This is a genomic window from Rhizobium sp. BR 362 (assembly GCF_036528765.1).
In the GTDB taxonomy this organism is placed as follows: Bacteria; Pseudomonadota; Alphaproteobacteria; order Rhizobiales; family Rhizobiaceae; genus Rhizobium.
In genome coordinates this window covers 1-57052 of record NZ_JARWGH010000014.1, presented here as the reverse complement: position 1 = coordinate 57052, position 57052 = coordinate 1, and the positions used below count along the sequence as shown (strand labels likewise).

Sequence of the window (57052 nt, the reverse complement as noted above, 5' to 3'; positions counted from 1 at the left end):
GCACGAGTATTGAGGAGCTCTACCTTCTCCCCCGCGGGGAAAAGGTCGCGCGCAGCGCGGGTTGAGGGGGCGTTGCACCGTAAGGATTGCGCGCTATGTCCCGGCTCGTCGACGGCGTCTTCCCGGCAGCGCCCCCTCACCCGGCATCCCTTCGACAAGCTCAGGGACGCCACCCTCTCCCCGATGGGGCGAGGGTAACCTGACCTAAAACCCCATCTTGCTGGTCTTCAGCAGGATATTGGACTCCGTCGTGTTGATGCCGTTGATCAAGCGGATCCGGCGCAGCGTTTCGTCGAAGGAGGCGAGATCGCGGTCTTCCAGTTCGGCGATGAAATCCCATTTTCCGTTGGTGCTGTGCAGCGCCCTCACCTGCGGCAGGCCGCGAAGCTGATCGGCGACCTTGTCCGCCAATTTGCCGAGCACCTCGATCATGACGATAGCGCGCACGCCGGCCGAGCGGGCTTCGTGGCCGGTTCTGATGGTGAAGGCGGTGATGGTGCCGTTATCGACTAGCCGCTCGATGCGCGCCGTCACCGTGGCGCGCGAGGCACCGGTGGTCGCCGCCAGTGACGAGACGGAGGTGCGGGCGTTATGGCGCAGCGCGCTCAGGAGGTCGCGATCGAGGTCATCCATGGCTTGTCATTCTGCTAAATCTTCCTAGTCAATCTGTCGAAGACTACTCGTTTTTCGACAATTTTCCATCTTTTTGCTGTCATCTCCCTCGTTGATAATCAATCTCGATAAGCAATCTCAATCTTGGATAACGCATAAGCCTTTCCGAAAACCGCTTCGCACTGTCGGGGTTATGCGCTGAACGGAGCACCGCCGATGAACGTAGAATCCACATCTATCACACTGATCGGCGTTCCCCTCGAGGAAGGCTCCGGCCGCCGCGGCGCCGGCATGGGTCCGACGGCGCTGCGCATCGCTGGCATTGAAACGACCCTGACCGAACTCAATCACCGCGTCACCGACAGCGGCGACCTGCATCCGGCCCCCGCCGCCGACCTGCCGGACCATCCGCAGGCACATAATCTGAAGATCGTTGGCGCCTTCACCCGTGCTCTGGAAGCCAAGGTCTACGAGGTTGCCTCGTCCGGCGGCTTCCCGCTGATTCTCGGTGGCGATCACAGCCTCTCCATGGGCAGCGTCTCCGGCATGGCGCGCCATGCCGCCGAGGTCGGCCGGCCGCTGTTCGTGCTCTGGCTGGACGCCCATTCGGATTTCAATTCCCCCACCACGTCTCCGTCGGGCAATATTCACGGCATGCCGGTTGCCTTCTTCTGCGGCGAAGCGGAATTTGCCGAGATCCTGCCGGCCTCCCGCCCGCTGGTCGATCCGAAGAAGGTATTTCAGGTCGGCATACGTTCCGTCGATCCGCACGAGCGCCAGGAAATCCGCGAGCACGGCGTCAACGTCTTCGATATGCGCTCCCTCGACGAGCAGGGTGTGGCGGCAATCATGCGCCGGGTGCTGGACACGATCAGCGCCGCCAACGGCCTGCTGCATGTCAGCTTCGACGTCGATTTCCTCGATCCGGATATCGCGCCGGGTGTCGGAACGACGGTACCGGGTGGCGCGACCTTCCGCGAAGCCCATCTCATCATGGAAATGCTGTCCGACAGCGGCCTCGTCTCTTCGCTCGATCTGGTCGAGCTCAATCCCTTCCTCGACGATCGCGGCAAGAGCGCCCGCGTCCTGGTGGAGATGGCGGCGAGCCTGTTCGGACGGCGCATTTTCGATCGCCCGACACGGGCAGCATAATTCCTGGGGGGAAGTTACTATGAGCGATTCAAGCGATCTCATTGCCACCGAACAGCGCCTCGGCGCCCATAATTACAAGCCGCTCGATGTCGTGCTGACCCGCGGCGAAGGCGTCCATGTCTGGGATACCGACGGCAAGCGCTATCTCGATTGCCTCTCCGCCTATTCGGCGATCAACCAGGGCCATTGCCATCCGAAGATCCGCGAGGCGATGATCGAGCAGGCCGGCAAGCTGACGCTCACCTCCCGCGCCTTCCGCAATGACCAGCTCGCCTATCTCTATGAGGAGCTGGCGGCGCTGACCGGCTCGCATAAGATCCTGCCGATGAACTCCGGCGCCGAAGCCGTCGAGACGGCGATCAAGGCCGTGCGCAAATGGGGCTATGAGGTGAAGGGCGTTCCGGAAAACCAGGCCGAGATCATCGTCTGCTCCAACAATTTCCACGGCCGGACGCTCAGCATCATCAGCTTCTCGACCGATCCGGATGCCCGCACCGGCTTCGGCCCCTATACGCCGGGCTTCCGCACCGTCCCCTTCGGCGATGCCGACGCCTTCGCGGCGGCGATCAATAAAAACACCGTCGCGGCGCTGATCGAGCCGATCCAGGGCGAGGCCGGGGTCATCATTCCCGCGCCCGGCTATTTCACCCGCGTGCGCGAACTCTGCACCGCCAACAACGTCACCCTCATTCTCGATGAGATCCAGACGGGCCTCGGCCGCACCGGGAAGCTGCTCGCTGAAGAGCACGAGGGCATCGAAGCCGACGTGACGCTGATCGGCAAGGCCCTGTCGGGCGGCTTCTATCCTGTCTCCGCCGTGCTTTCCAATTCCGAAGTGCTCGGCGTCTTAAAGCCTGGCCAGCATGGTTCCACCTTCGGCGGCAATCCGCTGGCCTGCGCCGTCGCCCGCGCCGCACTGCGTGTCCTGACCGAAGAGGGCATGATCGAGAACGCTGCCGTCATGGGCAACTATTTCCTCGAAGGCTTGCGCTCGATCCGCTCCAACATCGTCAAGGACGTGCGCGGCCGCGGTCTGATGATGGCGGTGGAGCTGGTGCCGGAAGCCGGCGGGGCGCGGCAATATTGCTATCAGCTCAAGGATCTCGGACTGCTCGCCAAGGATACGCATGACCACACGATCCGCCTTGCGCCTCCGCTGGTCATCACCCGCGACCAGGTCGATTGGGCGCTGGAACAGCTCGACAAGGTTCTGGCCCAATAAGCCAGCCCTCGGAGAGAGAGCTCAACTATATCCCGCCGAAATCCTTTCTGCGGTTTAGGTTTGAGCAACATTCTTGCGCTATCGTCCTGATAGCGCGCCAGATTTGGCGCCATGCTTCAATGGGAAGGATGTTCATGGCCACGATCAATTCCACCAGCTTCAGCGGCGACACTTTGGAGATCATTGCTTTCCGGCTTCATGATCAGGAGTTCTGCGTCAAGACCACCACGATCCGCGAAATCCGCGGCTGGGCGCCGTCGACGCCGATCCCACATTCGCCGGCCGATGTCATCGGCGTCATGAATCTTCGCGGATCGGTCATTCCGATCATCGACCTCGCCTATAAGCTCGGCATGAAGAGCACGGTCGCGAATGAACGCAGCGCCATCGTCGTCGCCGAAGTCCACAACATGGTCATCGGCATGCTGGTCGACCGCGTCTCCGACATTCTGACAATCTCCTCGAGCCAGGTTCAGCCGGTCCCCGAAGTCACCGCCTCCTTCGACCGCGCCTATTGCGAAGGCATCATCGCCACCGAAAGCGGCATGATCTGCTTCCTCAACCTCGCCAAGATGTTCAAGGAAAACGAAGCGGACGAACTCGTCGCCGCCTGAAGCGGCTCCAGGAAACGCGCTTAGCGATTTTCCGCCCGGAATTGTCCAAAGAACAAAGATAAAGCCGCCCGGTTTTCCGAGGCGGCTTTATTCATGCCATCAATATGTCTGGGTCAGCCAAACAGCGCGTATGTGCTCTTGATCGTCACCCAGACGCCCCAAAGCAGCGGGATGCCGACGATCGCCCAGGCGATCAACGCCTTCGCGTCGAGGCCGCCCGTGCCAATGCCGAAGGAGCCCGTCGGGCCGGCATTGGCCGCAGCGCTTTTTGCCTGCAGAGCCGCAACCTCGTCATCCGACATGAACCATCTGTTCGAAAGCGGCTTCACCAGCGCATTGGCGATGAGGCCAAGCGCCAGCATACCGGCGAGGATATACATGGTGAAGGTGTAAAGCTGCGCCCCTTCGACGCCAGCCGCCTTCTGCGCCTCGCGGATATAATTGACCACCACCGGGCCGATGATGCCGGCTGTCGCCCAGGCGGTCAGCAACCGGCCATGGATGGCACCGACGAACTGCGTGCCGAAGATATCGGCGAGATAGGCCGGGATGGTGGAGAAACCGCCGCCATACATCGACAGGATGATGCAGAGGGCGCCGACGAACAGCACCTTGCTGTGAATGCCCGCCGCCCAGGGAGCAAGCGTATAAAGTGCGATGCCGAGGACGAAGAAGCAATAATAGGTGTTCTTGCGGCCGATCTTGTCGGAGAGCGACGCCCAGAAGAAGCGCCCGCCGATATTGAAGAGCGACAGCAGGCCGGCAAAGCCGGCAGCGATCGCAGCCACGGCCGCCACCTGGTCCTTGCTGAGAGCAGCGAACGTCACATCCGGCAGACCGATCAGCGCACCGCCGAAAATTTCCTGCAGCATCGGCGACGCCATGCCGATCACGCCGATGCCGGCCGAGACGTTGAGGCACAGCACCGCCCAGATCAGCCAGAACTGCTTGGTCTTATGGGCATCGCGCAAATGCACGTGCTTGGTCGTGATCATCGTGCTCTTGGCGACGGGCGGCGTCCAACCTTCCGGACGCCAGCCGGCCGGCGGCAGGCGATAGCCGAAAGCGCCGCCCATCATGAAGACGAAATAGATCGCCGCCATGACGATGAATGTCTGCCAGACTCCGACCGAGCCGTCGCCGCGGAAGCTGGTCATCAGCAGGTTGGCGAGCGGCGCGCCGATCATCGCTCCGCCGCCAAAGCCCATGATCGCCATGCCCGTCGCCATGCCGCGCCGGTCGGGAAACCATTTGATCAGCGTCGACACCGGCGAGATATAGCCCAGACCGAGACCTACGCCGCCGACGATGCCGGCGCCCATCCACATCAGCCAGAGCTGATGGAAGATGACGCCGATTGCGGCAATCAGAATGCCGCCGCACCAGCAGCAGGCCGAGACGACGCCCGCTTTGCGCGGCCCGACCCGCTCCAGCCAACCGCCCCAGATGGCAGCCGAAGAACCGAGCAGCACGAAGAACAACGTATAGATCCAGCCAAGATCGCTGACGCGCCAGTCACAAGTAGTGGTGACGAGGGCAGAAAGAAGATTGAGACTGGTGCATTCGGCCGGCGGCGGCGATATGCCCAGCGCTTTCGACAATGGCAGCCAGAAGACGCTGAAGCCGTAAGCCATGCCGATGCAAAGATGGATCGCCAAGGCTGCCGGTGGCACCAGCCATCGGTTGAAGCCGGGCTTGGCGATAATGCGCTCGCGATCGAGCAAACCTGATGTTACTGTTTCTCTTGAAATATCTGTTTCCGCAGTCGTCATGAACAACTCCTCCTTGATTCAGAGACTTGGGATTTATAATTATTCTACTTTAAAGTGTATAGGTAGGCAGACTCCTCCTCTCCTCTTTCTTATTACTAATTCCTAATACTAAGGCTGCATCAGTTTTGCTTAACTGGCTCCGGCCTGTGGATCAAGGCGGCCGCCTCCAGCACTAGGGGATCCAGCCCGCTGTTTCCATTATCAATTATTTCGAAAAACTGCCGCCGCATCCGCGGATCCCAGAATTTATTGATATGCGTTGCAACGCCCTGCACCGCCTCATTGGCCGGCTGCGTTTTGAAGAAAGTGGCGATCTGGTTCGCCATATAGACGAGCTTGGCTGACGTTTTGCCGTGGGGTGTTTCGTCAGGCGACATCGGCGATGCTCCCTGGAGTAATGCGCTGCGGATGGGTGAAAATCTCGAAATCGTCGCCGCGCACCAGTGCCACCAGGGTCATGCCGGCCTCATCGGCGGTGCGGATGGCGAGTGCCGTCGGAGCAGAAATGGCAACAAGGACGGAGCTTCCCAATATTGCAGCCTTCTGCACCATCTCGACGGAAAGACGGCTCGTGACGGCAACGACGCCCTCGGAGCCCTTGTGGCCGGAACGGATGACGGCGCCGCAGAGCTTATCCAAGGCGTTGTGGCGCCCGACATCCTCCCGCACGGCGATCAATCCCTTGCCCGGAACAAAAAAGCCCGCCCCATGCACGGCGCGGGTCTCGCGGTTCAACAACTGCCCATCGCTCAAAAGAGCGACCGCTTTGACAATATCTCCATGCGAGACCGTCAGCCCGACCGTCGAAACATCCGGCACCTTGCGCACCGCCTGCTCGATCGATTCGATGCCGCAGAGCCCGCAGCCGACCGGCCCCGCCATATGCCGCCGCCGGGCACGCAATGCATCCGCAGCATCATCGACCAAGGTGATCTGCACATCGATCCCCTGCTCGTCCTCGATCGGCTCGACTGCGGCAATCTGATCGATATTGGTGATGATGCCCTCGGTCAGACTGAATCCAACCGCAAAATCGTTGATGTCGGCAGGCGTTCCCATCATCACCGCATGCGAGGAGCCGCCATAGGAAAAAGCGATCGGCACCTCTTCCGGTACGATGCGCGTTCCGGAGCGGACGATGCCATTACGGCGCACGGTCTCAGTGGCTGTGGTGGTGGGTTTGAAGCGGGTCATGCGGGTGCCCTCCCTTCTCCCCCTCTGGGAGAAGGTGGCGCGAAGCGTCGGATGAGGGGGGCGAGGAGCGATAGTTCCGAGCGTTCTGAGCGCAAGCGAAGGACAGTTCCGCCCGCGCGGAAAGCCCTTCTCATCCGCCCTTCGGGCACCTTCTCCCCGAGGGGAGAAGGGATCGGCCCATCCATTCTCACTCAGCCGCCTCCAGCTTCCCGGCAATCCGGCGAGATTGCCGCGCCTGCTCATCATAGTCCATCTGCCATTGCGACGGGCCGTTGGAAGGCGAGACCTGCACCGCCGTCACCTTGTATTCCGGGCAGTTCGTTGCCCAGTCGGTGTAGTCGGTGGTGATGACGTTTGCCTGCGTGTTCGGATGGTGGAAGGTCGTATAGACGACGCCCGGGGCAACGCGGTCGGTAATCAGCGCCCTCAGCGTCGTGTCGCCGGAGCGGCTGGCAAGCTTGATCCAGTCGCCATCGCGGATGCCGCGCTGCTCTGCATCGTGCGGATGGATTTCCAAACGATCCTCCGCATGCCAGACGATATTCTCGGTACGCCGCGTCTGCGCGCCGACATTGTACTGGCTGAGAATGCGCCCGGTGGTGAGCAGCAGCGGGAAGCGCGGTCCGGTGCGCTCGTCGGTCGCCACATATTCGGTGCGGATGAACTTGCCCTTGCCGCGCACGAAGCCGTCGACATGCATGATCGGCGAGCCGAGCGGCGTCTTTTCATTGCAGGGCCACTGCACCGAGCCCATTTTGTCCAGATAGTCGTAGGAGACCAGAGCGAAGGTAGGCGTCGTCGCGGCGATCTCGTCCATGATCTCGGACGGATGCGAGTAGTTCCAGGCAAGCCCCATGGCCTGTGCCATCTTCTGCGTCACTTCCCAATCGGCATAGCCGTTGCGCGGGGTCATGACCTTGCGCACGCGGTTGATGCGGCGCTCGGCATTGGTGAAGGTGCCGTCCTTTTCCAGGAAGGTGGAGCCGGGCAGGAAGACATGCGCGTAGTTGGCCGTCTCGTTCAGGAAAAGATCGTGGACGACGACGCATTCCATCGCGGCAAGGCCGGCTGCGACATGCTTGGTATCCGGATCGGACTGCAGGATATCCTCGCCCTGGATGTAGATGCCCTTGAACGTGCCGTCGACGGCCGCATCGAGCATGTTCGGAATGCGAAGGCCAGGCTCGTTGTTAAGCTTCACGCCCCAGAGCTTTTCGAAGACCTCGCGCGTAGCGTCGTCCGAGATGTGGCGATAGCCTGTCAGTTCGTGCGGGAAGGAACCCATGTCGCACGAGCCCTGCACATTGTTCTGGCCGCGCAGCGGATTCACGCCGACGCCCGGACGGCCGATATTGCCGGTCGCCATGGCAAGATTGGCGATCGCCATGACCGTAGTCGAACCCTGGCTGTGCTCGGTGACGCCGAGGCCATAATAGATCGCGCCATTGCCGCCCTTGGCATAAAGACGCGCTGCGCCACGAACGAGATCGGCCGGAACGCCGGTGAATTTTTCCGTTTCTTCCGGGCTGTGCTGCGGCTCGGCGACGAAGGCGGCCCAGTCCTCGAACTCCGACCAGTCGCAACGTTCGCGAATAAACTTCTCGTCGAAAAGCCCTTCGGTGACGATGACATGGGCAAGCGCCGTCAGCATAGCGACATTGGTGCCGGGCTTAAGCGGCAGGTGATAGCTCGCCTCCACATGCGGCGTGCGCACCAGATCGATGCGGCGCGGATCGATGACGATAAGCTTGGCGCCCTGACGCAACCGCTTCTTCAGCCGCGAGCCGAAGACCGGATGGCCATCCGTCGGATTGGCGCCGATGACGATGACGACATCGGTATGTTCGACGCTGTCGAAATCCTGCGTGCCAGCCGAGGTGCCGAAGGCTTGGCCGAGACCGTAGCCGGTCGGCGAGTGGCAGACGCGGGCGCAGGTATCGACATTGTTGTTGCCGAAGCCGGCGCGCACCAGCTTCTGCACTAGGTAGGTCTCTTCATTGGTGCAGCGCGACGAGGTGATGCCGCCAACGGAGTCGCGGCCGTACTGATATTGCAGCCGCTTGAACTCGGTGGCGATATGGGCAAAGGCCTCGTCCCAGGTCACTTCGCGCCAAGGGTCGGTGATCTTTTCACGGACCATCGGATTGAGGATGCGATCCTTGTGAGTTGAATAGCCATAGGCGAAGCGGCCCTTGACGCAGGAATGACCGCGATTGGCCTGGCCGTCCTTCCACGGCACCATGCGGACCACTTCCTCGCCGCGCATTTCCGCCTTGAAGGAGCAGCCGACGCCGCAATAGGCGCAGGTGGTGACAACAGAATGTTCCGGCTGACCGATCGATATTACCGATTTCTCGGTCAGCGTCGCGGTCGGGCAGGCCTGCACGCAGGCACCGCAGGAGACGCATTCGCTATCGATGAAATTCTCGTGAATGCCGGCCGAGACGCGCGAGTCGAAACCACGGCCCTCGATGGTCAGCGCAAAGGTGCCCTGCACTTCCTCACAGGCGCGCACGCAGCGGGAGCAGACGATGCACTTCGCGGGATCAAAGGTGAAATAGGGATTGGACTCGTCCTTCGGCGCCCATTTCAGATTGATTTCGCCGTTGTTGCGCGCCTTGACGTGGTTGTCGCCCTCATAGCCATAGCGCACATCGCGCAGGCCGACAGCACCAGCCATGTCCTGCAATTCGCAATCGCCATTGGCAGCGCAGGTCAGACAGTCCAGCGGATGATCCGAAATATAGAGTTCCATCACGCCGCGGCGGATGTCCTTCAGTCGGCCCGTCTGCGTATGCACGACGATACCGGGCGCCACCGGCGTGGTGCACGAGGCTGGCGTACCATTGCGCCCTTCGATCTCGACGAGGCAGAGTCGGCAGGAGCCGAAGGCATCCATCATATCGGTGGCGCAGAGCTTCGGCACCTCAATGCCGGCTTCCATCGAGGCGCGCATGATCGACGTGCCTTCCGGCACCGTAATCTGGCGCCCGTCGATGGTGAGCGTCACCATGGTTTCGGATTGGGAGGCGGGTGTGCCGTAGTCGATTTCGTGAACGAGGGACATGGATCTTACTCCGCCGCTTCAATCAAGGGAGCCGGAGAAAAGTCCTCCGGGAAATGGGTCATCGCGCTCATGACAGGATAGGGCGTGAAACCGCCGAGTGCGCAGAGCGAGCCGAACTTCATCGTGTTGCAGAGATCGGCAAGCAAGGCGCGGTTCTTCTCTGGTTCGATGCCGCGCGCGATGTTATCGGCCGTTTCTACGCCGCGGATCGAGCCGATACGGCAGGGCGTGCACTTGCCGCAGCTTTCGACCGCACAGAATTCCATCGCAAAACGTGCCTGTTTCAGCATATCGGCGGTATCATCGAAAACGACGATGCCGGCGTGACCGATCAGACCATCCTTGGCCGCAAAGGCCTCGTAGTCGAACGGCGTATCGAACAGGGCACGCGGGAAATAAGCGCCCAGCGGCCCGCCGACCTGCACCGCCTTCACCGGCCGGCCAGTCCTCGTGCCACCGCCGATCCCGTCGACGATATCGCCGAGCGACAGGCCGAAGGCGGTCTCATAAAGGCCAGCATATTTGACGTTGCCGGCGATCTGGAGAGGAATCGTGCCGCGCGAACGGCCCATGCCGAAATCACGATAAAAGGCTGCGCCCTTGTCCATGATGACGGGAACGGAGGCGAGCGAGATGACGTTGTTGATGACGGTCGGGCAGTCGAACAGACCCTTGTGCGCCGGCAACGGCGGCTTGGCGCGCACGACGCCGCGCTTGCCTTCCAGGCTGTTGAGCAGCGATGTCTCTTCGCCGCAGACATAGGCGCCCGCGCCGGTGCGGATCTCCATGTCGAAAGCCTTGCCGGAACCAAGCACCGAAGCGCCGAGGATGCCGGCCTTGCGCGCGATTTCAACCGCCTCGGTCATTGCGGCGATCGCATGCGGATATTCCGAGCGCGTGTAGACGAAGCCCTTGGTCGCGCCGGTTGCGAGGCCGGCAATCGCCATGCCCTCGATCAGCACGAAGGGATCGCCCTCCATGATCATGCGGTCGGCGAAGGTGCCGCTATCGCCTTCGTCGGCATTGCAGACGATGTATTTGCGTGTCCCCGGCGCGTCGAGCACGGTCTTCCATTTGATGCCGGTCGGAAAGCCCGCACCGCCGCGGCCGCGCAGGCCTGAGTCGGTCACTTCTTTCACGATGTCGGCCGCAGCTATGCCGGCGGCACGACGCAGGCCCTTGAGGCCGCCATGGGCTTCATAGTCCTGCAGAGAAAGAGGATCCGTGACGCCGCAACGAGCGAAGGTGAGACGGGTCTGTTCCTTAAGGAATGGAAGGTTTTCGACCTCCCCGAGACAGAGCGGATGAGCGCCGCCTGCAATCAGCCCGGCATCGAAGATACCAGCCACATCCTTGGCCTTCACCGGCCCGTAACCGATGCGCTTGCCGTCAACCTCGACCTCGACGAGGGGCTCCAGCCAGAACATGCCGCGCGAGCCGTTGCGCACGATCTGCGCATCAAGGCCGCGGCTAGCAATCTCCTGCGCCACCGCGTTGGCCACCTTCTCGGCACCTAGGGAAAGAGCAGCGGCGTCGCGGGGAACGTAAATCTTTACCGTCATCGGCGCGCCTCCATCACGAGATCTTCGACAGCCTCATCGTCCAGGCGACCATGAAGCTCGCCATCCAGCATCGCCGACGGCGCACAGGCGCAGAGGCCGAGACAGTAGACCGGCTCCAGCGTCACGCTGCCGTCGAGCGTCGTCTGGTGGAAATCGATGCCAAGCAATTGTTTGACCCGCTCGGCGAACCGGTCGCCGCCCATCGATTGACAGGCTTCGGCGCGACAGAGCTTCAGCACATGGCGGCCGGCGGGATGATCGCGGTAGTCATGATAGAAGGTCATCACGCCATGCACTTCGGCGCGCGACAAATTGAGTGCCTGGGCGATCAGTGGCAGCGTATCCTGCGGCACATACCCGAACTCCTCCTGGATCCCATGCAGGATCGGCAGGAGCGGACCTTCCATCGACTTCATGCGCTCGATGATGACGCCGGCGCGGGCCGCGATCTCGCCCGAACCAAGATGCAAACTCATAAGCAGCCTCCCAGGCTTCTCCTCTGACACGCGCAACGCATGGCCAATGAAATAAAAATCGCAGGGAAGAACAGAGGGATCAATAACGCAGTCTCGTCAATCGATAGAAAAATTCTATCAATCTTTGCCACTTTCAGCAAGCAATCTCGCCTCGTGCAACAAAGCGGAGACGAGCGGCGTGAATGGCTCACGATGGGTCGCAACCAGGCCGACGAGATGTTCCGCATCCGGCTCCGTAATGGGGATTTTGTGAATATCGGCCGGGAAGCCGAAGGAATCGGCAATATTCTTCGGCATAATGCTAGCCCAGCGACCGGTCTGGACATGGGCAAACAGGACGATCATCGAATTGGACTCCAGCGTCGGCTGCGCCGTAGCGCCCGCTTCGGCCAAATGTCGGTTGATGATCCGCCGGTTCTGCATGTCGGCCGTCAATAGACAAAGCCGAAGATGGCCGACTTCCTTCCAGGTCACGCTTGCACGCTCCGCCAAAGGGCTGCCCGCGGCGGTAATCAGATGATAGCGCTCGGCGTAAAGCGGCACGCTGGTGACGCGGCCGAGCGGCTCATTTTCCAGATAGGTGATGCCGGCATCGATCTCGAGGTTTTCGAGCAGGCTCAACACCTGCAGTGAATTGCGCGAGGTGATGGAGAAGGTGACGTCGGGATGCCGCTCCTGAAACGGCGCCGTGATTTTCGGCACCATGGCGAGCGCCGTCGGAATGGCGGCGATGCGGATGTGGCCGGCAAGCCCCTTGCGAGCCGCCCGCATTTCCTCGCGCATGGTTCTGGTGTCGCCGACGATGCGACGGGCCCACTCCAGCACCCGCTGACCCTCCGGCGTCAAACCCTGAAAACGCGAGCCACGGCTGACGAGCATGACGCCGAGCTGATCCTCCAACTGCCTGATCGCCGCCGACAATGTCGGCTGCGTCACGCCGCATTCCTCCGCGGCACGGCCGAAATGCTTCTGGTTGGCAAGCGCGATGAAGAATTCCAGCTTGTCGATCATTTAACTCTCCTGAACACGAGAGTTAAACGGGCCAGCCGATCAGCGCAATATTGGAAACGGGAGCGCGGCGTGGGATAGAGATCCGCCTAAGGCTGCGCCTCTGCGGAAATTCCCTAGAGACCTGCCTCGCCGCCGGCAGATGGACGTTCGATGAGAGCGGGAGGAACGAGCGGTATCGCACGCTCTTCGGCAGAGGCTGCATGTCTCGCACGGGCCGTTTTCTTCAGAAGCCTGGCAAATTCGCTCAACGACACGCGATCAGCGCGCAGCATCTGCCGGATCATCGGATCTCGCAGAACTTCCGACATCGTCATCTCATTATTCTGCACGGACCTATCCTCCTTTTATGTCTTGAAGGAGTATTAGCGTCCCTGCATAACATTGTCGTGTCAGTCAGTTGACGATACGATGATGAATTGAAGGCCAAACCGAGGCTTCAGGAATTTCCGAGCTTGTCGCCGCCGTTCAAGTCGATCCGAAGGGCATGGCACGATCGGCCGGATGTGAGGACTATCAGCAATCGCCCATGCAAAAGATCTGCTGCAGCGAATTGACCACGGCGCAGATTTCGGAACTGGCGACGGCATAATAGACGAGCCGACCTTCACGGCGGGTGTCGACCAGCTTTTCCAGCCGCAACCGCGCCAGATGCTGCGAGACCACCGCCTGTTGCAGGCCGAGAAGCTCCTCGATCTCCGTCACGGTCTTCTCGCGCTTGGCCAGCATGAAGAGGATGCTCAGCCGCGTCTCGTGCGACAGAGCTTTCAGCAGAACGCTCGCCCTTCGAGCGTTTGCAGTCAGTTCCTCGACATTATGCTCGGCAGCACCGCCAGGCGGTGGAGACAACGACATAGGATAGCCTCTAGTGATAAACTCACATAGAGATATGGTTATAATGTTATGAGTCGATATGCTGGCTCAAAAAGTCGCAGAACACCAAAAAAGGTCCGATTTATCAGCAGATAAGCTGTCCGCCATTGATCTCGATGACCTGCCCCGTGATGTAGCCGGAGAGCGTCGGCGCGGCGAGGAAGAGATAGGCGGGCGCGCAATCCTCCGCTGTGCCCAGACGCTGCAGCGGGATCGATCGGCGGGTCTGTTCGAGCTTTTCCTTCGACGAATAACGCTCGTGAAAATCGGTGGCGATGGTCCCCGGCGATACGCAATTCACCCGGATACCGTCCGGCGCCAGCTCCCGCGCCAAAGCCTTCGAATAGGTAGCGACGAAGGCTTTGGAGGCCGAATAGATCGCCGAGCCCGGACTGCCTCCTGTCAAGGCTGAGATCGAAACCGTATTGACGATTGCCGCCTGTCCCGCCGCCCGCAATAGCGGCAATAGCGCCCTTGTCACCTCGACGACGGAGGTCTGGTTGAGCTGAACAATCCGGTCATACCACTCGTCGGTCAATTCGCCGGCCGGAAAGCGGCCAATCATGGTTCCCGCATTGTTGACGAGCACATCGACGCGGTCGAACACGTCAGCAGCCGCAAGAGCAAAGTCCCTCGTGCCGCTTTCACTGGTGAAATCAGCGGGAACGAGAAAGGCGCGGCGATCGAGCTCGGCCTCCAGCAGGAAATCCGGCAGCTCGCGGCCGGGGTCGCGGCCGACATGGACGAGAACGCGCGCGCTGCAATCGAGAAACTGCCGCGCCACCTCCAGCCCGATGCCACGGCCGGCGCCGGTAACCACGACATTGCGATTTTCGAATAGCTTCGGATGAAACACCACGACCTCCCCAAATTGCAGATTCCGCGCGTCGGCAATTGCGGAATTTTCACTTTATCATATGATGACGAAAAAACGAAAGAAAGGGAGCGTCGACAATGTTCCTATCCGGACGCCAGACGGAAATTCTGGAGATCGCCAAGGCTGAGGGGCGCGTGCTGGTGGAGGAACTGGCGCTCCGCTTTTCCGTGACGCCGCAAACGATCCGCAAGGATCTGAACGACCTTTGCGACGGCCGCGTTCTATCGCGCGTCCACGGCGGCGCGATCTTTCCCGGCGGCACGGAAAACGTCAAATACGAAGCGCGCCGCTCCATCGCCGCCCCCGAAAAGCAGGCGATCGGCCGCGCCGCCGCCGGCCTCATCCCCAACAACACCTCCCTTTTCATCAATATCGGCACCACGACGGAAGCGGTCGGAGAGGCCCTTCTCGGCCACCACGAACTAATGGTCATTACCAACAACATCAACGTTGCCAATAAGTTGCGCATTTTCCCGTCGATCGAGGTGGTCATTGCCGGCGGCGTCGTGCGCGGCTCGGACGGCGGCATTGTCGGGGAAGCGGCGGTCGACTTCATCAAGCAATTCAAGGTGGACTACGCCATCATCGGCACCTCGGCCGTCGATGCCGATGGCGCGCTTCTGGATTTCGATTTCCGCGAAGTGAAAGTGGCGCAGGCGATCATTGCCAACGCCCGCCATGTCATCCTCGTGGCCGACAGCACCAAGTTCGAACGCACCGCCCCCGTGCGCATCGGCCATCTCTCGCAAGTCCACACCTTCGTTACCGACGAATGTCGCGTCGAGTCCGTCCGCGCCGCCGCGGCCGAACACGGCGTGCGCCTGCTGGAAACCTCCCGCCGCCAGAATTGACCCCTCTCATCGCTTTCGTCACGAAACGTTCGTTTGACATTCGGATTGATTTCGTTTTAGATGAATCAATTTTCGGATTTTCCGTTTCTCGGAATGGAAAACCTTTTCGGAGGGGCGGGTGAGCGAGCAGATTTACGACATTTTCGTTATCGGCGGCGGCATCAACGGCTGCGGCATCGCTCGTGACGCTGCCGGACGCGGCTATAAAGTGGCTCTTGCGGAAATGAATGATTTCGCTTCCGGCACTTCGTCCGGAGCCACCAAGCTCATCCATGGCGGCTTGCGCTATCTCGAACACTACGAATTCCGCCTCGTGCGCGAGTCGCTGATGGAGCGTGAAGTGCTCTGGGCGATGGCGCCGCACATCATCTGGCCGATGCGTTTCGTGCTGCCCTATCACAAGGGCGGGATCCGCCCGGCCTGGCTCATCCGCCTCGGCCTCTTCCTCTATGATCATCTCGGCGGCCGCAAGCTGCTGCCGCCGACAGCGACGCTCGACATGAAGAAAGACCCGGCGGGCAAACCGCTGAAGGCGCTGTTCACCAAGGCCTTCGAATATTCCGACGGCTGGGTGGACGACGCGCGCATGGTCGTGCTCAACGCCCGCGATGCGGCCGACCGCGGCGCAACGATCATGCCGCGAACCAAGGTCACCTTCGCCCGCCGTGAAGGCGCCGCCTGGACGATCGAAACGCAGGACACCGTCACCGGCGAGAAACGCGCGTTCCAGTCGCGCATGCTCGTCAACGCCGCCGGTCCCTGGGTCGACCATGTTCTGTCCGATGCGTTCGGCAAGAACCAAGTGCACAATGTCCGCCTGGTGCAGGGCAGCCATATTATCGTCCGCAAGAAGTTCGACGATCCCCGCGCCTATTTCTTCCAGAATCCGGATAACCGCATCATCTTCGCCATCCCCTACGAACAGGATTTCACCCTAATCGGCACGACGGACCGCGACTACAAGGACGATCCGAAGGATGTCAAGATTTCTGACGAGGAAACCACCTACCTCTGCAATGCCGCCAGCGAATATTTCAAGGAGCCGGTGCGCCGCGAGGATATCGTCTGGACCTATTCCGCCGTACGCCCGCTCTATGACGACGGCGCCTCGAAGGCGCAGGAAGCAACGCGCGATTACGTGCTGAAGGTCGAAGGCGCCGAAGGTCAGGCGCCGTTGCTGAACGTCTTCGGCGGCAAGCTCACCACGTATCGCCGCTTAAGCGAACATGCGCTGGAAAAGATCGGCGAGGTCATCGGTCTTAAAGGTACGCCATGGACGGGCAAGAGCTCCTTGCCCGGCGGTGACTTCCCGGTTCGCGGCTATGAGGCCGAAGTCACCAAGCTGAAGGCGCGCTATCCTTTCCTCGCCGACCCGCATGCCCGCCGGCTGGTGCGCCGGTATGGCACCCGCGCCGCCATGCTCCTTGGAGAGGCGAAGACCACGGCCGATCTCGGCCGCCACTTCGGCAGTGATCTTTATGAGGCTGAAGTCCGCTATCTTATGGCGCATGAATGGGCCTATACCGCCGCCGACGTCCTTTGGCGCCGTTCGAAGAAGGGCCTCTATCTTTCGAAGGATGAAGCCGCCGCGCTGGATGATTACATGGCCGGCACGCGCGTTCATGCTTGAATAGGTGGGCAAGCGAAGAGACCAGCCGGATTTCTCGCAAGCGCATCGGGCTGGCGTAGGCCCGCGGAAGCCGTTAAAAGAGAGTTATCGCCCAGATTGCTGATAGGCTCGCCTCCATGACCGACTCCAGCGCGGTGATCGAATGGCTTCTCGACTCCGATCCATCGATCCGATGGCAGGTGATGCGCGACCTGCTTGAGGCCCCGGAAGCGGCATGGCGGGCAGAGCGGGCCAAGGTGGAAAGCGAGGGCTGGGGCGCCAGACTTCTCTCTTGCCAGGACGCGGACGGGCAATGGGCAGGCGGCGCCTTCTTGCCGCGCGATTTCGATCGCAGCGAGTGGCGGGAGCGCGGTCAGCCCTGGACGGCCACGACCTTTTCCCTGTCGCAGCTTCGGGAGTTTGGCCTCGATCCATCATCGGATCGGGCAAAACGGACGGTCGACCTGATCGGCGCCAATTCACGCTGGGAAGAAGGCGGCCAACCCTTCTGGGACGGCGAAGTCGAGGAGTGTATCAACGGCCGGACGGTTGCCGATGGCGCCTATTTCGGGGCAGACATCTCACCCATTGTTCGCAGGCTGGTGAGCGAATGTCTCGAAGACGGCGGCTGGAACTGTGAAAGAGCCAACGGTTCGGTCCGCTCATCCTTCGCCAGCACCATCAATGTGCTGGAGGGACTTCTGGAATATGAGAAGGCTACCGGGGGAACGCCTGACTCCCGAGAGGCGCGCAGATCGGGCGAAGAATATCTCCTGCAGCGCAACCTGTTCCGCCGTCTCGGTACCGGCGAACCCGCAGACGAGCGATTTCTCCGCTTCGTGCATCCCAATCGGTGGCGCTACGACATTTTGCGTGCGCTCGACTACTTCCGCTTTGCCGCCATACTGACCGGCGCTGATCCGGATCCGCGACTTGGCGAGGCGATCGACCATGTTCATTCCAGACGCCTGGAGAACGGCACATGGCCGCTGGACTGGAGCCCGGCGGGACGCGCGTGGTTCGACGTCGATGACGGGGAGGGCAAGCCTTCGCGGTGGATCACGTTGCGGGCGATGCGAGTGCTCAAATGGTGGGAGAATTGTGCGTTCAAATGAACGCACGGCAGTCTAGGGATCCAGCAGACGCGGCCCAGGCCCTTCTTTTGCCAGCTCATCCCAGGGATTGCGCAGAGGACAGCTCTGCATCGAGAGGCAGCCGCAGCCGATACAGCCGTCGAGCTTATCCCGCAAACCCTGCAGCCGCCTGATCCTGTTATCGAGATCATCCTTCCATTGCGCAGAAAGCGCCCGCCAATCGGCGCCTGTCGGCGTCCGGCTTTGCGGCAGCGTATCGAGTGCCGCCTGAATCTCCGCAAGCGGAATGCCCACACGCTGTGCCACCTTGATGACCGCCACCCGGCGCAAGACCTCGCGGGCATAACGCCGCTGGTTGCCACGGCTGCGATGGCTCTCGATCAGCCCTTTCGTCTCGTAGAAATGCAGCGCCGAAACCGCAACGCCGCTGCGCGCTGCCACCTCGCCCACCGTCAGCAATTTGGAAAATTCATCGGATTCGATTTTTCCCATAATGAGCTCTTGACCTCAACTTTACTTGAGGTTCTATAGCTCCTGCTCCGAAGCGCGTAAAGCAGGAGCAACGCATGACAGAACCAACCCGTCTGGCAATTCTCTACGGCAGCACCCGCAAGGGCCGACTATGTGACCGCGTGGTCAATTGGGTCGTCCGCGAACTGGCGAACTATCCGCTGATCGACATCGACATTATCGATCCGCTCGAATTCGGCCTCCCCGTCCTCCACGATAGGGAGCATCCGGCGGTCGCGGCCCTTGCCGAGCGGCTCTCCGAGGCCGATGCCTACATCGTCGTCACGCCGGAATACAATCACAGCTTCACCGCCTCGCTAAAATTCGTGCTCGATCTCGTTTACGAGCCATGGCAGGGCAAGCCGGTCGCCTTCGTCTCCTATGGCGGCATTTCCGGCGGGCTTCGCGCCGTCGAACAGTTGCGGCTGGTCTTTGCCGAGCTGCATGCCGTCACGGTGCGCGACACCGTCAGCTTCGCCAATCCATGGGGCCGGTTCGCCGAAGATGGCGCTCTCGAAAACCCGATCGAAGCCCGTCGAGCGCTGGTGCAGATGATGGCGCGGCTGAATTGGTGGAGCGCGGCCTTGAAACCAGCCCGGACAACGCGCCCCTATCGTTCCATCGCCGCCTGATCGCCTTCAGCAATATTCGAATCCGGTCTTTCGTTTCTGGCAGGTACGGAAGAGCGGTTTGACGCCCGGACCTGGCGTTTCAGGTTCGGGCGTCTGTTGTGCACTCAGAAGTTTACCTTGCCGGAACGCCGTACTTGCCGAAGTCGCCTCGATGACCTAACCCAAGGCAGGCAGTTTCGGCGGGACGGGGATGGAGAACGAGAAGCGTCTGGGAGGAGCGGATTTCATGCGGGCCGTCGCATGTCTGATGGTGCTCGTTCACCATCTCGCGCTTCGAATGAATTTCAACAAAATTCCTCCGGCTTTGGACCTAACCTTCATATTGGCACGCTTCGGCAATCACGGCGTCACGGTCTTTTTCGTTCTCAGCGGCTTTCTTCTCTCGCGTCCCTTTTGGCTGGCCCTCGATAGAGCCCAGCCGTTGCCGTCTTTAAAGATCTACGCTATGCGGCGCGCTGCCCGCATCCTGCCTGGCTTCTGGTTTGCCCTGACGGTCGGCTTCGTGCTCAGTTTCACGATCTATGGGTTTCCGCTCGATGGAGAGCTGATCGGCAGCTATATCGCCGGCGTCTTCCTGATGAGCCAATGGCACTGGCGCACCTTTTTTCCGGTGCAGGGTGACGGGCCATTGTGGTCGATCCCCTTCGAAACGACCTGCTATGTGCTTTTGCCGATCGGCTTTCTGCTGCTGTTGTATGCGGTGCCGAGATCACGCTCCGTTCTCGTCAGCCGCCTGCTCTGGATCGGCATCATCGCCGTCTCACTGGTCGGCCATTGGCTGGTGGTTACCTATCTGCCGACGGACACCGTCGGGCGGGGATGGGAATATGGCTTTCAGGGTGGCGCCAAGGAATGGATGCCACGCTTCAATCCCATCGGCTTCTTCGCAATATTTGCGATCGGGATGCTGACAGCCGGGATCCAGACCATCCTGCCGGCTCGCCGCTCGGCAGTCTACGATATCATCGGGGCACTCGCGATCGTCATGGGCGCATGGCAGTTGCCGCAGTCCATCGGTGGCGCATCGGAAGGCTATGCCTGGCTTGGCATTCCCTACCAATTCCCGCTGCTTCCCCTGGCGGCCGCTGTCGCGCTTGCCACGCTTCCGCAATCGCTGCTGCTGGCAAAGCTGCTCGACAATCGTCTCAGCCGTTATGTCGCCACCGTCTCCTTCGGCGTCTATATCTGGCAGGATATCGTGCTGACGCTGGCGACCACGCTTTTCCCTTGGACCTTCGGCACCGGCTCAAATGACGTGCTCGGCGGCTGGATCACATCGAGCCTCGTCGCAACCGTCATTGTCTTCGCGATCGGAACTGCCAGCTATTTCTTCCTGGAACGCCCGGTCATTCGCTGGGCCCGAACGCGCGAGCAGACGGCGCGCACATCATCCATGTCCGAGAAAAAAGCCGTCCAACGGAGACCGTTGGGCGGCAAATAAGGTGGGAAACGAAACCCGACCGGGGAGAGGCCGAGCATCATCATGTCAGATGCGGGTGGCTTTTAGACGTTCTTCATCGAGAACAACGCCGAGGCCGGGAGAAAGCCCCAAATCCAGCCAACCCTCATCGTGCTTAAGCGGCATCGCCATCGGATAGTCACGACGGGCCTCGCTCCATTCCGGATTGTCGTACGGATATTCGAGCCAAGGCGCATCGCCGACACCCGCGGTCAAATGCGCGTTCGCCAGCACACCGATACCATTCGTCCATGAGTGCGGCGTAAATTGGACACCCGCCTCCCGCGCCTGGTAGACCAGCCGCCGGCAGCCGCTAATGCCGCCGACCAGCGCCACATCCGGCTGGATGACATCGAAGGCGCGCTCTTCGATGATGTCCCGGAATTCGTAGAGCTCGCGCGTCATCTCGCCGCCGGCTATGCGGACCGAAGTCGCCTGTTTCAGCTCCTTCATGCCCTTGCGGTCCGAACGGTGCAGCGGCTCTTCCATCCAGTATATTCCGAGCCGCTCCAGCTCTTTGGCAACCGCCAGCGCATCCTTGAAGGTCCACGGCAATGTCGTATCCCAGGGCATGCGCCAACCCTGGTTACAGTCGACCATCAGCTCCAGCTTGGTGCCGACGCGGGCTCGAATCGCCTCCAGGGCCTTTACATCGTCCCGCCAACTGCCGCGTCCGCCCGCCGACGAAGAGAAGCGCACCTTCATCGCCGGAAAGCCTTCTTCCAGATAGCGTTCCGCCTGCTCGGCCATCGAAGCCGGCTCACGCAGCACGCCGGAGGAGGCATAGAGCCGCACACGACTGGCGCGACCGCCGAGCATCCGCCAAACCGGCTCGCCGGTAATCTTGCCGGAGAGATCCCACAGCGCCAGGTCCATCGGCCAGCAGCGGCCATAATGGAAATTGATATGCGAGAGGACCTCGTAGTGGCGCTCCAGATGCCGCGGATCCTCGCCGATGAACAGGTCCTCGTGCCCATCGAAGCCCTTCATCAGGTCGCCGGAACCGATGCCATCGCGGCCCTCATCATCCCGAACACGGACGATCGTCGCATCGAAATGCCGGCGCGGCCGTCCGTCCCAGCTAGCCTTGAACGGCGGATCGAGCGGCAGGCGGTGATGGGTGATCTCAATGGAAACGATCTTGCTCATGGTCGTGCCTCCCCGCAAACCTCAACCGAACTGCTGCCAAATGGTCTTGTAGTCGCAATATTTATCGATCGCATGCACCGAGCGGTCGCGGCCGAAACCGGATTGCTTGAAGCCGCCGAAAGGCGTCGCGAAATTCGACATATCGTAGGTGTTGATCCACACGGTGCCTGCATGGATCGCCTCGGAAAAGCGGTGAGCGCGGTCCATGTCCTTGGTGAAGACGGCGCCGGCAAGGCCATAGATCGTATCGTTGGCGATCTTGAGCGCCTCCTCCTCGGTATCGAAGGGAATGGCGGCGAGCACCGGCCCAAAAATCTCCTGCCGCGCCAGGCTCATATCGTTGGTCATATCGACTAATACGCCGGGCGAGACATAATAGCCGCCGGTCTCGCTCAGCACCCGCTCGGCGCCGAAGGCTCGTCGAGCCCCCTCCTTCTCCCCGGCCGCAATCATGGAAAGCACCTTGTTCATATGCTCCTCCTCGATCAGCGCGCCGATCTGCGCCGAGGGATCGAGCGGATGCTTGAGCGTGATATCGGAGCCGGTCACCGCCTCGATCTTCTCGATCAGCTTGTCCTGAATCGAACGCTGTACGATGAGCCGCGTCGAAGCATGGCAGGTCTCGCCGGAATTGTAGAAGCAGCCCCAGGCCGCCGCGCTCGCCGCCGCATCAAGATCGGCGTCTTCGAAGACGACCAACGGCGACTTGCCGCCGAGTTCGAGCGCCACGCGCTTGACGTTGGATTGCGCCGCGTAACCCATGATCAGCTTGCCGACCTCGGTCGAGCCGGTAAACGCGATCATGTCGACGTCCATGTGCAATGCCAGCGGCTTGCCGGTTTCTTCGCCGTAGCCGGTGACGACATTGAAGACGCCAGCGGGCAGGCCGGCTTCAAAGGCAAGTTCGGCGAGGCGGATGGCCGAGAGCGACGATTGTTCCGCCGGCTTCAGCACCACGGAATTACCGGCAGCAATCGCCGGTCCGAGCTTCCAGGCATCGATGATCATCGGATAGTTCCACGGCGTAATCGCGCCCACAACGCCGATCGGCACCTTGCGCACCAGCGCCCGGGCATTCGGCCCCGTCGGCGCGATCTCGTCATACATTTTGTCGATCATCTCGCCATAGAACTGGATGCAGTCGGCGCAGAGGCGGACATCGACGGTGAGCGACGCCATGACCGGCTTGCCGACATCAAGCGTTTCCAGCATGGCGAGTTCTTCGCCATGGGCGCGGATCAGCTCGGCCCATTTCAAGATGATCCTCTTCTTTTCCAGCGGCTCCTTCTTGCGCCAGACGCCGCTTTCGAAAGCGGCACGCGCAGAGGCGACGGCGGCATCGATATCGGCGGCATTGCCGCGAGCGAGCTCTGCGCCGGGCTTGCCATCCATCGGACGGATGCGGGTGAAGGTCTCGCCCGATGCGGCAGCGCGATGGGCGCCGTTGATGAAATGACGCCCTTCGGGCTTGAGGCCGGAAAGAACGCTTTCCCAATAATCGCGCGTAAAATTTTTGCTCATCTCAGATTCCTTTCGGCAGCGCCATGACGGCGGCGGCAAAGCGGTCGATATCGGCGTCCGTCACATCGCGGATCGCCGAGCGCCGCATGGGCTGGTTTTCGATCGCACGCATCTCACGCGCGAGATCGGAAGCATCGAACGGCTTGAAGGCAGCAGGAAGCGAGCGCGTAATTCCACAGCGGTCCATCCAGCTCGAAACGAAGGCAGGAAGCTGCGTGGCATTGTCGACACCGCATGCCTTGGCCGCGGCATTGATATCAGCCGAATCCGCCTCGACAAGCCATGCAAGCGTCGCTTCAAAGCCGAGCGCCGTCGCAAGCCCATGGTGCACCGGCGCAAGACCCGCCAGCGCATGGCTGATATTATGGGCAATCGCCGTACCGCAATTGTCGATGGCGATGCCCCCAAAGCAGGAGCCGAGCAACACGTCGCCACGCGCCGCCATATCATCGGGCCGCTTGACCGCCGTTTCCAGGGCGCCGGTAATCAGCCGCAGCGCCTGATGGGCGTAGAATTGTGCGCCACGATGCGTGTTGCGGTTCGTCGCCGCCTCGAAGGCATGGATGAAGGCATCGAGGCCGCACCAGGCGGTGAGATTGGCGGGCAGCGTCTTCGTCAGCGCCGGATCGAGAATGACAAGATCGGCCTTGGTTTCCGGTCCCCAGATCCAGAGCTTCTTGCCTTCGGGCCCAGCGAAGATATTCGTCGCCGATGTCTCCGAGCCCGTGCCGGCGGTAGTGGGCACCATAATTTTCTTCAGGGAATTTTTCGGCAGCGGGTTGGCCGCGAGCGCGTAATGCATCGGGTCCTTGCCGGAAGCGATGCAGCAGGCGACGATCTTGCCGATATCGAGCGCCGAACCACCGCCGACGCCGATCACCATATCTGCGCCCTGCCCAACCTCGATCGCGGCATGGAGGTGCGCAAGCTTCGGCTCGCCGGAGAAATCGGAAAAAACCTGCGTCTTCACGCCTGCCTCGGCCAGCGCGCCGCTGATCTGCACCGCGAGGCCCGACTGTGCCAGGAAGGCGTCGATCACAAGCAGAACGACGCCGACGCCCTCGAAGGATTTGACCGCGGCGGGAAGGCTAGAGAGGACGCCCTCGCCGAAACGAATGTCTGGAATGGCGGATATGGAGAAGGACACGAAAAAATCCTCTTGCAAAAGCGGCTGAAAACGATGCCGCAATCCTGCATCACAATTTTAACTCTTCAAATCTGGCCATTTATCGGGAATATTGATGATCTGAAGTTATGGAGAGTCTATGCTCGAAAAGATTCCGCTGGAGGCCTTCCGCGTGTTCGATGCCGCAGCGCGGGCCATGAATTTTTCCCGCGCCGGCCGCGAACTAAACATCACGCAGGCTGCCGTCAGCCGCCGCATCAAAGGGCTGGAGGATCACCTTGGCGCGACGCTTTTTACGCGGCGCGGCCGAAATCTCGCGCTGACGCCGGATGGCGAGCGGCTGTTCCAGCGCGTGCGCGCCACGCTGGAATATCTCGAAGAAAGCCTGGAGCCGTTTCGAGCCGGCTCGGGCGAAATCATTTCAATCGCCGCCAGCGGCTCCGTCTCACATCTATGGCTCGGACAGCGGCTCAAGGATTTCGGCAAGGAGAGCCCTGGCATCTCCGTTCGTTTGCTGACGACGGACTCGCCCTCGGAACTCGCCTCGGAGACCAACGATCTCGTCATTCTTTATTCCACCGGCGAGCATCCGCGCTGGAATCTGACGCTATTGATGAAGGAAGTGCTGGTGCCGATCGCTTCGCCGGATTATCTGGCCAGCCGCGGTCTGGAGCCGCAGGCGCTGACATCAGCCGATATCGCCGGGCTGGATCTGATCGACTACGAGCGCTTCAACGCCCACTGGATCAGCTTCCGCCAATGGTTCAGCCGCATAGGCAATCCACCTAAGGGCAAATTGCCGCGACCGCGGCTGTCTTTCTCCACCTATATCATGGCAGTCGAAGCGGCATTGCGCGGCGAAGGCATCGCGCTTGGCAGCCTCGGCCTCATCGAAGAACACCTGCGATCCGGCGCACTGGTCGCGGTCGGCAAGGACCGGGTCGAAAGCGGCTTCGGTTATTATCTCGGCGCGCCCCGATTCCGCGCCCTGTCGCCGGAAGCGGGCCAGTTGCATCGGCATCTGCTGGGCGGCTATCAAGGCTGACACGGACCAAGCCGCGCAACAAAAAAGCGGCCCGAAGAGGCCGCTTTCGCTCGAAACCGAAAACTAGGTATCAATCTTGGCCGATAGCGCCGCGCAGACGCGTCATTTCCATGATGTAATGCTCAAGACGCGACTTGTGCTCATGATGTTCGACATTTTCGAGTTCGGCTTTGGCGATATCGATACGGCGCGTCAACTCGTCCTGCCGAAGATCTTCGACGGGAATTGCGGATTCGGCAAGCAGCGTGCAGCCCGTCGGCAGGATATCGGCGAAGCCGCCGAATACGACGTAGTCCTGTTTCTTGCCCGAAGCCGCATGCACCTTGATAACGCCCGGCTTGATCGAGGTCATCGTCGGCGCATGATGTGCCATGATGGTCATCTCGCCTTCGCTCGCGGGAATGACAACATCGACAACCTGCTCCGACAGAAGCAGACGCTCCGGAGACACCAGTTCGAAATTGAAATTGTCAGGCATGACCGGTCACTTCTCGATTGTCTTTATTCAAGGTAACGGCGCACCAAACTTCGCGCGCCGTTCGATTGACTCTATTAAGCAGCCAGCTTCTTGGCCTTTTCGACCGCTTCGTCGATCGAGCCGACCATGTAGAAAGCGGCTTCCGGCAGGTGGTCGTATTCGCCATTGACCAGGCCCTTGAAGCCCTTGATGGTGTCTTCGAGAGCGACGAGCTTGCCCGGCGAACCGGTGAAGACTTCTGCGACGAAGAACGGCTGCGACAGGAAACGCTCGATCTTGCGGGCGCGGGCAACGGCCAGCTTGTCTTCTTCCGACAGTTCGTCCATGCCGAGGATGGCGATGATGTCCTGCAGGGCCTTGTAGCGCTGCAGGGTCGACTGGACCTTACGAGCGACTTCATAGTGCTCTTCGCCGACGACCATCGGGTCGAGCATGCGCGAGGTGGAGTCGAGCGGGTCGACGGCCGGGTAGATGCCCTTTTCAGCGATCGAGCGCGACAGAACCGTCGTTGCGTCCAGGTGGGCGAACGAGGTTGCCGGCGCTGGGTCGGTCAAGTCGTCGGCAGGAACGTAAATAGCCTGAACCGAGGTGATCGAACCCGTCGTCGTCGTGGTGATGCGTTCCTGCATCTGGCCCATGTCGGTGGCGAGCGTCGGCTGATAGCCCACGGCCGAAGGAATACGGCCGAGCAGAGCCGACACTTCCGAGCCTGCCTGCGTGAAGCGGAAGATGTTGTCGACGAAGAACAGAACGTCCTGGCCTTCGTCGCGGAAGTTTTCAGCAACCGTCAGACCGGTCAGAGCGACGCGGGCGCGGGCACCCGGCGGTTCGTTCATCTGGCCATAGACGAGCGCAGCCTTCGAACCTTCGCCGCCACCATGCTTGTTGACGCCCGATTCGATCATTTCGTGATAGAGGTCGTTGCCTTCACGGGTACGTTCACCCACGCCTGCGAAAACCGAGTAACCACCGTGCGCCTTGGCGACGTTGTTGATCAGTTCCATGATGAGAACGGTCTTGCCGACGCCTGCGCCGCCGAAGAGGCCGATCTTGCCGCCCTTTGCATAGGGAGCGAGCAGGTCGACGACCTTGATGCCGGTGACGAGGATCTGGCCTTCCGTGGACTGCTCGACGTAGGACGGAGCATCCTGGTGAATGGCGCGCTTCTTGGAAGTGTTGAGCGGACCTGCTTCGTCGACCGGCTCGCCGATGACGTTCATGATGCGGCCCAGCGTCTCATGGCCGACCGGAACCGAGATCGGCGCGCCCGTGTCCGAAACCGACTGGCCGCGAACCAGGCCTTCGGTCGAGTCCATGGCGATCGTGCGAACCGAGTTTTCGCCCAGGTGCTGTGCGACTTCCAGAACAAGGCGGTTGCCGTTGTTGTCGGTTTCGAGAGCATTCAGGATCTTCGGCAGATCGCCATCGAAAGAAACGTCCACGACGGCGCCGATAACCTGCGTAACCTTGCCGACCGAAACTGCGGCCATAGCTGCGTCAGCCATATTCTTACCCTCTTTCCCTAACCTCAGAGCGCTTCCGCGCCCGAAATGATTTCAATCAATTCCTTGGTGATCTGTGCCTGGCGCTGACGGTTGTAGTTCAGCGTCAGCTTATTGATCATCTCACCAGCATTGCGCGTCGCATTGTCCATCGCGCTCATCTTGGCGCCCATCTCGCCGGCGACGTTTTCAAGCAACGCGCGGAAGATCTGGACGGAGATGTTACGCGGGATCAGGTCCGCGAGGATCGAAGCCGCATCCGGCTCGTATTCGTAAATGGCGCCCTGATGAGCGGCATCTTCTTCGACAGCGGCCGGAGTCGAAGCCGGGACGAGCTGCAGCGCGGTCGGCACTTGGCTGATCACCGACTTGAATTCGGAATAGAACAACGTGCAGACGTCAAACTCGCCGCCTTCGAACATTTCGATGACACGCTTGCCGATGGCGTCGGCATTGTCGAAGCCGATACGCTTGACGTCGCGCAGTTCCTTACGCTCCACGATGAGCGAAGCGTATTCGCGGCGCAGGATGTCATAGCCCTTCTTGCCGACCGTGAAGATCTTCACGGTCTTGCCTTCGGCCAGCAGCCTGCGCACGTGATCGCGGGCAAAACGTGCGATCTGCGAATTGAAACCGCCGCAAAGACCGCGTTCGGCCGTGCAGACGATGAGCAAATGCACATCGCTCTTGCCGGTGCCGGTCATCAGCGGCGGTGCACTGTCCGCATCGCTGACGGCAGCCGCAATATTGGCAAGAACGGCGCTCATGCGCTGCGAATAGGGCCGTGCGGCTTCGGCCGCCTCCTGGGCGCGCCGAAGCTTCGCCGCGGCGACCATTTTCATCGCCTTGGTGATCTTCTGCGTCGCCTTGACGGAGGCGATCCGGTTTTTCAGATCCTTAAGTGAAGGCATCCGGTATCCGTCCTAGAAGTGAGGCCCGATCAGGCGAAAGACTTGGCGTAGCTGTCGAGAGCAGCGATGAGCTTGCCCTTGGTCGCGTCGCTGATGGCCTTTTCGGTGCGGATCGCGTCGAGGATGTCCTTGCCTTCCGACCGCAGGTAGGAAAGCAGGCCCTGCTCGAACTTGCCGATCTGCGGAACGGCGATCTTGTCGAGATAGCCGTTGACGCCGGCGAAGATCACCGCAACCTGCTCTTCCGTCTTCAATGGCGAGAACTGCGGCTGCTTCAGGAGCTCGGTCAGGCGGGCGCCGCGGTTCAGCAGGCGCTGCGTTGCAGCATCGAGGTCCGAGCCGAACTGGGCGAAGGCGGCCATTTCGCGATACTGGGCGAGTTCGCCCTTGATCGAGCCGGCAACCTGCTTCATCGCCTTGATCTGCGCGGACGAACCGACGCGCGAAACCGACAGACCGACGTTAACGGCCGGGCGGATACCCTGGTAGAACAGGTCGGTTTCAAGGAAGATCTGGCCGTCGGTGATCGAGATCACGTTGGTCGGAATGAAGGCCGAAACGTCGTTGCCCTGCGTTTCGATAACCGGCAGAGCGGTCAGCGAACCGGCGCCCTTGTCGTCGTTCATCTTGGCGGCGCGCTCGAGGAGACGCGAGTGCAGGTAGAAAACGTCGCCCGGATAAGCTTCGCGGCCCGGCGGACGGCGCAGCAGCAGCGACATCTGGCGATAGGAAACAGCCTGCTTCGACAGGTCGTCATAGCCGATCAGCGCGTGCATGCCATTGTCACGGAAATATTCGCCCATGGCGCAGCCGGCGAACGGCGCCAGGAACTGCATCGGAGCCGGATCGGACGCCGTTGCGGCGATGATGATCGAGTACTTCAGCGCGCCGCGCTCTTCGAGCACCTTGACGAACTGAGCGACGGTCGAACGCTTCTGGCCGACGGCGACGTAGACGCAGTACAGCTTTTCGCTGTCCGGACCGGCATCGTGGATGGCTTTCTGGTTCAGGATCGTGTCGAGAATGATGGCGGTTTTGCCGGTCTGGCGGTCGCCGATGACGAGCTCGCGCTGGCCGCGGCCGACCGGGATCAGAGCGTCGATAGCCTTCAGGCCGGTCGACATCGGCTCATGAACCGACTTGCGCGGAATGATGCCCGGAGCCTTGACGTCGACGCGCGCGCGGCGGGTCGCGTTGATCGGGCCCTTGCCGTCGATCGGGTTGCCGAGCGCGTCGACGACGCGGCCGAGAAGTTCCGGGCCAACCGGAACGTCAACGATCGCGCCGGTGCGCTTGACGGTGTCGCCTTCCTTGATGTCACGGTCCGAACCGAAGATAACCACACCGACGTTGTCGGATTCAAGGTTCAGCGCCATGCCGCGGATGCCGCCGGGGAATTCGACCATTTCGCCGGCCTGAACATTGTCCAGACCATAGACGCGGGCGATACCGTCACCGACGGAGAGAACCTGGCCGACTTCGGAGACTTCAGCTTCCTGGCCGAAGTTTTTGATCTGATCTTTCAGAATTGCGGAAATTTCCGCGGCGCGGATATCCATCAGCCGACCTCTTTCAATGCAAGCTTAAGGGTGGAGAGTTTGGTGCGAAGGGACGTATCGATCTGGCGGGAGCCGACCTTGACGATCAGGCCGCCAAGAATCGACGGATCGACGGTGACGGCGATCGCCACGTCCTTGCCGGTGACGCCCTTCAGCGCCGCCTTCAATTCATCTTCCTGCGCCGGGGTCAGCGCATGCGCCGAGGTGATCTCGGCGGAAACTTCGCCGCGATGCTGCGCGGCAATGATGCGGAAAGCCTTGATCATGCCCGGCAGCGCAAAAAGGCGCCGGTTGCCTGCCACGACCTTCAGGAAATTGGTGACGTAATTGCCGAAGCCCGCCTTGGTCGCCAGGGCCTCGACGGCGCCGACCTGCTCTTCGGCCGAAAAGACCGGGCTCAAGACGAAACGCTTCAGATCATCGCTGTCATCCAGCATGGCTTGGAACCGATCGAGATCGGCGGTCACTGCCGGGATGGCACCCTCCTCGAGGGCCAGCTCGAACAATGACGAGGCATATCGTTCTGCAACACCAGAAATATGCTGGGATGTGTCTGCCACGGGCACAAAATTCCCTGATTTCAACCCAAGAATCCGGCTTCCGAGAGACGGAAGTCACATGTTCTTGAATTCGTTTTGATTTCCCCCAGAAATCAGCAGGGGCTTCCCCCTACCTCATCCGAAATTCGGGGTTCGTCTAACATAGGATATTGAGACTCGCAACACGCGTAATCGCTGAATACGCTATTCGGGTGAATTTATGGTGGCAAAAATTCAAAACCATGGGGATAGCACGGCCAATCAAAGCCGAAGCGAGAGCATTTTGGCTCAAATATAGCCGAGCCCATAGAGAAGCGGTAGAGCCGCCAGAACCGCCTGCACAACCAGAAGTAACAGATTCAAAAGAACGCTTCCCCGATCCGACATGATCGAAAGAATGCGGCCGAAGGCGGCGACGGCAAAGGATGCACCGAGCGCCAGATAGACCATCGGCTGGGCCAGCAGGATCGCGACCAGCCCGAAGCCCAGATAGAAGCCGCCGGCCGAACGCCCCTCGGCATAGGCTTCCGGCTGCCCTTCCCGCACCTGCAGCTTGAGGAAACGATAGGTGTAGCCTGGGGCAAACATCGCGAGGAAGCCGATAAGCGCCGTAAATGCCGCCGAGCAATAGGCAAGCTGCTCGCCCAGGTCAGTCGGAAAATAAAGCTCCATCGGTGGTCCCCAAAATCAACCTAAACCAAATCAATCATATCAACAGGCAGACTTATGGCATGAACAGGCGAAACAGGGGAAGACGCCGGAAAGGCGCCGTTTCCCCAAACTACAGGAAACTCTGTGGATCGATGTCGAGCTGCACCTGCACGGAGCCGCGCTCCTTCGGTGATTGTGCCAGCAAAGCGCGAAGGAATCCCTGCATGTCCGAGTTGCGCCGGCCGTGCACGAGCAGGCGAAAGCGGTGGCGGCCCCGCACCAGGGCAAGCGGCGCTTCGGCCGGTCCGAGCACCGATATGCCCTGAACCTGTGGTGCGGCATTGCGCATGCCGCGAGCATGGGTCTCCGCATCCTGCCGGCTATCGGCGGAGACGATGATCGAGGCGAGCCGACCGAAAGGCGGCAATATGGCTCTTTCGCGCTCGGAAATCTCACGCTCATAAAATGCACTGGCATCGCCGGAGACGATCGCCTGCATGACGGGGTGCTGTGGCTGATAGGTCTGCAACAGCCCGTGGCTCTTGAGGCCGGTTCGCCCCGCGCGGCCGGTCACCTGCGACAGAAGCTGGAATGTCCGCTCGGCAGCCCGCGGATCGCCATTGGCAAGGCCGAGATCGGCGTCGACGATGCCGACCAGCGTCATCAGCGGGAAATTATGCCCTTTGGCGACGAGCTGCGTGCCGATGACGATATCCGCCTCGCCTTTGGTAATAGCATCGAGTTCCAACCGCAGCCGCTTGACGCCGCCCATGATGTCGGAGGAGAGCACGATTGTCCGCGCTTCGGGAAAATGCCGCTCGACCTCTTCGGCGATGCGTTCGACGCCCGGCCCGCAGGCGACGAGATGATCGAGCGTGCCGCATTCCGGGCAAGCCTCGGGCGTCCGTTCGGCATAGCCGCATTGATGGCATTGGATTTGGCCGCGGAAACGATGCTCCACCAGCCAGCTCGAACATTGCGGACATTGGAAACGGTGCCCGCAAACGCGGCAGAGCGTCAACGGCGCATAGCCGCGCCTGTTGAGGAACAGCAGCGACTGCTCGCCCTTCTCCACCGTCTTGCCGATCGCCCGGATCAGCAGCGGCGAGAGGAACCCGCCGCGCTCCGGCGCATGTCGGCGCATGTCGATCAGATGCAGGTCCGGAAGAGCCGCATCCCCGAAGCGGGTCGGCAGATGGATCGTACTGTAGCGCCCGCTCTGGCCATTAACCTGGCTCTCGACCGAAGGCGTCGCCGAGACCAGCACCACCGGAAAATCGCCGATCCGGCCGCGCACGACCGCCATGTCGCGGGCATTGTAATAGACGCGATCCTCCTGCTTGTAGGCGGGATCATGCTCTTCGTCGACGATGATCAGACCGAGATCTTCGAAGGGCAGGAACAGCGCCGAGCGTGCGCCGGCAACGACGCGCACCTCGCCCGTTACCGCCTGCCGCCAGACCTTTTCGCGCATGCGCGGCGCTAAATCCGAATGCCACTCGGCCGGCTTGGCGCCGAAGCGATCCTGAAAGCGCTCGAGGAAACTGGCCGTGAGCGCGATTTCCGGCAGCAGGATCAGCACCTGCTTGCCGCGCTTCAGCGTTTCGGCGATCGCCTCGAAATAGACCTCGGTCTTGCCGGAGCCGGTGACGCCATCGATCAGCGACACGGAAAACTCGCCCTTGCCCACCTCGGCAAGAATTTCATCCGCCGCTTCGCGCTGCGGGCCTCCGAGCCGCGAGGCGATGTAATCCGGATCGGGCCTGGCAACAACTGGCGGCGGCGGCAGGAACACGGTTTCGAAAATGCCCTGCGTGATCAGCCCGTCGACGACACTGGTCGAAACCCCAGCGGCATGCGCCAAGCCAGTGCGCGTCCAGGAAAGCCCATCGGCGGCCGTCTCCATCACCCGCGCACGAGCCGGCGTCAGCCGTTCCGGGACACCGCCGATAAAGCGCAAACCTTCAACCATTGGTTCGGGATCGAAGGCTGCGGGCGCGCGCAGCGCCATGCGCGCCACCAGCCCCGGCGGCGACAGCGTATAGGCGGCCACCCAGTCGATGAAATCGCGCATCTCCTTGGTAAGCGGCGGGCAGTCGAAGACATGGCTGATCGGCCGCAGCTTCTTCGGATCGACACCGCCCTCGTCACCGTCGTCCCAGACGACGCCGATCACCTGCCTCGGCCCGAGCGGCACCTGCACGACCGAGCCGGGCTCAACCGCCATGCCTTCCGGCACCGCATAGGAATAGGGCTTCGGCGCCGGCATCGGCACCAGAACCGGGACCGTGCGGCTCATGGTCGGGTGTGCGGGCGCGGCGTCAAACAACGCGCCGAACAGATCGGACGAATCTTTGGTCATCGCGCCAGACCATGCCCCGAGCGGCGGTAAAAGAAAACCCGGGAGTGGTTCGGCCTGATATCATCCGAAAGCCGGTTCACAGGTTCATCACACCATCTTTGGCGAGGTGAGTAGAAGCAATAAGCCGCCGCAGCCTTAAACCGAATGTTCCGTGACGGCCGCGGCCGTATTCTCGGCCGCCATCGAAGGACCGACCGGCGTGAAAGTGGCATTTCCGTCCGCCGCCAGATCGAACACCGTGTGCTTCTCCAGCGCTTTCGTCACTTCGTTGACGTCGCCGTCCAAATGCTCGACCGGGATGAGATTGCCGATCAGGAAATCGAAGCGGTCGCCGCGCTTGTTGAGGAGCTCGTGAAACACCGTCATGTCGCGCAGCTCCGTCGACCATTTGGCGAACCAGTAGAAAAGGCCGGAATTGCGCGCCGTCAGATGCACCGGCAGGATCGGCAGATTGTACTTGCGCGCCAGCCCCACGGCCGAGGTCTTCCATGGCCGCTCGTTCAACTTGCCGTTAGCCCAATAGGCGATACGGCCGGAGGGAAAGAGCACAGTGACCTTGCCCTCGGCAACGGCGCGATTGGTGAGCTGCAGCGTTTCGCGCGTCTTCAGCTTGCTCTTGTATTCCTCGCGCCATTCGACCGGGATGATCATCTCGGCGAATCGCGGATTGACGCGGACGGCGTCGCGATTGGCGAAAACCATCATATCGGGCCGGCGCGCCTTCAGGAGATCGAAAACCGCAACGCCGTCGGCAATACCGGTCGGATGGTTGCTGACGAGAATGAAGCCGCCGGAAGCCGGAATGCGCTCGGCATGGGTCACCCCGATATCGAGCTTGAGCAGATCGCTCATATATTCGAAGCACTGGAAACCCGGCAGATTGGCGATATCGTCGGCAAATTCGATCGCCTTGTTATAACGCAACAGCGTATAGAGAAACGGCCGCATCAACGGCCAGAGCGGGTTGCGAACGATCTTCTGGCCGCGTTCGGCGATCAGCGTATCGACGATATGTCCGGGCTGGCCCTGGGACACCAACGCGATCGCTTCTGCAAGTTGTCCCAATGCAGTTATCGAACCGCGACGTGCCATGAAATGCCCTGGATGGTTGGGTTATACTCTATTGCAATCGAATATGATCGAAGCATGACAAGCGCCTCGCGTATACCCGCTTAAATCGATATTGATTTAAGGAACAGCTTATACGCAGTTGAAAAGGACTACTGCGATCGTCCATACGCAAAAGAGCGGCACGGCACAGTAGGAATGTTAGCGATTCCATAACCTTCCCTCCTTCAAAGTGGCAGAATGAATTTGAATTTCAAGGGGTTTTCCACTGAACGAGTTGCTGATTATCGCCGATCCCGAGCTGATGGCCGAGCGCGGCCGTTGGCTGGAAACGCTTGGTGAGGAGCGGCGGCTTTCCGCCCATACGCTCAATGCCTACGAGCGTGACACGCGGCAATTCCTCACCTTTCTGACCGGTCATCTCGGCGGTCCGGCGACGATCGAGGACATCCACGCGTTGCGCCCCGCAGACTTCCGCGGTTTTCTGGCGGCACGCCGCAAGGATGGCGCGGGCGCGCGTTCGCTCGGGCGCAATCTTGCCGGCCTTCGTTCGCTGCTGCGCTATCTCGAAAAGAAAGGGCTGGTGAATGCAGCCGGCGCTGCAGCGGTGCGGTCGCCGAAACAGCCGAAATCGCTGCCAAAGCCGCTCTCCGACACCCAGGCGATCACCGTTGTCAGCGACGAGGCGCAGATGCACGACGAGCCTTGGATTGCCGCGCGCGACACGGCTGTGCTGACCCTGCTCTATGGCTGCGGCTTGCGTATCTCCGAAGCATTGGATCTGACGCCGGAAGACGTACGCCCCGGCGCGACGGCGCTGCGGATCACCGGCAAGGGCAACAAGACTCGCTTGGTACCGCTGCTGCCCATCGTTGTCGAAGCGGTCGAAAGATATCGCGCGCTCTGCCCCTATCATCTCGACGCAGGTACGCCGCTTTTTCGCGGTGCGCGCGGCGGCAAGCTGCAGCCCGGCATTATTCAACGCGGCATGCAGAAGCTGCGCGGCGCCTTCGGGCTACCGGACACGGCGACGCCGCATGCGTTGCGCCATTCTTTCGCCACGCATCTGCTCGCAGGTGGCGGCGACCTGCGCACGATCCAGGAATTGCTCGGCCATGCCAGCCTTTCGACGACGCAGGTCTATACCGGCGTCGATTCATCGCGGCTGCTCGAGGTCTATGACCGGGCTCACCCGCGCGCGTAAGAAAGCGTTAACCTCTCGCGTTAAGGGAATATGCGTGTCCGAAAGGTAGAGCAGAGGCATGCATCGGCATGTCTCGCGAAAGCCACGTTCGCGCTTTAGGAGTCGTGCCCTCTCCCAGCGGAAGGTTTAGATGATTTCTGCCCTCGAACCTAAGACGATGCGGTCAATGAAACCGGCAATCGGCGACCTCCTCCTTTGGCTCGCGACAGCCTTTCCGTTGATGCTGGCAATTCTGTTGATCACCACCATACTCAGCTTGCAGCCGGCCCATGCCGACGAGACGGCATCGGATAGCGGTGCCAAAAATCCGTTCGGAAAATTGCAGAAAAGCGATTTTGCCAAAATCGGAGCCTTACTCAAGGAGGCAACGCCCGATAGCTGCGGTGGCAAGGATCTGATGGCTGAACTGCAGAAAAGCGATCCCGCGAAATATGCCGCCATCCTCGCGGAGGGTGCCAAGGTGGTGAACGGCAAAAGCATCTTCTGGAAGATCGAAAAGCCCGGCCTGAAACCTTCCTGGCTGCTCGGCACCATGCATGTCAGCGACCCGCGCGTGCTGACCATGCCGAAGGGTGCAGCCGAAGCAAGTGCCGCGGCGGATACGATCGTCGTCGAATCCGATGAAATCCTCGACGATAGGAAAGCGATGGCGTCTCTCTTCATCAATCCGTCTTTGACCATGCTGACCGATGGCTCTACCATCAGCCAGCATCTTTCGCCCGAAGAGAATGCCAAACTGGAAGCGGGCCTGAAAGAGCGCGGCGTACCGCTCGCCGCCGTCGCCCACATGCAGCCCTGGTTGATTTCGAGTTCCTTCGAAATGACCGCCTGTGAAGTCCGCCGCAAGGGGAGCGGCAGAAAATTCCTCGATCAGAAGCTTGCAAGTGACGCCGCCGCTAGCGGCAGGCAGGTCAAGGGCCTGGAAACCCTAGCCGAACAGGCCAAGGCCATGAGCGATCTGCCGATCCAACTTCATCTGAAATCGCTGCTTCAGACGCTGGAACTCGGCGACAAGATCAACGACGTCAACGAAACGATGACCGATCTCTATCTCGCCGGGAACATCGGCGCGATCATACCGATGCTGAAGAATATCGTGCCAGACCAGACTTTGTCCGACGACGATACCGCCGCCTTCGAACAGCGCATCATTCTCGACCGCAACAAGGTCATGGCGGAGCGCGCCGCACCGATCCTCGCCAAGGGCAACACCTTCATTGCCGTCGGTGCACTGCACCTGGTGGGTGATCAGGGGTTGGTGGAACTGCTGCGCAAGCAGGGTTTCACGGTGACCGCCGTTAACTGAGTAAAATTATGGAGCCGGACAGGGCTGTTTCGAGGAGAACTTGTGCCCTGCCCCTCACCTAACCCTCTCCCTGCCAATGCGGGAGAGGGAATTGTCTCGGCACTTGCCGTTCCCTCAGAGCACTGATCTTGCCCGGTAAATCCCCACTCCCCGTCAAAACGGGGAGTGGGCTAGGGTGAGGGGCCAGGCACAAAATTGCCTCATCGGCACACGCGCCTGACCTGCCCCATACCTCACATATGGATCGGCTTGAAGAAGGTCGCGAGTGCGGCTTCCTTGACAGCTTCCGACATGGTCGGATGAGCATGGCAGGTGCGGCCGAGATCTTCCGACGACCCGCCGAATTCCATCAGCACGGCAATCTCGTGGATCATCTCGCCGGCGCCGAAGCCGACGATGTGCCCGCCGAGGACGCGGTCGGTCTCCTTGTCGGCCAGGATCTTGACGAAACCATCCGTCGCGAGCATGGCGCGGGCGCGGCCGTTGGCGGTGAAGGGGAATTTGCCGACCTTGTAGGCGATGCCCGCGGCCTTCAACTCTTCCTCCGTTTTGCCGACGGAAGCAATTTCCGGCTGCGTGTAAACCACGTTCGGAATGACGTCGTAATTCACATGGCCTGCCTGGCCGGCAAGGATTTCGGCGAGCGCCACGCCCTCGTCTTCCGCCTTGTGCGCCAGCATCGGACCCTTCACCACATCGCCGATGGCATAGATGCCGGCGACATTGGTTTTGAAGTGACCGTCGATTTCGACGCGACCGCGGTTGTCCAGGGCAACGCCCGCCTCTTCGAGGCCGAGACCGGCGGTGTAGGGCTTGCGGCCGGTCGATACCAGCACGACATCGGCATCGAGCACCACCTTGTCGCCGCCCTTGACCGGCTCGAAGGTGACCTTGGCGCCATCGCCGACCTTCTCGACGCCGGTAACCTTGGCGTTGAGATGGAAATCGATGCACTGCTTGGCGAGCATCCGCTGGAACTGCTTGGAGACTTCGCCGTCCATGCCGCCGAGAATGGTGTCGAGATATTCGACGACGGTGACCTTGGCGCCGAGGCGCGACCAGACCGAGCCGAGCTCGAGGCCGATGACGCCGCCGCCGACGACGATCATGGTGGCGGGTACCTTGTCGAGGGCGATGCCGCCCGTGGACGAAATGATCACCTTCTCATCGATCTCGAGGGGTACGCCCGGAATGCCGGCAACGTCGGAGCCGGTGGCGATGACAATGTTCTTGCCCTCGATCTCGGTCACCTTGCCATCGTCAGCCGTGACGGAAACCTTGCCGGCAGCAACGATCTTGCCGGTGCCCTGGAAGGCATCGATCTTGTTTTTCTTGAAGAGGAAGGCGACGCCGTCGACATTCGCCTTCACCGTTGCATCCTTATGCGCCAGCATCTTCGAAAGATTGAGCGTCGGTGCTGCGACTTCGATGCCGAGGGCGTCCATGCCATGGCCGGCATGATGGAACATTTCGGAAGCATGCAGCAGCGCCTTGGACGGAATGCAGCCGACATTAAGGCAAGTGCCGCCGAAGGTGGTACGCTTTTCGACGACTGCCACCTTGAGGCCGAGCTGCGCCGCCTTAATGGCGCAGACATAGCCGCCAGGACCGGTTCCGATAATGATCACATCGTAGGACATAGTTTTAATTTCCTTGTTTTGTAACTCTGTTAGTCAGTCGCCCGCGCCAAAGCGAGGCGGATGCCGAAGCCGACAAGTGCCGCTCCGGTGATGCGGTTGAACCATTTGCCGCTGGCGATGAAGCGATCGCGGACCAGCTTGACGGTGAAGAAGACAGAAACGCCGGCAAACCAGGCGACGAGCGCCGCCGCCATGCCGATCCCATAGGAAAATTGGATCAGCGCCGGCGTGTCGTGATGCACGAGCGTCGAAAACAGCGACAGGAAAAACAGTACCGGTTTCGGATTGAGCGCATTCGTGATGAAACCTGTCGCCAGGCAGCGCCAGATGGAAACCGGCTTGCGGTTCTCCTCGCCGATCTCGATCTCCTTCACCTTGAAGCCCGGCTCCCGGAAGGACTTGATGCCGAGATAGACGAGGTAAAGGACGCCGGCCCATTTGATTAGGCTGAAGAGCATGAGCGATTTCGAGACGATGAGCCCGAGGCCGAGAATGGTGTAGCTGACATGAAAGAGCAGCGAGAAGCCCATGCCGAGGCCGGTCATCATGGCCGCGCGACGGCCATGCACGATGCTCTGGCGCAGGATGACGGCAAAATCAGCGCCCGGTGCAACGATGAAAATCGAAAACACCGCCATCAGGCCGAGGAATTCCAGAATATATTGCATGATTTCTGCCCTTTCCGATCAACGTCCGCCGCTCACATCGAGGATGGCGCCCGTTATATAGGAAGCCTGTGGTCCTAAGAGGTAGAGGATGGCGTCGGCCACCTCGTCAGCCGTACCCGCCCTCTTCATTGGCAGTTGCGGCGCAATCGCGCGCGCCCGGTCGGGCAGGCCGGCGGCGGCGTGGATATCCGTATCGATGATGCCCGGCCTGACGGCGTTGACCCTTATGCCCTCGGCCGCCACCTCGCGCGCCAGGCCGAGCGTGAACGTATCGATTGCACCCTTGGAGGCCGCATAATCGACATATTGGCCGCCGCCGCCCAAAGTGGCTGCTACGGACGAGAGATTGACAATCGCACCGCCCTTGCCGCCGTGACGGGTGGACATGCGGCGGATCGCTTCCGCGGCCGCAAGCATAGAGCCGGTGATGTTGATGCGGAACATGCGGTCGAGCCGCTCTGGCGTCATCTCGTCCAGGCGCTGCACACGGTCGACGATGCCGGCATTATTGACGAGACCGTCCAGCCGGCCGAAATGCCCGTCGACGGTCGCGAAAATGGTGCGGATGTCCTCTGGCGAGCCGACATCGCCGGCGACCGCAATCGCCTCCCCGCCCGCGTCGCGGATCATCGTGACGACCGTCTCCGCCGCCGCCTTGTTCGAGGCGTAATTGACGGCCACGGCCCAGCCTTGCCGGGCCGCGGCGATCGAAACCGCCGCCCCGATGCCGCGGCTGCCGCCGGTGACGAGAAGAACAGGGGATTTGCCAGTCATTCGCCGCATCCTTTCAAGGTCAAGACATCCCAGGGGGCGACGGTCGCTTTGCCTTTGCCCCAGATAGAGGAGTCACGGATCGAAGGTCCGAGTGCCGGCAAAACCAGCCGCGCCGCAGCGCCAGCGCCCTCCGGCGGCAGGACACTGATCTTCCCCGTCAGATCCGAGGCATAAATCATGCCCTGCCAGATGGTGCAGGCGCGCAGATCCGCGCCCGTCACATCGCCTTCCGGGCAGTTGAACATGATCAGGCCGTTGGCGCGCAGTTGATCCTCCGAGCGCATCACCACGCCATCGGCGACGATCGGCGTGTTGCGCACCGCGAATTTAAACTTGTTGCTGGTCGCCGCCGCCTCGGAACCGACCGGTTCGAAACGCAGCTCGTAGGCGTTCTCCATGTCGCCGTAGACAGCTTTTTCCTGCACGCATTCATCCGCCAGGGCCGGTGCGGGAATGGCGGCAAATGCCATCATCGCCCAGTGCATGGGGGCCAATCGTGCCATCGCGTGATTTGCCCGCATGATCACCCTTCCCCCGGCTCGTGCCGGCCGTCGGCATTTTCGGTCACGCCGAAATCCGTGAAGAGGACGAGCGGGTGACCGGTCGCATCGAGGCCCCAGAACACCGGGTAGAAACCGTCCCCCCATCCGCTCCAGAACACCGCGACATTCCCGCGCTTGCCTGCCACCGGCCGATGCATGACATATTTGTCGTCATTCACCTTAATTTCGGGAGCTAGGACATCATCGTAGTAGTTGATGTCGGTGGCGGACTTCTGTGTGCGGACCTGCTGCTCCCGCTCCTGGAGCAGTGCGTATGTTTCCGCATCCATGTAGCAGCCGAGACCGGCATCCACCGGATAGCCGAAGAACTCGTCTCCCTTCAGCGACTGGATATCCTGGCCGGGAATGAGTGCCAGCTCCCAGCGCGACGGTTTGCCATCGGCAAAGCGCATGCTCGCCGCGGCAATACGGCCAAAAGCTTCATAGAGAGTGACGGGATAGTTGCCGGGCGGAACGGTCCTGACGAAAGCCGAACGATCCGGTCCGACTAGAGGATCGCTGGCGACAATGCGGCCGGACGTCAGTTCGACATTGCCCATATGAAAGATGGTGATCGACCGGGCGGCGAGATCGGCGTCGCTCAGCGACGCCAGATCGAGATTGCTGCTGAGCTTTGCGGCGTCGAAATCATCCGCAGCAGCGGAAGATGGCATCCACGCGGCGACGGCGCACAAGAGTCCGCGCATCGTCCGCATGGGCCATTTCGACATCAGCCGGCGCTCCCTTAGAGATCGAGAACCAGACGTTCCGGATCTTCGAGGCTGTCCTTGACGCGCACGAGGAAGGTCACGGCTTCCTTGCCGTCGACGATGCGGTGATCGTAGGAGAGCGCCAGATACATCATCGGGCGGATAACGACCTGACCGCCGATGGCGACCGGACGCTCCTGGATCTTGTGCATGCCGAGAATGCCGGATTGCGGCGCGTTCAAAATCGGCGAAGACATCAGCGAGCCGTAGACACCGCCGTTGGAGATCGTGAAGGTGCCGCCCTGCATGTCGGCCATGGAGAGCTGGCCGTCACGAGCTGCTTTGCCGAGGCGGCCGATTTCCTTCTCGATCTCTGCGATCGACATCTGGTCGGCATCACGCACGATCGGAACAACGAGACCCTTGTCCGTGCCGACGGCGACGCCGATATGGCAGTAGTTCTTGTAGATGATGTCCGTGCCGTCAATCTCGGCGTTGACGGCCGGGAGTTCCTTCAGCGCATGCGTGACGGCCTTGGTGAAGAAGCCCATGAAGCCGAGCTTCACGCCATGCTTCTTTTCAAAGATGTCCTTGTACTTGTTGCGCAGGTCCATGACGGCCTTCATGTCCACCTCGTTATAGGTGGTGAGCATGGCGGCGGTGTTCTGCGCATCCTTGAGGCGCTTGGCGATCGTCTGGCGCAGGCGGGTCATCTTCACCCGCTCTTCGCGGCCGGCGTCTTCGACAGTGGTCGGGGCACGGGCGGCAACCGGAGCAGCCGGTGCGGCAGCAGGGGCCGAGGCAGCCTTGGCGACGGCGGCAATGACATCACCCTTAAGGACCTGGCCGCGCTTGCCGCTGCCATCGACCTGATCGGCGGAGAGATTGTTTTCGGCGAGCAGCTTGGCGGCAGCGGGCGCCGGTGGCATGGCGGACGCAGGTGCAGCAGCCGCTGGAGCAGCGACCGGGGCAGCCGCTGCCGGTGCGGGCGCGGCGGCGGCAGCCGGTGCGGCAGCCTGGGCCGGAGCAACCGCGGCGCCATTGCCGGCGCTGATCTGACCGAGCAGCGCGCCGAGGCCGACGGTTTCACCGGCCTGTGCAACGATCTCGGACAGCGTGCCCGCTGTTGGTGCGGGAACTTCGATCGTCACCTTGTCGGTTTCCAGCTCGAGAATCGGCTCATCGGCCTTGATGGCATCGCCGACCTTCTTGAACCAGGTGCCGACGGTCGCCTCGCTGACGGATTCGCCGAGGGTAGGAACGCGGATTTCAGTGGCCATTGTTCAGATCCTGATTTTTCGTCGTTATAAAATTTAGATGGAACTTCCGGCGGCGGACGGCCGGAGAATGATCGAGGGCATCGGCGAGATTTCGATACGGAAACCGAGCCCGGCGAGAAGAACGGGATCGGCATCACCAAGCGCTTTGGCGGCATCGGCATCGTCCACATCGATGACAGCCATGCCGAAAGCACCGTCGGCCGCGAAAACCGGACCGACGACTACAGCCGTTCCGGCATTCGCATGTTCGCGCCAATAGGCGGCATGTTGCTGCATGGCGGCCATCTCCTCCCCTGTGGCGTCATGCGGGAAGCTGGGGCGCGGCGGCACGAGTTTCAGATGAAAATAGGCCATCACGCACCCCCTATTCGCCTTTAACCGCCGAGCGCATCCTCAAGGAACGCCGCGAGCTGCGCCAGATGCTTGGACATCAGGCCCGTCGCCGGAGAGGCGGCGGCCGGACGGCCGGTGTAGCGAACCCGCTGGTACTTGGCATCGATATGGGCGAGCACCCATTCCAGATAGGGATCGATGAAGGACCAGGCGCCCATGTTCTTCGGCTCTTCCTGGCACCATACCATCTCCGCATTGCGGAAGCGGCTGAGCTCGTTGATGAGCGCCTTGGCCGGGAACGGATAGAGCTGTTCGATACGCAGCAGGTAGATATCGTCGATGCCGCGCTTCTCGCGCTCTTCCAAGAGGTCGTAATAGACCTTGCCCGAGCAGATGACGACGCGACGGATCTTGTTGTCCTTCTGCAGCTTGATCGGGCCATCTTTGATCACTTCCGCATCGTCCCAAAGCAGGCGGTGGAATGAGGTTTCCCCGGCCATCTCGGCAAGCGTCGACACGGCGCGCTTGTGGCGCAGCAGCGACTTCGGCGTCATCAGGATCAACGGCTTGCGGAAGTCGCGCTTCAACTGACGGCGCAGGATATGGAAGTAGTTCGCCGGCGTGGTGACGTTGGCGACCTGCATGTTGTCTTCGGCACAGAGCTGCAGATAGCGCTCCAGGCGGGCCGAAGAGTGTTCCGGACCCTGGCCTTCATAGCCGTGTGGCAGCAGGCAGACGAGGCCGGACATACGCAGCCACTTGCGTTCGCCCGAAGAGATGAACTGGTCGAAGACGACCTGCGCACCGTTGGCGAAGTCGCCGAACTGCGCTTCCCAAAGGGTCAGCGCATTCGGGCGGGCCAGCGAATAGCCGTATTCGAAGCCGAGAACCGCTTCTTCGGAGAGCATCGAGTTGATGACTTCGTAGCGCGCCTGGGTCGGCGACAGATTGGCGAGCGGAATGTAGCGCTCTTCGGTTTCCTGATCATAGAGAACCGAATGACGCTGCGAGAAGGTGCCGCGTTCGCAATCCTGACCCGACAGACGGATCTTGTGGCCTTCGACCACGAGCGAGCCGAACGCCAGCGCTTCCGCCATTGCCCAGTCGATGCCTTCGCCGGTCTGGACCATGCCGGCGCGGTTTTCCATGAAGCGCTGGATGGTGCGATGCGCATGGAAACCTGCCGGGATTTCCGACAGCTTCCGGCCGATGTCCTTCAGCGTCTTCATCGGCACGGCAGTCTTGCCGCGGCGCTGCTCGTCGGCATTGTCGGCCGTATGCAGGCCCGACCATTCGCCGTCCAGCCAGTCGGCCTTGTTCGGCTTATAAGACTGGCCGGCCTCGAACTCCTGTTCGAGATGGGCGCGCCAGTCGGCCTTCATCTTTTCGACTTCGCCTTCGGTCAGCACACCTTCGCCGACCAGCCGCCCGGAATAGAGCTGCAGCACCGTCTTGTGGGCACGAATGACCTTGTACATCTTCGGCTGCGTGAAGGACGGCTCGTCGCCTTCATTGTGGCCGTAGCGGCGGTAGCAGAACATGTCGACCACAACGGGCTTGTGGAACTTCATGCGGAATTCGGTGGCGATCTTCGCCGCATAGACTACCGCTTCCGGATCGTCGCCGTTGACGTGGAAGATCGGCGCTTCGATCATCTTGGCGACATCGGACGGATAGGGCGATGAACGCGAGAAGGCCGGATTGGTGGTGAAGCCGATCTGGTTGTTGATGATGACGTGCATCGTGCCGGCGACGCGGTGGCCGCGCAGACCGGAAAGGCCGAGGATTTCAGCCACGACGCCCTGACCCGCGAAAGCAGCGTCGCCGTGGATCAGCAACGGCATGACCTTGGAGCGCTCGGAAAGCGGAATGATGTCGCCGTCCCAGAGGGTGGCGCTCATATCCTGCTTGGCGCGGGCCTTGCCCATGACGACCGGATTGACGATTTCCAGATGCGACGGATTGGCCGTCAGCGAAACGTGCACCTTGGTGCCGTCGAAATCGCGGTCCGAGGAGGCGCCGAGGTGATACTTGACGTCGCCCGAGCCTTCGACCTCGTCCGGCGCATAGGAGCCGCCCTTGAACTCATGGAAGATTGCGCGATGCGGCTTGCCCATGACCTGGGAAAGCACGTTGAGGCGGCCGCGATGGGCCATGCCGAATACGGCTTCCTTGAGACCGAGCTGGCTACCGCTTTTGAGAATCTGCTCCAGCGCCGGGATCAGCGATTCACCGCCGTCGAGGCCGAAACGCTTGGTGCCCTTGAACTTGACATCAAGGAACTGCTCGTAACCTTCGGCTTCGATCATCTTCTGCAGGATCGCCTTTTTGCGGTCCGCGCTGAAGTTGATACCCTTGTTGACGCCCTCGATGCGTTCCTGAATCCACGCCTTCTCTTCCGGATTGGAGATATGCATGAATTCGACGCCGAGCGTTGAGCAATAAGTGCGCTCGAGGATTTCCATCATCTCGCGAATGCTCGCATATTCCAGGCCGAGCACGTTATCGATGAAAATCTTGCGGTCGAGGTCGGCCTCTGTGAAGCCATAGGCCTCCGGCGACAGCTCTTTATAGTCTTCCACGGCAGCGGCGATGCCGAGCGGGTCGAGCTTGGCGTGCAAGTGGCCGCGCATGCGGTAGGCGCGGATCATCATGATGGCGCGGACAGAATCACGCGTCGCCTGCAGGATGTCGGCGGTATCGGTCGGCTTGCCGGCGGCTTCAGCCTTGGCCTTCACCTTGGTCTCGATGACCTTCTCGACGATGCCCCAGTTGCCGTCGAGCGCGGAAACGAGCTCGCCGTTTGCCTGGATCGGCCAGTTCTTGCGCTGCCAGGAGGCGCCCTTGGCCGCCTTCTTCACATCGTCAGGACTGTCTTCCAGTGCCTTGAAGAACGACCGCCACTCGTCGGCGACCGACGATGGGTCATCCTCGTAGCGCGCATAGAGCTGCTCGATATAGGCAGCGTTGGCGCCGTCCAGGAACGAGGTGATCTGAAATTGCTCGTTGGCTTCTTGCCTTGCCATGGTGATATGCGGACGCTCTCGTCCGCCTCCCGACTTGTTTACTTTGCCGGCTTACGGAAATCCGGCGACCATATTCCATCTGCGATCCTCAGACCGCATATCTGCTTCTGCAAATTCGAAAGCCGGACGGGATGTGCGAATGCCGCTGCCCGTCCGGGTCTTGCTACAGGTAGGATCAGCCCTTCAGGACTTCCACCAGCGTCTTGCCGAGACGTGCCGGCGAAGGCGACACGCGGATGCCTGCCGATTCCATCGCTGCGATCTTGTCTTCAGCGCCGCCCTTGCCGCCGGAAATCACGGCGCCGGCATGGCCCATGGTGCGGCCGGGAGGTGCCGTGCGGCCGGCGATGAAGCCGACCATCGGCTTCTTGCGGCCCTTCTTGGCTTCGTCCTTTAGGAACTGCGCGGCATCTTCTTCCGCCGAGCCGCCGATTTCGCCGATCATGATGATCGACTTGGTTTCGTCGTCGGCGAGGAACATTTCCAGGACGTCGATGAATTCAGTGCCCTTGACCGGGTCGCCGCCGATGCCGACAGCCGTCGTCTGGCCGAGGCCTTCATTGGTGGTCTGGAACACCGCTTCATAGGTCAGCGTGCCGGAACGTGAGAGAACACCAACCGAGCCCTTCTTGAAGATGGAGCCCGGCATGATGCCGATCTTGCATTCGTTCGGCGTCAGAACGCCCGGGCAGTTCGGGCCGATCAGGCGGGACTTCGACTTCTGGAGGCGATCCTTGACCTTGACCATGTCGGCGACCGGAATGCCTTCCGTGATGCAGACGATCAGCGGGATCTCGGCTTCGATCGCTTCGAGGATCGCAGCCGCGGCACCAGCCGGCGGCACGTAGATGACCGAAGCGTTGGCGCCGGTCGCATCCTTGCCTTCGGCGACCGACTTGAAGATCGGCAGCTTTTCGCCGTCCTTGCCGGCCCAGGTTTCGCCACCCTTGGACGGGTGGATACCGCCGACCATCTTCGTGCCGTGATAGGCAAGCGCCTGTTCGGTGTGGAAGGTACCGGTCTTGCCGGTCAGGCCCTGAACCAGAACCTTGGTGTCTTTGTTGATGAGAATAGACATGCGAGGCCTTTGTTACGAGAGGTTGGAAGACGCGGAGGCAACGCGACGATAGACGCCGCTGACGACCTCCTGCCATGTATCGCTGCCGGCGGGCGAGAAAGTGACGCCCATGCGGTAGCAGTCTTCATTTTCGAACTGGAAGAGAGTGCGTTGTTGACCGCGCGGCGAGACCTTGGTCAGGACAAGCTTGTCGTCGATCCACTCGCCGGAAGCCGGCGCGGCGGGCGTAAAGCCCACCGTATCGAACTGATAGAGCTTGTAAGCCTGATCCGCAGCGTCGAAGCCGAAAATGTTCCGGGCTTCGAACGACGTGCTGCCGTCCCGCGTCTGCACGTAGCGCTGTTCGACGAAAAATCCGCCGAACAGACACTCGGACGTGAGCTGCGCGGTTGCCGTTCCTTCCTTCGTCCAGGCCGAAGCCGCGACACGCTCTTCCCCCTCCCAGGTGCCGGCAAAGGCACCGAGGCGAAGATGAGCAGCCGTTGGAGCGAAGGAAGCAGCCATCCCGATCAGCCCTTGACTGCCTTCACGATCTTCTGGGCGGCATCGTCCAGGTCATCGGCGGAGATGACATTGAGACCGGATTCGTTGATGATCTTCTTGCCGAGCTCAACATTGGTGCCTTCGAGGCGAACGACGAGTGGAACCTTCAGACCGACTTCCTTGACGGCTGCGAGCACGCCTTCGGCGATGACGTCGCACTTCATGATGCCGCCGAAGATGTTGACCAGGATGCCTTCGACAGCCGGGTCGGCGGTGATGATCTTGAAGGCCGCGGTGACCTTTTCCTTGGAGGCGCCGCCGCCGACATCGAGGAAGTTCGCGGGCTCGGCGCCGTAGAGCTTGATGATATCCATGGTGGCCATGGCAAGGCCGGCGCCGTTGACCATGCAGCCAATGTTGCCGTCGAGGGCGACATAGGCGAGGTCATATTTGTGCGCTTCGATTTCCTTGGCGTCTTCCTCGGTCGTGTCGCGCAGCGCAACGATGTCCTCGTGACGGAACAGCGCGTTGCCATCGAAGGAGATCTTGGCGTCGAGGACGCGCAGGTTGCCGTTGGTCATGACGATCAGCGGGTTGACTTCGAGCAGGGCCATGTCCTTTTCGAGGAAGGCCTTGTAGAGGATCGGGAAGAGCTTGGCAGCGTCTTCACGGGCAGCGCCTTCGAGCTTCAGCGCGTCGGAAAGGGCAGCCGAGTTGGCAGCCGTAACGCCAGCAGACGGATCGATGTCGACGGTGATGATCTTTTCCGGCGTGTCGTGCGCGACGGTCTCGATGTCCATGCCGCCTTCCGTCGAAACGACGAAGGCAACCTTGCCGACCGCGCGGTCGACGAGGATCGAGAGGTAGAGTTCGCGGTCGATGTCGGCGCCGTCTTCGATGTAGAGGCGGTTGACCTGCTTGCCGGCCGGGCCGGTCTGCTTGGTCACCAGCGTGTGGCCGAGCATTTCCTTGGCATTGGCAACGACGTCGTCGATCGACTTGGCGAGGCGAACGCCGCCCTTGGCGTCGGGGCCAAGTTCCTTGAACTTGCCCTTGCCGCGACCGCCGGCATGGATCTGACTCTTGACGACGTAGAGCGGGCCCGGAAGCTGCTTTGCGGCGGCTTCGGCTTCATCGGCGGCGAAGATGGCAACGCCGTCCGCGACGGGTGCGCCATAGGTCTTCAGCAGAGCCTTGGCCTGATATTCATGAATGTTCATGGATTTATCCCTGTTGGAACGCGGAAATTACTTCAGCGACGGCGCGATGGTCGTGCAAGCTTCGCAAAGGCCGGCAACGGCTGCGACCGACTTGTCGAAGGCTTCCTTTTCGGCCTTGTTCAGGTCGATTTCGATGACGCGCTCGATGCCGCCGGCACCGATGACGGTGGGAACGCCGACATACATGTCCTTCACGCCGTACTGGCCGGAGAGGTAGGCAGCGCATGGCAGCACGCGCTTCTTGTCCCTGAGGTAGGATTCGGCCATCGCGATGGCGGAAGCGGCCGGAGCATAGTAGGCCGAGCCGGTCTTCAGCAGACCGACGATTTCGGCGCCGCCGTCACGGGTGCGCTGGATGATTTCTTCGAGGCGCTCCTTGGTGACCCAGCCCATGGTGATGAGGTCCGTCAGCGGGATGCCAGCAACGGTGGAGTAACGGGCGAGCGGCACCATGGAGTCGCCATGGCCGCCGAGAACGAAAGCCGTTACGTCTTCGACCGATACGTTGAATTCCTGGGCGAGGAAGAGGCGGAAGCGCGAGGAGTCGAGCACGCCGGCCATGCCGACGACCTTGTTGGTCGGCAGACCCGAGAACTTCTGCAGAGCCCAGACCATGGCGTCGAGCGGATTGGTGATGCAGATCACGAAAGCGTCCGGGGCATATTTCTTGATGCCGGCGCCGACCTGTTCCATGACCTTGAGGTTGATGCCAAGAAGATCGTCGCGGCTCATGCCCGGCTTGCGGGGAACGCCCGCGGTGACGATGCAGACGTCAGCGCCTTCGATCGCGGAATAGTCGCTGGCGCCGGTGAGGTTGGCGTCGAAGCCTTCGACCGGCGAAGACTGGGCGATGTCGAGACCCTTGCCCTGGGGAATGCCGTCCGCGATGTCGAACAGGACGATGTCGCCCAGTTCTTTCAGGCCGGCGAGATGCGCCAGCGTGCCACCAATCATGCCAGAACCAATAAGTGCGATCTTGTTGCGCGCCATTTCGGTGTATCCTTTGCGATCAAAATCCGTGGCGGGACACCTGCAAGGCATCCACCATCGCCGCCATTCGCATAGACCCAAAGGCCGAAATAGGCAATTGATTATTTTGAGATCAGGTATTTCAATCGGTTAGATCAAAAATTTCTTACGTAAACGTAAGACAATCTGTCACCAAATCGTTACTCGGCGGCACGCTTTCCGTGAGTCTGGGTGAGATATTCGGCGCTGCGCATCTCGAAAAGCCGTGACGCGGTGCGGTCGAACTCGAAGCCTTCCGTGCCACGTCTTTCGATCAGAAGATCCTCGGGCATGGCTTCAGCCGAAACAAAAAGCCGCACCGCATGATCGTAAAGAGTATCGATGAGAATGATGAAACGCTTGGTTTGGTTGCGCTTTTCCGGCCCAAGCTTCGGAACGCGGTCGATAAAAATCGTATCGAACCGTTTAGCGATCGCCAGAAAATCGGCCGCACCCAAGGGCTCCTCGCAGAGATCGGCGAAGGAGAAGCGAGCCATGCCATCAGCGGCAAGCGGCACATGGATAGAGCGGCCCTTCATCGGGATATCCAGCGGCTGTGCCTTACGTCCGTGCAGCACCTGGACCCACGATGCATCCATCGCCATATCGGTGCGCTCGTTGATTGGCGTCAGATAGACCGGCTGGCTGTTCAGCTTCTCCATACGGTAGTCTGTCGGCGAGTCCAGCGTAACGACATGGACATAGCGCTTCAGAAGATCGATGAAGGGCAGGAACAGGCCGCGGTTGAGACCATCGCGATAGAGATTGTCCGGCTCGACATTCGATGTGGCAACCAACACGCAGCCGAGCGAAAACAGCTCGGAAAACAGCCGCGATAGGATCATCGCATCGGCGATGTCGGTCACGGAAAATTCATCGAAGCAAAGCAGCTCGGCCTGACCATAAAGCTCGGCTGCGACCGGCGGCACCGGATCGGCCTGCTTGGTCTCGCCGTTCTTGAACTTCAGCCGATGGGCGGCGATGCGGTTGTGCACGTCCGCCATGAACTCATGGAAATGCGCCCGGCGTTTCTTGCTGCAGGGCGCCATCCCGAAGAACATGTCCATCAGCATGGTCTTGCCGCGCCCGACGCTGCCATGGATATAAAGGCCGTGGACGATCTCGGCCGGCTTCTTGCGCGCGGCAAACATCCAGCCGAGCGCGCTCGATTTGGTCGCCGGTCGCTTTCGCTTGAGATCGGCAAGCACGCGATCAAGAGATTTCGCCACATCCATCTGCGCCGAATCCACCTGAAGCGATCCGGAAGCCGTCAGCGCCTTCAAATGTTCGACGACGCTGATGGAATAGTCGGGCATGGGCTGCATGGGGAGATACCCACCTGTGCAAGAAGGAAGCGGCCGGATGTCCCAACCGCCTCAAAAGAGCTTTATCGGCTATCGGCTGAGGCTGAGCGGTTGGCCGGACGCCGTGGAGCCGTCGAAGCGAGAAGCGGCCGTCTTGTAGAGCGTGCCGATCTGGCTGCCATCACGGTTCTTGAGAATAACCTGCTTGCCGGAAACTTCCCAGGAACCCATCGTCGTCAGCTCGCCCGCACAACCGCGGGTGCCGCCGCGCGAACCGCTGCCGAGATTGGTCAGCGTCAGGAACATGTCGCAGCTCGAACCGCCATTGCTGACTTTCCAGCTACCGACCATGGATTCCTTGGTCACGTCCTGCGCGGATGCGGCCATCGCCTGCTGTTGCTGCTGATTGGCCGCGTTCGGCGCATTCGTCGGCGCTGCCGGAAACTGCGAGGCGCCGCCGGCCGTGGGCGGAAGCTGGCTGGATTGGACGGAGGGGACGGGTTGAGCCTGCAGTGGCGGGGGAGAATAATCGTCGTTGTATGCTGTGCGCTGGCAACCGGCAAGCGACAGACCTATCGCCGCAGCCGTCGCTGCATATCTCAATTGCATCATCATACTCCTAATTGTCCACCATCGATGTTTGCAAACTGGCGCTTAGTTAGGTTGGGATTATCGTATTTCACTTTGGTTAATCAAGTCGCTACAGGGCACAAATCGCTGGAGGCCATAGCTCCGCAAGAATCCGGTCATTTCAAGGCCTAACCCGGCAAACCTCATCCAGGTAGAGCAAACGGCAAATTCCTGTGTCCGCTGATTGCACTCTTTGTCACGGCGGAGCTTGCCCGAGAAATCAGAACGGCGTGCAAGCGAAGCTGATAAAAATTCCGTGAACTGCAGCGGTGGCACGCACTTACCAATCTCGCGCGGCGGCTTCTCAACCGCCGAAGTCTGCAGAGTAATTCCGCTCCGGTCCGATATGGACGGAGCGGAATTATGGCTTCAGGACGTCTAGCTGCGGCACTGACGAACGATCGAACAGCGGTCAGATCCGGCGTTCGACCATCATCTTCTTGATTTCGGCGATCGCCTTGGCCGGGTTCAAACCCTTCGGGCAGGTCTGGGCGCAGTTCATGATCGTGTGGCAGCGATAGAGGCGGAACGGATCTTCGAGATTGTCGAGACGCTCGCCCTTTGCTTCGTCGCGGCTGTCGATCAGCCAGCGATAGGCCTGCAGAAGAACAGCCGGTCCGAGATAGCGATCGCCGTTCCACCAATAGCTCGGACAGGAGGTCGAGCAGCAGGCGCAGAGAATGCATTCATAAAGGCCGTCCAGCTTCAGACGATCCTCATGGCTCTGCTTCCATTCCTTCGCCGGCGGCGGCGAGACCGTCTTCAGCCACGGTTCGATCGAGCGATGCTGGGCATAGAAGTTCGTCAGATCCGGCACGAGATCCTTGACGACAGGCATATGCGGCAGCGGATAGATTTTCACCGTGCCCTTGATCTCATCCATGCCCTTGGTGCAGGCGAGCGTGTTGGTGCCGTCGATGTTCATCGCGCAGGAGCCGCAAATGCCTTCGCGACAGGAGCGGCGCAGCGTCAGCGTCGGGTCGATCTTGTTCTTGATGTAAAGCAGACCGTCGAGCACCATCGGGCCGCAATCATCGACGTCGATGTAGTAGGTGTCGATGCTCGGGTTCAGGCCATCATCCGGGCTCCAGCGGTAGACGCGGAATTCGCGCGTATTGGTCGCGCCCGCCGGCTTCGGCCAGACCTTGCCTTCGCGCATCTGAGAGTTTTTGGGGAGAGCGAGTTCAACCATAGTCAGTTCCTCTCAGATCAGTACACGCGTGCCTTCGGCTCGATCTTGTGCGGATCGATGCCTTCGGCGATCAGTTCGGTATGAACGGGACGATAGTCGAGCTTCACGTCGCCGGCTTCGTTGACCCAGGCGAGCGTATGTTTGCGCCAGTTCTCGTCGTCGCGGCCAGCGAACTTGCCCTCGGTATAATCCTCGCGGGCATGCGAACCGCGGCTTTCCTTGCGGGCTTCGGCGCCGTAGATCGTCGTGATGGCATTAGCCATCAGATTGTGCAGTTCCAGCGTCTCAACCAGGTCGGAATTCCAGATCATCGAGCGGTCGGTGACCTTGATGTCGGGCAGTTCCTTCCAGATCGCCGAGAGTCGGCGGCAGCCGGATTCCAGCGATTCCTGCGTGCGGAACACGGCGGCGTCTTCTTGCATGGCCCGCTGCATCTTTTCGCGCAGCACCGCCGTCGACGTCGAGCCGCTGGCATGGCGCAGGCGGTCGAAACGTTCCATGATCTTGTCGCAGGCGGCAACATTGACCGGCGGCACCGGGCTCGCGCGGTCGATGACCTGGCCGGCGCGGATGGCAGCGGCGCGACCGAAGACCACAAGGTCGATCAGCGAGTTGGAGCCGAGGCGGTTCGCCCCGTGTACCGAGGCGCAGCCCGCTTCGCCGACGGCCATCAGGCCCGGCAGAATGCGCTCCGGATTGTTGCTGTCCGCATTCAGCACCTCGCCCCAATAGTTCGTCGGAATGCCGCCCATATTGTAATGAACGGTCGGCAGAACCGGGATCGGCTCGCGGGTGACATCGACACCGGCAAAGATGCGTGCGCTTTCGGAAATACCCGGCAGCCGTTCATGCAGCACCGCCGGATCGAGATGGTCGAGATGCAGGAAGATGTGGTCCTTGTTCTTGCCGACGCCGCGGCCTTCGCGGATTTCCAGCGTCATGCAGCGCGAAACGACGTCGCGCGAGGCAAGGTCCTTGGCCGAGGGCGCGTAGCGCTCCATGAAGCGTTCGCCTTCGGAGTTGACGAGATACCCGCCTTCGCCGCGCGCGCCTTCGGTGATCAGACAGCCGGAACCATAGATGCCCGTCGGATGGAACTGCACGAACTCCATGTCCTGCAGCGGCAGCCCGGCGCGGGCAACCATGCCGCCGCCGTCGCCGGTGCAGGTATGGGCCGAGGTCGCCGAAAAATAGGCGCGGCCGTAGCCGCCGGTCGCGAGCACCACCATCTTTGCGGCGAAGCGGTGGATCGTGCCATCGTCCAGGCACCAGGCGACGACGCCGGTGCAGCGGCTGCCGTCGTCGGACATGATCAGGTCGAGCGCGAAATATTCGATGAAGAATTCAGCATTGTTGCGCAGCGACTGGCCATAAAGCGTATGCAGGATGGCGTGGCCGGTACGGTCGGCTGCGGCGCAAGTGCGCTGCACCGGCGGGCCTTCGCCGTAGTTCTGCATATGGCCGCCGAACGGACGCTGGTAGATCTTGCCTTCCTCGTTGCGCGAGAACGGCACGCCGTAGTGCTCGAGCTCATAGACCGCCTTTGGCGCTTCCATGGTGAGGTATTGCATGGCGTCGACATCGCCGAGCCAGTCGGAACCCTTGACGGTGTCGTAGAGATGCCACTGCCAGCTATCCGGCGTCATGTTCTGCAGCGAGGCGGCGATACCGCCCTGAGCTGCGACGGTATGCGAGCGGGTCGGAAATACCTTGGTGATGCAGGCGGTGCGGAAGCCCTGCTCGGCCATGCCGAGCGTGGCGCGGAGCCCCGCGCCGCCGGCGCCGACGACGATCACGTCATAGGAGTGGTCGACATACTTGTACGCTTTCCCGTTTTGAGCGGGCCCATTCTGAGGGGATGAATTCGGTGCCATCGGTGATTATCCTACGAACGCGATCTTCAGAATGGCGAAGAGACAGAGCCCGGCCACGATGATCGCGAAGAATGTGTTGAGCATGAGAAGGGCGATCTTGCTGATCTCGCTATGGACATAGTCCTCGATGATGACCTGCATGCCGATCCTCATGTGAATGACGCCGGAGATCACCATCAGACCGAAGATCACGGCAACGATCGGGTTCGACAGCGCGTGCACGACTTCCGTGTAGGGCGCGCCAGCATAGATCATCAGGAAGATGACGAAGAAAATGATGAGGGGAACGTTTGCAACGGCGGTCAGGCGCTGGCGCCAGAAATGCTCCGTGCCTTCCTTGGCGGAACCGAGACCGCGGACTTTGCCCAGAGGAGTGCGCATATCCATGAGAAATATCCTTTAAAGCATGATCCTGCAGGCGTCAGAGCGCGTCCAGGAATAATCATGCCAATCAAATCAGCCGGATGGCGATGCCGATAATCCAGACCAGTGCGGTCAGACAGAGCGAGCCGACGAGCGTCGCCTTGGCCATCCTGGTCGAGACAGCGGGATCGTAGCCGTATCCGAGATCCCAAATGAAATGGCGGAAGCCGCCGAGCATATGGTGTAGCAGCGCCCAGGTATAGCCGAGCAAAACGAGCCGGCCGATGATCGAACCCATGATCCAGTTGACCAGCTCGAAATAGCCTTGGCCGGTCGCCGCCGCGATCAGCCACCAGGCGACCAGCAGCGTGCCGAAATAAAGCGCGCCGCCGGTGATACGGTGGATAATCGACATGACCATGGTGGGAATGAGTTTGTAAACTTGCAGATGCGGCGACAGGGGCCGGTTTTGTGTGACGTTCGCCATCAGAACCTCGCGGCGTTACGATACGCTTCTATCCCGGATATCTCCGGGGCAACACACGTTTGGGGGAAGTCCTGTGTGCGTTGCATCAATTGCGACCAATAATGACGGAAAGCCACGTCGACAAGCACAATTGCTGTCTGCCGTCAATTTAATCGATTCGGATTATCGGACAGCTTAAGCGAGTGCTCAGAAACGACATTCTCCGATTGGCAGTCCGATGTGATTTTCGCGTCAGCCGAGTGGACTTCATGTCGCCCTTGGGGCACTCTGTCTTCATATTTTATTAAGGATTTGGTGCGCGAGGCGAACCCATGGGACAATATCTTTTCAAGGCAGCAACGCTCGTTTTAGCGGCCGCCTCCCTTTTGTCCACGTCGGCCTGGGCGGGCGATTATCACCATGGATACCGGCCGTTCCGTCATCATGGACCGTTTCCGCTGCATGAAATCTCCTGGCCTCAACGCCATGCGCAGTGGCACTCGACCGGAGTTGTCCTGATGGATCGGCGATACCCGGCCCGCGTCGGTGCCTATGCCAGGGCGGCCGCCTTTTCGGCCGACTATCGCCATGGACACCGACCGTTCCGCTATCGGGGCCTGGTGCAGTTGCAGCAAATCTCCTGGCCGCAGCGCTACACGCAGCCGCAACCGGCGCGAATCATCCTCATGGATCGGCAATATGCGGCTGAGGTCGGCACCTATGCCGGCACGGCCGATATGTATCAGGGCGATGGCGGGACTTATATCGTCGGCTATGGCGGCGGCTACGATCCATATCGAGGCGAACCCGCTGCGCTGAAGCCGAGGGCCAAGGTCATCGACATCAAACGTGCCGGCAATGCCTGCTCCTACGAAGCCGGCGTCTGTGTGATTCGCCCCTGACGGTCGTTGAGCAGTTCCAGGAAAAGTGCGAAGCGGTTTTCCGTCCGGAATGCGTTAAAACAAAGGGCTAGAGCGGGATCCCGCTCTAGTAGGCAAGAAAGCGCCACACCGTCGTCTTCTTGACCTCGCTATCCTCCAGCGCCCGCGTCACCGGCACCTCATAGCTAGCCTCAGCCTCCAGACGATCCTTGGGCAGATAGGCCCTGCCCGGGTCGCCCACCAGCACGAGACGACCCCCTTCCGCCAACCGCCGGAACCAGGGAATGAGGCGATCGGCGAAATCGCGATCGTAAAAGACATCGCCGGCAAGAATGACGTCGGCATCCATCACCCGGTCAATGAGATCGTCGCCGGTGAAATCGAGCGCGACGCTGTTTTCCGCCGCATTCAGTCTTATCGCGGTTTCTGCCCAGGGATCGATATCGGCGGCGAGCACATGGCTGGCACCCGCAAGCTTTGCCGCAATCGCGACAAGGCCGGAGCCACTCGCGAAATCCAGGACCCTTTTTCCGGCAACCGTGTTGGGATGATCGAGCACGTAGCGCGCAAGCCCC

55 protein-coding genes (1 of these 55 cut by a window edge) are annotated in these 57052 nt (G+C 60.9%); 13 read left to right on the top strand and 42 right to left on the bottom strand.

Annotation, left to right across the window (positions count from 1 at the left end; translation table 11 throughout):
* Positions 1–13 carry the 3' portion of a translocation/assembly module TamB domain-containing protein gene (locus tag QDY28_RS18295; protein WP_331383084.1) on the top strand. Its footprint begins 4178 nt before the window's first position, so the window shows 13 of its 4191 coding nt (coding positions 4179–4191); its start codon lies off the left edge, out of view; it ends in the stop codon at positions 11–13.
* A gap of 191 nt (positions 14–204) precedes the next feature.
* Here QDY28_RS18295 and QDY28_RS18290 read toward each other — a convergent pair whose 3' ends face one another.
* On the bottom strand, positions 205–633 hold the full coding sequence (locus QDY28_RS18290) for an Lrp/AsnC family transcriptional regulator (RefSeq protein ID WP_283056119.1): 429 nt from the start codon (positions 631–633) through the stop codon (positions 205–207).
* A gap of 195 nt (positions 634–828) precedes the next feature.
* On the opposite strand from QDY28_RS18290, the gene rocF reads away from it, so the two are divergent.
* The 3 genes from rocF to QDY28_RS18275 all read left to right on the top strand — a co-directional run bounded on the left by rocF (position 829) and on the right by QDY28_RS18275 (position 3600).
* Positions 829–1764, top strand: a complete 936-nt coding sequence (gene rocF / locus QDY28_RS18285) for an arginase (protein WP_331383083.1) — start codon at positions 829–831, stop codon at positions 1762–1764.
* Between the two features lie 19 nt (positions 1765–1783).
* The gene (gene rocD, locus QDY28_RS18280; protein ID WP_331383082.1) at positions 1784–2986 is read left to right on the top strand and encodes an ornithine--oxo-acid transaminase; all 1203 of its coding nucleotides are present in this window, start codon (positions 1784–1786) and stop codon (positions 2984–2986) included.
* A 134-nt stretch (positions 2987–3120) separates the two neighbouring features.
* A complete protein-coding gene (locus QDY28_RS18275) occupies positions 3121–3600 on the top strand; it encodes a chemotaxis protein CheW (protein ID WP_331383081.1) in 480 nt (159 codons plus the stop codon).
* Positions 3601–3713: 113 nt separating this feature from the next.
* Here the strand turns inward: QDY28_RS18275 and QDY28_RS18270 are convergent, their stop codons facing one another.
* The 10 genes from QDY28_RS18270 to QDY28_RS18225 form a co-directional block, all read right to left on the bottom strand.
* A complete protein-coding gene (locus tag QDY28_RS18270) occupies positions 3714–5372 on the bottom strand; it encodes an OFA family MFS transporter (protein WP_331383080.1) in 1659 nt (552 codons plus the stop codon).
* A gap of 119 nt (positions 5373–5491) precedes the next feature.
* Positions 5492–5749, bottom strand: coding sequence for a formate dehydrogenase subunit delta (locus QDY28_RS18265; protein ID WP_331383079.1), 258 nt, complete (start codon positions 5747–5749; stop codon positions 5492–5494).
* The gene (fdhD, locus tag QDY28_RS18260; RefSeq protein WP_331383078.1) at positions 5739–6566 is read right to left on the bottom strand and encodes a formate dehydrogenase accessory sulfurtransferase FdhD; all 828 of its coding nucleotides are present in this window, start codon (positions 6564–6566) and stop codon (positions 5739–5741) included. Before fdhD ends, QDY28_RS18265 begins: the two co-directional genes overlap by 11 nt.
* Positions 6567–6753: 187 nt before the next feature.
* Entirely contained in the window at positions 6754–9633 is a 2880-nt protein-coding gene (fdhF, locus tag QDY28_RS18255; protein WP_331383077.1) for a formate dehydrogenase subunit alpha, read from the bottom strand.
* A gap of 5 nt (positions 9634–9638) precedes the next feature.
* A complete protein-coding gene (locus QDY28_RS18250; protein WP_331383076.1) occupies positions 9639–11195 on the bottom strand; it encodes a formate dehydrogenase beta subunit in 1557 nt (518 codons plus the stop codon).
* Entirely contained in the window at positions 11192–11671 is a 480-nt protein-coding gene (locus QDY28_RS18245) for a formate dehydrogenase subunit gamma (RefSeq protein ID WP_331383075.1), read from the bottom strand. Before QDY28_RS18245 ends, QDY28_RS18250 begins: the two co-directional genes overlap by 4 nt.
* 117 nt (positions 11672–11788) lie before the next feature.
* Positions 11789–12682: a LysR family transcriptional regulator gene (locus tag QDY28_RS18240; RefSeq protein WP_331383074.1), complete on the bottom strand. Its 894-nt coding sequence runs from the start codon at positions 12680–12682 to the stop codon at positions 11789–11791.
* Positions 12683–12795: 113 nt separating this feature from the next.
* Complete coding sequence (locus tag QDY28_RS18235) at positions 12796–13011, bottom strand: hypothetical protein (RefSeq protein ID WP_331383073.1); 216 nt, start codon at positions 13009–13011, stop codon at positions 12796–12798.
* Positions 13012–13195: 184 nt separating this feature from the next.
* Entirely contained in the window at positions 13196–13534 is a 339-nt protein-coding gene (locus tag QDY28_RS18230; RefSeq protein WP_331383072.1) for an ArsR/SmtB family transcription factor, read from the bottom strand.
* Between the two features lie 103 nt (positions 13535–13637).
* Complete coding sequence (locus QDY28_RS18225) at positions 13638–14408, bottom strand: SDR family NAD(P)-dependent oxidoreductase (RefSeq protein WP_331383071.1); 771 nt, start codon at positions 14406–14408, stop codon at positions 13638–13640.
* Between the two features lie 98 nt (positions 14409–14506).
* Here QDY28_RS18225 and QDY28_RS18220 point away from each other — a divergent pair, with 98 nt between their 5' ends.
* From QDY28_RS18220 to QDY28_RS18210, 3 genes are all read left to right on the top strand, one after another.
* Complete coding sequence (locus QDY28_RS18220) at positions 14507–15280, top strand: DeoR/GlpR family DNA-binding transcription regulator (RefSeq protein WP_331383070.1); 774 nt, start codon at positions 14507–14509, stop codon at positions 15278–15280.
* Positions 15281–15398: 118 nt separating this feature from the next.
* Positions 15399–16910, top strand: coding sequence for a glycerol-3-phosphate dehydrogenase (gene glpD / locus QDY28_RS18215; RefSeq protein WP_331383069.1), 1512 nt, complete (start codon positions 15399–15401; stop codon positions 16908–16910).
* A gap of 116 nt (positions 16911–17026) precedes the next feature.
* On the top strand, positions 17027–18004 hold the full coding sequence (locus QDY28_RS18210) for a squalene cyclase (protein WP_331383068.1): 978 nt from the start codon (positions 17027–17029) through the stop codon (positions 18002–18004).
* A 12-nt stretch (positions 18005–18016) separates the two neighbouring features.
* On the opposite strand, the gene soxR is transcribed toward QDY28_RS18210, so the two are convergent.
* Positions 18017–18475: a redox-sensitive transcriptional activator SoxR gene (gene soxR / locus QDY28_RS18205; RefSeq protein WP_331383067.1), complete on the bottom strand. Its 459-nt coding sequence runs from the start codon at positions 18473–18475 to the stop codon at positions 18017–18019.
* A 74-nt stretch (positions 18476–18549) separates the two neighbouring features.
* Here soxR and QDY28_RS18200 point away from each other — a divergent pair, with 74 nt between their 5' ends.
* Together QDY28_RS18200 and QDY28_RS18195 are read left to right on the top strand one after the other, a co-directional pair.
* Positions 18550–19125, top strand: coding sequence for an NADPH-dependent FMN reductase (locus tag QDY28_RS18200; protein ID WP_331383066.1), 576 nt, complete (start codon positions 18550–18552; stop codon positions 19123–19125).
* Positions 19126–19315: 190 nt separating this feature from the next.
* A complete protein-coding gene (locus tag QDY28_RS18195) occupies positions 19316–20566 on the top strand; it encodes an acyltransferase family protein (RefSeq protein WP_331383065.1) in 1251 nt (416 codons plus the stop codon).
* A 45-nt stretch (positions 20567–20611) separates the two neighbouring features.
* On the opposite strand, the gene QDY28_RS18190 is transcribed toward QDY28_RS18195, so the two are convergent.
* The 3 genes from QDY28_RS18190 to QDY28_RS18180 are packed head-to-tail and all read right to left on the bottom strand — an operon-like array spanning position 20612 to position 24401.
* Positions 20612–21733: a mandelate racemase/muconate lactonizing enzyme family protein gene (locus QDY28_RS18190; protein WP_331383064.1), complete on the bottom strand. Its 1122-nt coding sequence runs from the start codon at positions 21731–21733 to the stop codon at positions 20612–20614.
* 21 nt (positions 21734–21754) lie between these two features.
* Positions 21755–23254, bottom strand: coding sequence for an aldehyde dehydrogenase (locus QDY28_RS18185; RefSeq protein ID WP_331383063.1), 1500 nt, complete (start codon positions 23252–23254; stop codon positions 21755–21757).
* Position 23255: 1 nt separating this feature from the next.
* On the bottom strand, positions 23256–24401 hold the full coding sequence (locus QDY28_RS18180) for an iron-containing alcohol dehydrogenase (protein WP_331383062.1): 1146 nt from the start codon (positions 24399–24401) through the stop codon (positions 23256–23258).
* 118 nt (positions 24402–24519) lie between these two features.
* On the opposite strand from QDY28_RS18180, the gene QDY28_RS18175 reads away from it, so the two are divergent.
* Positions 24520–25425, top strand: a complete 906-nt coding sequence (locus tag QDY28_RS18175; RefSeq protein WP_331383061.1) for a LysR substrate-binding domain-containing protein — start codon at positions 24520–24522, stop codon at positions 25423–25425.
* Positions 25426–25495: 70 nt separating this feature from the next.
* On the opposite strand, the gene QDY28_RS18170 is transcribed toward QDY28_RS18175, so the two are convergent.
* The 8 genes from QDY28_RS18170 to QDY28_RS18135 form a co-directional block, all read right to left on the bottom strand.
* A complete protein-coding gene (locus QDY28_RS18170; RefSeq protein WP_331383060.1) occupies positions 25496–25903 on the bottom strand; it encodes a F0F1 ATP synthase subunit epsilon in 408 nt (135 codons plus the stop codon).
* Between the two features lie 74 nt (positions 25904–25977).
* Entirely contained in the window at positions 25978–27408 is a 1431-nt protein-coding gene (gene atpD / locus QDY28_RS18165) for a F0F1 ATP synthase subunit beta (protein WP_331383059.1), read from the bottom strand.
* A 23-nt stretch (positions 27409–27431) separates the two neighbouring features.
* On the bottom strand, positions 27432–28316 hold the full coding sequence (locus QDY28_RS18160; RefSeq protein ID WP_331383058.1) for a F0F1 ATP synthase subunit gamma: 885 nt from the start codon (positions 28314–28316) through the stop codon (positions 27432–27434).
* A gap of 29 nt (positions 28317–28345) precedes the next feature.
* Positions 28346–29875: a F0F1 ATP synthase subunit alpha gene (atpA, locus tag QDY28_RS18155; protein WP_331383057.1), complete on the bottom strand. Its 1530-nt coding sequence runs from the start codon at positions 29873–29875 to the stop codon at positions 28346–28348.
* Complete coding sequence (locus tag QDY28_RS18150) at positions 29875–30441, bottom strand: F0F1 ATP synthase subunit delta (protein WP_331383056.1); 567 nt, start codon at positions 30439–30441, stop codon at positions 29875–29877. The genes atpA and QDY28_RS18150 overlap by 1 nt, the downstream gene beginning before the upstream one ends.
* A 261-nt stretch (positions 30442–30702) precedes the next feature.
* Positions 30703–31086: an AGROH133_08824 family phage infection protein gene (locus QDY28_RS18145; RefSeq protein WP_331383055.1), complete on the bottom strand. Its 384-nt coding sequence runs from the start codon at positions 31084–31086 to the stop codon at positions 30703–30705.
* A gap of 109 nt (positions 31087–31195) precedes the next feature.
* A complete protein-coding gene (locus QDY28_RS18140; RefSeq protein WP_331383054.1) occupies positions 31196–33427 on the bottom strand; it encodes a primosomal protein N' in 2232 nt (743 codons plus the stop codon).
* A gap of 135 nt (positions 33428–33562) precedes the next feature.
* Positions 33563–34519 carry a GNAT family N-acetyltransferase gene (locus QDY28_RS18135; RefSeq protein WP_331383053.1) on the bottom strand — a complete coding sequence of 319 codons (957 nt, stop codon included), beginning with the start codon at positions 34517–34519 and terminating at the stop codon, positions 33563–33565.
* A gap of 244 nt (positions 34520–34763) precedes the next feature.
* Between QDY28_RS18135 and QDY28_RS18130 the strand changes: the two genes are divergently transcribed.
* Together QDY28_RS18130 and QDY28_RS18125 are read left to right on the top strand one after the other, a co-directional pair.
* Positions 34764–35699, top strand: coding sequence for a tyrosine recombinase XerC (locus tag QDY28_RS18130; RefSeq protein WP_331383129.1), 936 nt, complete (start codon positions 34764–34766; stop codon positions 35697–35699).
* Between the two features lie 130 nt (positions 35700–35829).
* A complete protein-coding gene (locus QDY28_RS18125; RefSeq protein ID WP_331383052.1) occupies positions 35830–37005 on the top strand; it encodes a TraB/GumN family protein in 1176 nt (391 codons plus the stop codon).
* Positions 37006–37238: 233 nt separating this feature from the next.
* Here QDY28_RS18125 and lpdA read toward each other — a convergent pair whose 3' ends face one another.
* The 18 genes from lpdA to sdhC form a co-directional block, all read right to left on the bottom strand.
* Positions 37239–38645, bottom strand: a complete 1407-nt coding sequence (gene lpdA, locus QDY28_RS18120; RefSeq protein WP_331383051.1) for a dihydrolipoyl dehydrogenase — start codon at positions 38643–38645, stop codon at positions 37239–37241.
* 29 nt (positions 38646–38674) lie between these two features.
* Positions 38675–39313 carry a LysE family translocator gene (locus QDY28_RS18115; protein ID WP_331383050.1) on the bottom strand — a complete coding sequence of 213 codons (639 nt, stop codon included), beginning with the start codon at positions 39311–39313 and terminating at the stop codon, positions 38675–38677.
* An 18-nt stretch (positions 39314–39331) separates the two neighbouring features.
* The gene (locus QDY28_RS18110) at positions 39332–40087 is read right to left on the bottom strand and encodes an SDR family oxidoreductase (protein WP_331383049.1); all 756 of its coding nucleotides are present in this window, start codon (positions 40085–40087) and stop codon (positions 39332–39334) included.
* Positions 40084–40590 carry a hypothetical protein gene (locus QDY28_RS18105; RefSeq protein ID WP_442967556.1) on the bottom strand — a complete coding sequence of 169 codons (507 nt, stop codon included), beginning with the start codon at positions 40588–40590 and terminating at the stop codon, positions 40084–40086. The genes QDY28_RS18110 and QDY28_RS18105 overlap by 4 nt, the downstream gene beginning before the upstream one ends.
* A gap of 20 nt (positions 40591–40610) precedes the next feature.
* On the bottom strand, positions 40611–41360 hold the full coding sequence (locus tag QDY28_RS18100; protein WP_331383048.1) for a DUF4241 domain-containing protein: 750 nt from the start codon (positions 41358–41360) through the stop codon (positions 40611–40613).
* 14 nt (positions 41361–41374) lie between these two features.
* A complete protein-coding gene (odhB, locus tag QDY28_RS18095) occupies positions 41375–42619 on the bottom strand; it encodes a 2-oxoglutarate dehydrogenase complex dihydrolipoyllysine-residue succinyltransferase (protein WP_331383047.1) in 1245 nt (414 codons plus the stop codon).
* A gap of 33 nt (positions 42620–42652) precedes the next feature.
* The gene (locus tag QDY28_RS18090; RefSeq protein WP_331383046.1) at positions 42653–42973 is read right to left on the bottom strand and encodes a YciI family protein; all 321 of its coding nucleotides are present in this window, start codon (positions 42971–42973) and stop codon (positions 42653–42655) included.
* A gap of 20 nt (positions 42974–42993) precedes the next feature.
* Positions 42994–45978, bottom strand: a complete 2985-nt coding sequence (locus QDY28_RS18085; protein WP_331383045.1) for a 2-oxoglutarate dehydrogenase E1 component — start codon at positions 45976–45978, stop codon at positions 42994–42996.
* Positions 45979–46153: 175 nt separating this feature from the next.
* The gene (gene sucD, locus QDY28_RS18080; RefSeq protein WP_331383044.1) at positions 46154–47056 is read right to left on the bottom strand and encodes a succinate--CoA ligase subunit alpha; all 903 of its coding nucleotides are present in this window, start codon (positions 47054–47056) and stop codon (positions 46154–46156) included.
* A 12-nt stretch (positions 47057–47068) separates the two neighbouring features.
* The gene (locus tag QDY28_RS18075) at positions 47069–47560 is read right to left on the bottom strand and encodes a DUF1579 family protein (RefSeq protein WP_331383043.1); all 492 of its coding nucleotides are present in this window, start codon (positions 47558–47560) and stop codon (positions 47069–47071) included.
* A 5-nt stretch (positions 47561–47565) separates the two neighbouring features.
* On the bottom strand, positions 47566–48759 hold the full coding sequence (gene sucC, locus QDY28_RS18070) for an ADP-forming succinate--CoA ligase subunit beta (protein ID WP_331383042.1): 1194 nt from the start codon (positions 48757–48759) through the stop codon (positions 47566–47568).
* 27 nt (positions 48760–48786) lie between these two features.
* Positions 48787–49749, bottom strand: a complete 963-nt coding sequence (gene mdh / locus QDY28_RS18065) for a malate dehydrogenase (protein ID WP_331383041.1) — start codon at positions 49747–49749, stop codon at positions 48787–48789.
* Between the two features lie 179 nt (positions 49750–49928).
* A complete protein-coding gene (gene zapE / locus QDY28_RS18060) occupies positions 49929–51092 on the bottom strand; it encodes a cell division protein ZapE (RefSeq protein WP_331383040.1) in 1164 nt (387 codons plus the stop codon).
* A 69-nt stretch (positions 51093–51161) separates the two neighbouring features.
* The gene (locus tag QDY28_RS18055) at positions 51162–51680 is read right to left on the bottom strand and encodes a protease inhibitor Inh/omp19 family protein (RefSeq protein ID WP_331383039.1); all 519 of its coding nucleotides are present in this window, start codon (positions 51678–51680) and stop codon (positions 51162–51164) included.
* A gap of 433 nt (positions 51681–52113) precedes the next feature.
* Positions 52114–52893, bottom strand: a complete 780-nt coding sequence (locus QDY28_RS18050) for a succinate dehydrogenase iron-sulfur subunit (protein ID WP_104824606.1) — start codon at positions 52891–52893, stop codon at positions 52114–52116.
* Positions 52894–52910: 17 nt separating this feature from the next.
* Positions 52911–54767 (bottom strand): succinate dehydrogenase flavoprotein subunit, encoded by a 1857-nt coding sequence (gene sdhA / locus QDY28_RS18045; protein ID WP_331383038.1) that lies wholly within the window; start codon positions 54765–54767, stop codon positions 52911–52913.
* Positions 54768–54773: 6 nt separating this feature from the next.
* Entirely contained in the window at positions 54774–55154 is a 381-nt protein-coding gene (gene sdhD / locus QDY28_RS18040; protein ID WP_331383037.1) for a succinate dehydrogenase, hydrophobic membrane anchor protein, read from the bottom strand.
* A gap of 64 nt (positions 55155–55218) precedes the next feature.
* Positions 55219–55617, bottom strand: coding sequence for a succinate dehydrogenase, cytochrome b556 subunit (sdhC, locus tag QDY28_RS18035; protein WP_331383036.1), 399 nt, complete (start codon positions 55615–55617; stop codon positions 55219–55221).
* Positions 55618–55928: 311 nt separating this feature from the next.
* Here sdhC and QDY28_RS18030 point away from each other — a divergent pair, with 311 nt between their 5' ends.
* The gene (locus tag QDY28_RS18030; RefSeq protein ID WP_331383035.1) at positions 55929–56498 is read left to right on the top strand and encodes a hypothetical protein; all 570 of its coding nucleotides are present in this window, start codon (positions 55929–55931) and stop codon (positions 56496–56498) included.
* 85 nt (positions 56499–56583) lie between these two features.
* On the opposite strand, the gene QDY28_RS18025 is transcribed toward QDY28_RS18030, so the two are convergent.
* The coding region (locus QDY28_RS18025) for a class I SAM-dependent methyltransferase (protein ID WP_331383034.1) at positions 56584–57052 on the bottom strand (469 nt) is incomplete at its 5' end.

Coding starts and splice junctions, on each gene's coding strand:
- QDY28_RS18290 (WP_283056119.1), bottom strand. CDS start 633: ATGGATGACCTCGATCGCGACCTCCTGAGCGCGCTGCGCCATAACGCC.
- rocF (WP_331383083.1), top strand. CDS start 829: ATGAACGTAGAATCCACATCTATCACACTGATCGGCGTTCCCCTCGAG.
- rocD (WP_331383082.1), top strand. CDS start 1,784: ATGAGCGATTCAAGCGATCTCATTGCCACCGAACAGCGCCTCGGCGCC.
- QDY28_RS18275 (WP_331383081.1), top strand. CDS start 3,121: ATGGCCACGATCAATTCCACCAGCTTCAGCGGCGACACTTTGGAGATC.
- QDY28_RS18270 (WP_331383080.1), bottom strand. CDS start 5,372: ATGACGACTGCGGAAACAGATATTTCAAGAGAAACAGTAACATCAGGT.
- QDY28_RS18265 (WP_331383079.1), bottom strand. CDS start 5,749: ATGTCGCCTGACGAAACACCCCACGGCAAAACGTCAGCCAAGCTCGTC.
- fdhD (WP_331383078.1), bottom strand. CDS start 6,566: ATGACCCGCTTCAAACCCACCACCACAGCCACTGAGACCGTGCGCCGT.
- fdhF (WP_331383077.1), bottom strand. CDS start 9,633: ATGTCCCTCGTTCACGAAATCGACTACGGCACACCCGCCTCCCAATCC.
- QDY28_RS18250 (WP_331383076.1), bottom strand. CDS start 11,195: ATGACGGTAAAGATTTACGTTCCCCGCGACGCCGCTGCTCTTTCCCTA.
- QDY28_RS18245 (WP_331383075.1), bottom strand. CDS start 11,671: ATGAGTTTGCATCTTGGTTCGGGCGAGATCGCGGCCCGCGCCGGCGTC.
- QDY28_RS18240 (WP_331383074.1), bottom strand. CDS start 12,682: ATGATCGACAAGCTGGAATTCTTCATCGCGCTTGCCAACCAGAAGCAT.
- QDY28_RS18230 (WP_331383072.1), bottom strand. CDS start 13,534: ATGTCGTTGTCTCCACCGCCTGGCGGTGCTGCCGAGCATAATGTCGAG.
- QDY28_RS18220 (WP_331383070.1), top strand. CDS start 14,507: ATGTTCCTATCCGGACGCCAGACGGAAATTCTGGAGATCGCCAAGGCT.
- QDY28_RS18210 (WP_331383068.1), top strand. CDS start 17,027: ATGACCGACTCCAGCGCGGTGATCGAATGGCTTCTCGACTCCGATCCA.
- soxR (WP_331383067.1), bottom strand. CDS start 18,475: ATGGGAAAAATCGAATCCGATGAATTTTCCAAATTGCTGACGGTGGGC.
- QDY28_RS18200 (WP_331383066.1), top strand. CDS start 18,550: ATGACAGAACCAACCCGTCTGGCAATTCTCTACGGCAGCACCCGCAAG.
- QDY28_RS18195 (WP_331383065.1), top strand. CDS start 19,316: ATGGAGAACGAGAAGCGTCTGGGAGGAGCGGATTTCATGCGGGCCGTC.
- QDY28_RS18190 (WP_331383064.1), bottom strand. CDS start 21,733: ATGAGCAAGATCGTTTCCATTGAGATCACCCATCACCGCCTGCCGCTC.
- QDY28_RS18185 (WP_331383063.1), bottom strand. CDS start 23,254: ATGAGCAAAAATTTTACGCGCGATTATTGGGAAAGCGTTCTTTCCGGC.
- QDY28_RS18175 (WP_331383061.1), top strand. CDS start 24,520: ATGCTCGAAAAGATTCCGCTGGAGGCCTTCCGCGTGTTCGATGCCGCA.
- QDY28_RS18170 (WP_331383060.1), bottom strand. CDS start 25,903: ATGCCTGACAATTTCAATTTCGAACTGGTGTCTCCGGAGCGTCTGCTT.
- atpD (WP_331383059.1), bottom strand. CDS start 27,408: ATGGCTGACGCAGCTATGGCCGCAGTTTCGGTCGGCAAGGTTACGCAG.
- QDY28_RS18160 (WP_331383058.1), bottom strand. CDS start 28,316: ATGCCTTCACTTAAGGATCTGAAAAACCGGATCGCCTCCGTCAAGGCG.
- atpA (WP_331383057.1), bottom strand. CDS start 29,875: ATGGATATCCGCGCCGCGGAAATTTCCGCAATTCTGAAAGATCAGATC.
- QDY28_RS18145 (WP_331383055.1), bottom strand. CDS start 31,086: ATGGAGCTTTATTTTCCGACTGACCTGGGCGAGCAGCTTGCCTATTGC.
- QDY28_RS18140 (WP_331383054.1), bottom strand. CDS start 33,427: ATGACCAAAGATTCGTCCGATCTGTTCGGCGCGTTGTTTGACGCCGCG.
- QDY28_RS18135 (WP_331383053.1), bottom strand. CDS start 34,519: ATGGCACGTCGCGGTTCGATAACTGCATTGGGACAACTTGCAGAAGCG.
- QDY28_RS18125 (WP_331383052.1), top strand. CDS start 35,830: ATGATTTCTGCCCTCGAACCTAAGACGATGCGGTCAATGAAACCGGCA.
- lpdA (WP_331383051.1), bottom strand. CDS start 38,645: ATGTCCTACGATGTGATCATTATCGGAACCGGTCCTGGCGGCTATGTC.
- QDY28_RS18115 (WP_331383050.1), bottom strand. CDS start 39,313: ATGCAATATATTCTGGAATTCCTCGGCCTGATGGCGGTGTTTTCGATT.
- QDY28_RS18110 (WP_331383049.1), bottom strand. CDS start 40,087: ATGACTGGCAAATCCCCTGTTCTTCTCGTCACCGGCGGCAGCCGCGGC.
- QDY28_RS18105 (WP_442967556.1), bottom strand. CDS start 40,590: ATGGCACGATTGGCCCCCATGCACTGGGCGATGATGGCATTTGCCGCC.
- QDY28_RS18100 (WP_331383048.1), bottom strand. CDS start 41,360: ATGTCGAAATGGCCCATGCGGACGATGCGCGGACTCTTGTGCGCCGTC.
- odhB (WP_331383047.1), bottom strand. CDS start 42,619: ATGGCCACTGAAATCCGCGTTCCTACCCTCGGCGAATCCGTCAGCGAG.
- QDY28_RS18090 (WP_331383046.1), bottom strand. CDS start 42,973: ATGGCCTATTTTCATCTGAAACTCGTGCCGCCGCGCCCCAGCTTCCCG.
- QDY28_RS18085 (WP_331383045.1), bottom strand. CDS start 45,978: ATGGCAAGGCAAGAAGCCAACGAGCAATTTCAGATCACCTCGTTCCTG.
- sucD (WP_331383044.1), bottom strand. CDS start 47,056: ATGTCTATTCTCATCAACAAAGACACCAAGGTTCTGGTTCAGGGCCTG.
- QDY28_RS18075 (WP_331383043.1), bottom strand. CDS start 47,560: ATGGCTGCTTCCTTCGCTCCAACGGCTGCTCATCTTCGCCTCGGTGCC.
- sucC (WP_331383042.1), bottom strand. CDS start 48,759: ATGAACATTCATGAATATCAGGCCAAGGCTCTGCTGAAGACCTATGGC.
- mdh (WP_331383041.1), bottom strand. CDS start 49,749: ATGGCGCGCAACAAGATCGCACTTATTGGTTCTGGCATGATTGGTGGC.
- zapE (WP_331383040.1), bottom strand. CDS start 51,092: ATGCAGCCCATGCCCGACTATTCCATCAGCGTCGTCGAACATTTGAAG.
- QDY28_RS18055 (WP_331383039.1), bottom strand. CDS start 51,680: ATGCAATTGAGATATGCAGCGACGGCTGCGGCGATAGGTCTGTCGCTT.
- QDY28_RS18050 (WP_104824606.1), bottom strand. CDS start 52,893: ATGGTTGAACTCGCTCTCCCCAAAAACTCTCAGATGCGCGAAGGCAAG.
- sdhA (WP_331383038.1), bottom strand. CDS start 54,767: ATGGCACCGAATTCATCCCCTCAGAATGGGCCCGCTCAAAACGGGAAA.
- sdhD (WP_331383037.1), bottom strand. CDS start 55,154: ATGGATATGCGCACTCCTCTGGGCAAAGTCCGCGGTCTCGGTTCCGCC.
- sdhC (WP_331383036.1), bottom strand. CDS start 55,617: ATGGCGAACGTCACACAAAACCGGCCCCTGTCGCCGCATCTGCAAGTT.
- QDY28_RS18030 (WP_331383035.1), top strand. CDS start 55,929: ATGGGACAATATCTTTTCAAGGCAGCAACGCTCGTTTTAGCGGCCGCC.